General features: G+C 71.1%; 49 protein-coding genes, 1 other RNA gene and 1 riboswitch (2 of these 51 cut by a window edge). Of the genes, 40 read left to right on the top strand and 10 right to left on the bottom strand.

What is annotated here, in order from left to right; translation table 11 throughout:
• The 3 genes from bcsZ to AC1PME_RS17625 all read left to right on the top strand — a co-directional run.
• Positions 1-20: the end of a cellulose synthase complex periplasmic endoglucanase BcsZ gene (gene bcsZ / locus AC1PME_RS17635; protein ID WP_307552399.1), read on the top strand. It extends 1,147 nt beyond the left edge of the window; the window shows 20 of its 1,167 coding nt (coding positions 1,148-1,167); the start codon falls outside the window, past its left edge; its stop codon occupies positions 18-20.
• Positions 8-4,489, top strand: coding sequence for a cellulose synthase subunit BcsC-related outer membrane protein (locus tag AC1PME_RS17630; protein ID WP_481096559.1), 4,482 nt, complete (start codon positions 8-10; stop codon positions 4,487-4,489). The genes bcsZ and AC1PME_RS17630 overlap by 13 nt, the downstream gene beginning before the upstream one ends.
• A 636-nt stretch (positions 4,490-5,125) precedes the next feature.
• Positions 5,126-5,641, top strand: coding sequence for a peptide deformylase (locus AC1PME_RS17625; protein ID WP_254459137.1), 516 nt, complete (start codon positions 5,126-5,128; stop codon positions 5,639-5,641).
• A gap of 356 nt (positions 5,642-5,997) precedes the next feature.
• Here AC1PME_RS17625 and ettA read toward each other — a convergent pair whose 3' ends face one another.
• Positions 5,998-7,659 carry an energy-dependent translational throttle protein EttA gene (gene ettA / locus AC1PME_RS17620; protein ID WP_342073042.1) on the bottom strand — a complete coding sequence of 554 codons (1,662 nt, stop codon included), beginning with the start codon at positions 7,657-7,659 and terminating at the stop codon, positions 5,998-6,000.
• Positions 7,660-7,796: 137 nt separating this feature from the next.
• A complete protein-coding gene (locus tag AC1PME_RS17615) occupies positions 7,797-9,263 on the bottom strand; it encodes an MFS transporter (protein ID WP_481096558.1) in 1,467 nt (488 codons plus the stop codon).
• Between the two features lie 212 nt (positions 9,264-9,475).
• Here AC1PME_RS17615 and AC1PME_RS17610 point away from each other — a divergent pair, with 212 nt between their 5' ends.
• The 22 genes from AC1PME_RS17610 (at position 9,476) to AC1PME_RS17505 (ending at position 33,570) form a co-directional block, all read left to right on the top strand.
• Positions 9,476-10,399: a helix-turn-helix transcriptional regulator gene (locus AC1PME_RS17610; RefSeq protein ID WP_481096557.1), complete on the top strand. Its 924-nt coding sequence runs from the start codon at positions 9,476-9,478 to the stop codon at positions 10,397-10,399.
• Positions 10,400-10,509: 110 nt separating this feature from the next.
• Positions 10,510-11,025, top strand: a complete 516-nt coding sequence (locus AC1PME_RS17605; protein WP_481096556.1) for an RcnB family protein — start codon at positions 10,510-10,512, stop codon at positions 11,023-11,025.
• Between the two features lie 123 nt (positions 11,026-11,148).
• A complete protein-coding gene (glyA, locus tag AC1PME_RS17600; RefSeq protein WP_481096555.1) occupies positions 11,149-12,417 on the top strand; it encodes a serine hydroxymethyltransferase in 1,269 nt (422 codons plus the stop codon).
• Positions 12,418-12,631: 214 nt separating this feature from the next.
• Positions 12,632-13,162 (top strand): transcriptional regulator NrdR, encoded by a 531-nt coding sequence (nrdR, locus tag AC1PME_RS17595; protein ID WP_254459131.1) that lies wholly within the window; start codon positions 12,632-12,634, stop codon positions 13,160-13,162.
• 2 nt (positions 13,163-13,164) lie between these two features.
• On the top strand, positions 13,165-13,647 hold the full coding sequence (locus AC1PME_RS17590) for a GNAT family N-acetyltransferase (RefSeq protein ID WP_481096554.1): 483 nt from the start codon (positions 13,165-13,167) through the stop codon (positions 13,645-13,647).
• On the top strand, positions 13,644-14,744 hold the full coding sequence (gene ribD, locus AC1PME_RS17585; RefSeq protein ID WP_481096553.1) for a bifunctional diaminohydroxyphosphoribosylaminopyrimidine deaminase/5-amino-6-(5-phosphoribosylamino)uracil reductase RibD: 1,101 nt from the start codon (positions 13,644-13,646) through the stop codon (positions 14,742-14,744). The genes AC1PME_RS17590 and ribD overlap by 4 nt, the downstream gene beginning before the upstream one ends.
• Before the next feature lie 82 nt (positions 14,745-14,826).
• Positions 14,827-15,666 (top strand): AraC family transcriptional regulator, encoded by an 840-nt coding sequence (locus AC1PME_RS17580; protein WP_481096552.1) that lies wholly within the window; start codon positions 14,827-14,829, stop codon positions 15,664-15,666.
• Between the two features lie 87 nt (positions 15,667-15,753).
• Positions 15,754-16,068, top strand: a complete 315-nt coding sequence (locus tag AC1PME_RS17575; RefSeq protein WP_481096551.1) for a cupin domain-containing protein — start codon at positions 15,754-15,756, stop codon at positions 16,066-16,068.
• 249 nt (positions 16,069-16,317) lie between these two features.
• A riboswitch (FMN riboswitch) is annotated at positions 16,318-16,481 on the top strand.
• Between the two features lie 79 nt (positions 16,482-16,560).
• A complete protein-coding gene (locus AC1PME_RS17570; RefSeq protein ID WP_307552379.1) occupies positions 16,561-17,160 on the top strand; it encodes a riboflavin synthase in 600 nt (199 codons plus the stop codon).
• Between the two features lie 106 nt (positions 17,161-17,266).
• Positions 17,267-18,394, top strand: a complete 1,128-nt coding sequence (ribB, locus tag AC1PME_RS17565) for a 3,4-dihydroxy-2-butanone-4-phosphate synthase (RefSeq protein WP_481098143.1) — start codon at positions 17,267-17,269, stop codon at positions 18,392-18,394.
• A gap of 108 nt (positions 18,395-18,502) precedes the next feature.
• Positions 18,503-18,970: a 6,7-dimethyl-8-ribityllumazine synthase gene (gene ribH, locus AC1PME_RS17560; RefSeq protein WP_254459125.1), complete on the top strand. Its 468-nt coding sequence runs from the start codon at positions 18,503-18,505 to the stop codon at positions 18,968-18,970.
• Positions 18,967-19,437 carry a transcription antitermination factor NusB gene (gene nusB, locus AC1PME_RS17555; protein WP_254459124.1) on the top strand — a complete coding sequence of 157 codons (471 nt, stop codon included), beginning with the start codon at positions 18,967-18,969 and terminating at the stop codon, positions 19,435-19,437. Before ribH ends, nusB begins: the two co-directional genes overlap by 4 nt.
• 134 nt (positions 19,438-19,571) lie before the next feature.
• Entirely contained in the window at positions 19,572-20,546 is a 975-nt protein-coding gene (gene thiL, locus AC1PME_RS17550) for a thiamine-phosphate kinase (protein ID WP_481096550.1), read from the top strand.
• A 227-nt stretch (positions 20,547-20,773) separates the two neighbouring features.
• Positions 20,774-22,357, top strand: a complete 1,584-nt coding sequence (locus AC1PME_RS17545) for a CocE/NonD family hydrolase (protein WP_481096549.1) — start codon at positions 20,774-20,776, stop codon at positions 22,355-22,357.
• Between the two features lie 722 nt (positions 22,358-23,079).
• Complete coding sequence (locus AC1PME_RS17540) at positions 23,080-24,594, top strand: outer membrane beta-barrel protein (RefSeq protein ID WP_481096548.1); 1,515 nt, start codon at positions 23,080-23,082, stop codon at positions 24,592-24,594.
• Positions 24,595-24,897: 303 nt separating this feature from the next.
• Positions 24,898-24,990, top strand: a complete 93-nt coding sequence (locus AC1PME_RS17535; protein ID WP_010341961.1) for a potassium-transporting ATPase subunit F — start codon at positions 24,898-24,900, stop codon at positions 24,988-24,990.
• Positions 24,991-25,006: 16 nt separating this feature from the next.
• Entirely contained in the window at positions 25,007-26,725 is a 1,719-nt protein-coding gene (gene kdpA, locus AC1PME_RS17530; RefSeq protein ID WP_481096547.1) for a potassium-transporting ATPase subunit KdpA, read from the top strand.
• 10 nt (positions 26,726-26,735) lie between these two features.
• Complete coding sequence (gene kdpB, locus AC1PME_RS17525; RefSeq protein WP_481096546.1) at positions 26,736-28,805, top strand: potassium-transporting ATPase subunit KdpB; 2,070 nt, start codon at positions 26,736-26,738, stop codon at positions 28,803-28,805.
• Between the two features lie 39 nt (positions 28,806-28,844).
• Positions 28,845-29,474, top strand: a complete 630-nt coding sequence (gene kdpC, locus AC1PME_RS17520; RefSeq protein ID WP_481096545.1) for a potassium-transporting ATPase subunit KdpC — start codon at positions 28,845-28,847, stop codon at positions 29,472-29,474.
• Positions 29,475-29,534: 60 nt separating this feature from the next.
• The gene (locus tag AC1PME_RS17515) at positions 29,535-32,213 is read left to right on the top strand and encodes a sensor histidine kinase (RefSeq protein WP_254459119.1); all 2,679 of its coding nucleotides are present in this window, start codon (positions 29,535-29,537) and stop codon (positions 32,211-32,213) included.
• Positions 32,203-32,931 (top strand): response regulator, encoded by a 729-nt coding sequence (locus tag AC1PME_RS17510; RefSeq protein WP_242160658.1) that lies wholly within the window; start codon positions 32,203-32,205, stop codon positions 32,929-32,931. Before AC1PME_RS17515 ends, AC1PME_RS17510 begins: the two co-directional genes overlap by 11 nt.
• A gap of 138 nt (positions 32,932-33,069) precedes the next feature.
• Complete coding sequence (locus AC1PME_RS17505; RefSeq protein ID WP_481096544.1) at positions 33,070-33,570, top strand: AAA family ATPase; 501 nt, start codon at positions 33,070-33,072, stop codon at positions 33,568-33,570.
• Between the two features lie 417 nt (positions 33,571-33,987).
• On the opposite strand, the gene AC1PME_RS17500 is transcribed toward AC1PME_RS17505, so the two are convergent.
• Genes AC1PME_RS17500 through AC1PME_RS17485 form a run of 4 tightly spaced genes read right to left on the bottom strand, consistent with a single transcriptional unit; the run spans position 33,988 to position 38,005 of the window.
• Positions 33,988-35,373, bottom strand: coding sequence for an FAD-binding oxidoreductase (locus AC1PME_RS17500; protein WP_481096543.1), 1,386 nt, complete (start codon positions 35,371-35,373; stop codon positions 33,988-33,990).
• The gene (locus AC1PME_RS17495) at positions 35,370-35,921 is read right to left on the bottom strand and encodes a metal-dependent hydrolase (protein ID WP_481096542.1); all 552 of its coding nucleotides are present in this window, start codon (positions 35,919-35,921) and stop codon (positions 35,370-35,372) included. Before AC1PME_RS17495 ends, AC1PME_RS17500 begins: the two co-directional genes overlap by 4 nt.
• A 1-nt stretch (position 35,922) precedes the next feature.
• Positions 35,923-36,291, bottom strand: coding sequence for a YraN family protein (locus AC1PME_RS17490; RefSeq protein ID WP_481096541.1), 369 nt, complete (start codon positions 36,289-36,291; stop codon positions 35,923-35,925).
• The gene (locus AC1PME_RS17485; protein WP_481096540.1) at positions 36,281-38,005 is read right to left on the bottom strand and encodes a penicillin-binding protein activator; all 1,725 of its coding nucleotides are present in this window, start codon (positions 38,003-38,005) and stop codon (positions 36,281-36,283) included. Before AC1PME_RS17485 ends, AC1PME_RS17490 begins: the two co-directional genes overlap by 11 nt.
• An 81-nt stretch (positions 38,006-38,086) precedes the next feature.
• On the opposite strand from AC1PME_RS17485, the gene rsmI reads away from it, so the two are divergent.
• Positions 38,087-38,911, top strand: coding sequence for a 16S rRNA (cytidine(1402)-2'-O)-methyltransferase (rsmI, locus tag AC1PME_RS17480; RefSeq protein ID WP_307552357.1), 825 nt, complete (start codon positions 38,087-38,089; stop codon positions 38,909-38,911).
• 61 nt (positions 38,912-38,972) lie between these two features.
• Here the strand turns inward: rsmI and AC1PME_RS17475 are convergent, their stop codons facing one another.
• The 4 genes from AC1PME_RS17475 to AC1PME_RS17460 form a co-directional block, all read right to left on the bottom strand.
• Positions 38,973-39,437: a DUF2442 domain-containing protein gene (locus AC1PME_RS17475; protein ID WP_254459111.1), complete on the bottom strand. Its 465-nt coding sequence runs from the start codon at positions 39,435-39,437 to the stop codon at positions 38,973-38,975.
• Positions 39,434-39,664: a DUF4160 domain-containing protein gene (locus tag AC1PME_RS17470; protein WP_254459110.1), complete on the bottom strand. Its 231-nt coding sequence runs from the start codon at positions 39,662-39,664 to the stop codon at positions 39,434-39,436. The genes AC1PME_RS17475 and AC1PME_RS17470 overlap by 4 nt, the downstream gene beginning before the upstream one ends.
• A 146-nt stretch (positions 39,665-39,810) precedes the next feature.
• An RNA gene (rnpB, locus tag AC1PME_RS17465) (RNase P RNA component class A) lies at positions 39,811-40,177 on the bottom strand.
• Positions 40,178-40,264: 87 nt separating this feature from the next.
• The gene (locus tag AC1PME_RS17460) at positions 40,265-41,071 is read right to left on the bottom strand and encodes an NRDE family protein (RefSeq protein WP_307552355.1); all 807 of its coding nucleotides are present in this window, start codon (positions 41,069-41,071) and stop codon (positions 40,265-40,267) included.
• A 371-nt stretch (positions 41,072-41,442) separates the two neighbouring features.
• Between AC1PME_RS17460 and AC1PME_RS17455 the strand changes: the two genes are divergently transcribed.
• From AC1PME_RS17455 to ftsZ, 14 genes are all read left to right on the top strand, one after another.
• Positions 41,443-41,844, top strand: coding sequence for a division/cell wall cluster transcriptional repressor MraZ (locus AC1PME_RS17455; protein ID WP_010344444.1), 402 nt, complete (start codon positions 41,443-41,445; stop codon positions 41,842-41,844).
• 14 nt (positions 41,845-41,858) lie between these two features.
• On the top strand, positions 41,859-42,908 hold the full coding sequence (gene rsmH, locus AC1PME_RS17450; protein ID WP_481098142.1) for a 16S rRNA (cytosine(1402)-N(4))-methyltransferase RsmH: 1,050 nt from the start codon (positions 41,859-41,861) through the stop codon (positions 42,906-42,908).
• A complete protein-coding gene (ftsL, locus tag AC1PME_RS17445; protein WP_263110849.1) occupies positions 42,905-43,168 on the top strand; it encodes a cell division protein FtsL in 264 nt (87 codons plus the stop codon). Before rsmH ends, ftsL begins: the two co-directional genes overlap by 4 nt.
• Entirely contained in the window at positions 43,165-45,033 is a 1,869-nt protein-coding gene (locus AC1PME_RS17440; protein WP_481096539.1) for a peptidoglycan D,D-transpeptidase FtsI family protein, read from the top strand. Before ftsL ends, AC1PME_RS17440 begins: the two co-directional genes overlap by 4 nt.
• A gap of 8 nt (positions 45,034-45,041) precedes the next feature.
• A complete protein-coding gene (locus tag AC1PME_RS17435; protein ID WP_481098141.1) occupies positions 45,042-46,520 on the top strand; it encodes a UDP-N-acetylmuramoyl-L-alanyl-D-glutamate--2,6-diaminopimelate ligase in 1,479 nt (492 codons plus the stop codon).
• Positions 46,517-48,010: a UDP-N-acetylmuramoyl-tripeptide--D-alanyl-D-alanine ligase gene (locus AC1PME_RS17430; RefSeq protein WP_481096538.1), complete on the top strand. Its 1,494-nt coding sequence runs from the start codon at positions 46,517-46,519 to the stop codon at positions 48,008-48,010. The genes AC1PME_RS17435 and AC1PME_RS17430 overlap by 4 nt, the downstream gene beginning before the upstream one ends.
• Complete coding sequence (gene mraY / locus AC1PME_RS17425) at positions 48,000-49,085, top strand: phospho-N-acetylmuramoyl-pentapeptide-transferase (protein ID WP_010344435.1); 1,086 nt, start codon at positions 48,000-48,002, stop codon at positions 49,083-49,085. Before AC1PME_RS17430 ends, mraY begins: the two co-directional genes overlap by 11 nt.
• On the top strand, positions 49,085-50,404 hold the full coding sequence (gene ftsW, locus AC1PME_RS17420) for a putative lipid II flippase FtsW (RefSeq protein WP_209032373.1): 1,320 nt from the start codon (positions 49,085-49,087) through the stop codon (positions 50,402-50,404). Before mraY ends, ftsW begins: the two co-directional genes overlap by 1 nt.
• The gene (gene murG / locus AC1PME_RS17415) at positions 50,401-51,666 is read left to right on the top strand and encodes an undecaprenyldiphospho-muramoylpentapeptide beta-N-acetylglucosaminyltransferase (protein ID WP_481096537.1); all 1,266 of its coding nucleotides are present in this window, start codon (positions 50,401-50,403) and stop codon (positions 51,664-51,666) included. The genes ftsW and murG overlap by 4 nt, the downstream gene beginning before the upstream one ends.
• A complete protein-coding gene (murC, locus tag AC1PME_RS17410) occupies positions 51,663-53,099 on the top strand; it encodes a UDP-N-acetylmuramate--L-alanine ligase (RefSeq protein WP_307552343.1) in 1,437 nt (478 codons plus the stop codon). Before murG ends, murC begins: the two co-directional genes overlap by 4 nt.
• Positions 53,096-54,037 carry a D-alanine--D-alanine ligase gene (locus AC1PME_RS17405; protein ID WP_481096536.1) on the top strand — a complete coding sequence of 314 codons (942 nt, stop codon included), beginning with the start codon at positions 53,096-53,098 and terminating at the stop codon, positions 54,035-54,037. Before murC ends, AC1PME_RS17405 begins: the two co-directional genes overlap by 4 nt.
• A gap of 121 nt (positions 54,038-54,158) precedes the next feature.
• Entirely contained in the window at positions 54,159-55,013 is an 855-nt protein-coding gene (locus AC1PME_RS17400; protein WP_481096535.1) for a cell division protein FtsQ/DivIB, read from the top strand.
• Positions 55,010-56,245 carry a cell division protein FtsA gene (gene ftsA, locus AC1PME_RS17395; protein ID WP_010340121.1) on the top strand — a complete coding sequence of 412 codons (1,236 nt, stop codon included), beginning with the start codon at positions 55,010-55,012 and terminating at the stop codon, positions 56,243-56,245. The genes AC1PME_RS17400 and ftsA overlap by 4 nt, the downstream gene beginning before the upstream one ends.
• A gap of 290 nt (positions 56,246-56,535) precedes the next feature.
• A protein-coding gene (ftsZ, locus tag AC1PME_RS17390) for a cell division protein FtsZ (RefSeq protein WP_254459100.1) crosses the window boundary here: on the top strand, positions 56,536-56,739 show its beginning. The gene runs 1,023 nt beyond the window's last position; the window shows 204 of its 1,227 coding nt (coding positions 1-204); it begins with the start codon at positions 56,536-56,538; its stop codon lies off the right edge, out of view.

Raw genomic sequence — 56,739 nt, 5'->3', positions numbered from 1 at the left:
GAACCCAATGCTCCGCATGAACCTCAAGCCCCTGTACCTGGCCGGCATGATCGACCTGTGCCTGCTGGCCGGCAGCGCGCACGCGCAGAACGCCGCCGCCACCCAGCAGCTGGTCAGCCAGGGCAACTACTGGCACGACCAGGGCCGCGACGATCTCGCCGCCGACGCCTGGCGCAAGTTGCTGCAGGTCGATCCGAACCAGCCCGACGCCTTGCTCGGCCTGGCCCAGATCGATCTGGCGCAGGGCCGCCAGACCGACGCGCGCAAGCGCCTGGCGCAATTGCAGAAGGCGCATCCGCAGGCGCCGCAGACCCAGCGCCTGGCCATGGCGATCGGCGGGACCGCCGACAACGTCGATCTGCGCAACGCGCGCCGCGCCGCCGCCGCCGGGCGCTACGTGGACGCGGTGCGCGCCTACCAGGCGCTGTTCGACGGCAAGGGCCCGCCGGACGCGCTGGCGCTGGAGTACTACCAGGTGCTGGCCGGCACGCCGCAGGGCTGGGAGGGCGCACGCGACGGCCTGCGCCGCCTGGCCGCCGCGCAGCCGGACAACACCGCCGCGGCGCTGGCGCTGGCGCAGGTGCTGACCTACCGCGAACCGTCGCGGCGCGAGGGCATCGCCCAGCTCGCCGCGCTGAGCAAGCGCGCCGATGTCGCCGGCCCGGCCCGCGCCGCCTGGCGCCAGGCCCTGCTGTGGCTCAATGCCGGCCTCGCCGATGCGCCGCTGTACCAGGCGTTCCTGGCCGCCAATCCGAACGATGCCGAGGTCGCCAACAAGCTGACGCAACTGCAGGCGCGGCGCGCGCAAGGCGGCGACCCGGCCGGCGAACAGTTGGGCGAGGGCTTCAAGGCGCTCAATGCCGGCAACCTGGCGCTGGCCGAACAGCGCTTCGCGCAGGTGCTGCGCGCGCGTCCGCGCGATGCCGAGGCGCTCGGTGGCCTGGGCTCGGTGCGGCTGCGCCAGCAGCGCTTCGGCGAAGCGCAGGAGCTGCTGCGTCCGGCCGCGGCCGCCAACGGCAAGTGGCGCGGCGCGCTGGACAGCGCGCGCTACTGGCTGCAGTTGCAGCAGGCGCAGGCCGCGCGCGCGCGCGGCGACAGCGATGCCGCGCTGCGCCTGGTCCAGCAGGCGGTCAAGCTCAAGCCCGAGGAGGCCGCCGGCTACGCGTTGCTGGGCGACCTGCAGTCGGCCAGCGATGCCGCCGCGGCCGAGAAGAGCTACCGCGAGGCGCTGCGCCTGCACGCCGACGATCCCGGCGCGCTGCAGGGCCTGATCGCCCTGTACAGCCGCCAGGGCCGGGCCACCGAGGCCAGTGCGCTGTTCGCCCGGCTCAGCCCGGCGCAGCGCCAGCAGGCCGGCGGCGAGGCCGCGCTGAAAGCCAACCTGCAGCGCGCCCGCGCGCAACAGGCGCTCGAGGCTGGCGACACCGTGACCGCGCAGAGCGACCTGGAGGCGGCCATGGTCGACAACCCCGGCGATCCGTGGGTGCGCCTGGACCTGGCGCGCCTGTACCAGCAGGCCGGGCGTCCGGACCAGGCGCGCAGCGTCATGGACGGCCTGCTCGCGGTGCATGGCGACATGCCCGAGGCGCTGTACGCCAACGCGCTGCTGGCGCAGGAACGCGGCGACTGGGCCAGCGCCTACGCCAGCCTGGAGCGCATCCCGGCTAATGCGCGCACCGCCGAGATGCGTGCGCTGCGCAACACCGCCTGGGTGGAACAGCAGGCGGCGCAGGCGCGCCTGCTGCAACAGCAGGGCCGCGGCGGCGAAGCGCAGTTGCTGCTGGGCCGCACCGAGGCCGCGCTGGGCGATGCGCTGGAGCAGCCGGCGCTGCTGGCGGCGATGGCCGGCGCCTATGCCGACATCGGCAGCAACCAGCGTGCGCTGACCCTGGCGCAACGCCTGGTCGCGCACGACCCCACCACCGAGGCGCGCCTGCAGTACGCCGGCGTGCTGCTGCGCGCGCACCAGGACGCGGAACTGGCGGCGACCCTGCGCCAGTTGCGCGACAGCGACATGAGCGCCGAGCAGCAGCGCCGCTACCAGGCGCTGCGCAGCGGCTACGTGCTGCGCCAGGTCGATGCGCTGCGCGAACTGGGTAATCTCGAAGCCGCCTACGACGCGCTGGCGCCGCTGCTGGCGCAGCAGAACCAGGACCCGCAGGCGGTGGCCGCGTTGGCGCGGCTGTATGCCGCCGCCGGCGACCAGCGCCAGGCGCTGGTGCTGTACCAGCAGCAACTGCAGCAGTCGCCCAACGACCTGGACACGCTGATCGCCGCGGCCAACACCGCCGCCGCGCTGCGCGACCTGCGCGGTGCCGAGGACTACCTGCAGCGCGCGCTGGCGCAGGCGCCGGAGTCGCCGCAGGTGCTCGCCGCCGCCGGCCGCGTGTACCGCAGCGCCGGCAAGAACCGCAAGGCCGAGCGCTACTTCCGCGCCGCGCTGGCGGCGCAGGCGCGCGAGGCCGGCCAGTACGACAACGGCCTGCCGGCCGCCAACGGCCCGGCGGCGTACGCCGCCGCCGGGCGCCCGCTCAATCCGTTCGCCGGCATGACCGGGCGCATGCTGCGCAGCGCCGCGGTGGTGTCCGATAGCCTCGGCGGCGGCGTGCCGGCACCGGCCGACGCGGCGCCCGCGCTGCCGGCGTCCGCGACGGCGCTGACCGGTGGCGACGACCTGCCGCCGCCGGCCAGCGCCAGCGCCACGGGCGTGGCCCTGGCCGCGTTGCCGGTGCCGGGCCAGCGCAGCCCCATCGCCCGCAGCGCGCCGCGCGCGCTGGCCGACGACGGGCTGCTGGCGGCCGCGCCGCGCGCGTCGTTGCGCCAGCCGGCCGCACCGTCCGCCTCCGCCGGCGGTTCCAGCGTGCTCGACGAGCTGCGCGAGGTGCAGGCCGAGAATAGCGACAGCCTCGCCACCGGCGCCAGCTACCGCGCCCGCGATGGCGAGGCCGGCCTGGGCCGGCTGCGCGACCTGGAAGTGCCGCTGCACGGCGAGTTCGCGGTGGGCGAGGGCAAGCTGCAGGTCGACGTCACCCCGACCCTGCTCGACGCCGGCACGCTCGGCACCGGCTATGCCACCGCCAGCCGTTTCGGCGCCGGCCCCGCCGCGGCGATGGGCGATGCGCTGGCCGCCGACCGCACCCCGATCGACAGCCTGGTCGGCAGCGACCTGTACCAACTGCTGCTCACCGAGGGCGACAGCAACGCCACCCGCAATGCGCTGCGCACCTATGCGGTCAACACCGGGCTGTACAACAAGCTGTTCAACGACACCGACCCGGCGCTGACCAACGCGCAGCGCGAGTCCGCGGCGCTGCAGGCGCTGTACGCCGAGCCGCTGTCGGCGTTCCTGCTCGGCAACACCGCCGCCGACACCGCGATCGGCACGCTGGCCAGCGCCATCCTCGGCGATGCGTCGCGCAGCGCCGACCTCAGCGCCGCCGACATCGCCCGTTTCCGCAACCTGGCCGCCAACCCTACCGCCGCGGCGCTGACCCCGGCCGGCTTCAGCCAGGCGCTGTACACCATGGCCGCCAACGGCAACGGCGCGCGGCGCATGGACCAGGACGCACGCGGCGTCGGCGTGGCGGTGACCTACAAGAACGGCGGCTTCAGCGCCGACCTGGGCAGCACCCCGGTCGGCTTCCCCGAGCGCCGCATCGTCGGCGGCGTCGGCTATCGCGGCCAGGCCGGCGACAGCCTGACCTACTCGGGCGAGGTGTTCCGGCGCGCGGTCAGCGACAGCCTGCTGTCCTTCGGCGGCGTCGACGACGGCCGCGCCGGACTCGGCTGGGGCGGCGTGACCAGCAACGGCCTGCGCCTGTCGGCGACCCTCGACAACGGCCTGCTCGGCGGCTACGCCAGCATCGGCGCCGACCGCCTGGTCGGCCGCAACGTCGCCAGCAACGACCACCGCCAGGTCGACCTCGGCGTGTACGTGCACGCGCTGGACACCGAGAACCAGTCGCTGACCGCCGGCCTCAACCTGACCGCGATGCAGTACGACAAGAACCTGGGCGGCTACACCTATGGACAGGGCGGCTACTTCAGTCCGCAGGACTACGTGGACCTGGGTTTCCCGGTGCACTGGAGCGGGCGCACGGCCGGGCGCACGGTCAACTGGAGCGTGGACGCCAGCGTCGGCGTGCAGCATTTCCGCAGCGACGACAGCCCGTACTTCCCGACCAGCGCGCAGATGCAGCAGGCCGCCTACGACGCCGCTTCGCTGGCCGCGTTGCTGGGGCTGACCGACCGCTACGTCGCGCCGGTGTATGCCGGGCAGAGCAAGACCGGCATGTCCTACAACATCGCCGGCGCGGCCGAATGGCAGATCGCCCCGCAACTGTTCCTGGGCGGCCGCCTGCTGTTCAACAACGCGCGCGACTACACCCAGTTCAGCACCAACCTCTACGTGCGTTTCGTGCTCGACCGGCTCGGCGCCGGCCTCGGCCGCCGCCCGCAGGTGCTGGCCTCGCCGTACGTGCCGGAGTAGGGCGCGCTGCGCGGATACCGGCGCAGGAGTCAACTGTCATGCAGCGGCGACGAGCGAAGCCGAAAGTCGACTGACACCCTCCGTCGTCGGGACTGAAGTCCCTCCCACAAGGATGTCCAGCCCATCCTGTGGGAGTGACGTCAGACGGGGCGGTACGTGCCGGAGTAGGGGGCGCGCCGCGCGGATACCGGCGCAGGAGTCAACTGTCATGCAGCGGCGACAAGCGAGGCCGAAAGTCGACTGACACCCCCCGTCGTCGGGACTGAAGTCCCTCCCACAAGGATGCCCAGCCCATCCTGTGGGAGCGACGTCAGGCGGGCGTCACGTGTGGACATCCGTCTGGGCGGATGGCCCACGGCGATGTGGAACCACTTGTGACGGAACGCGCGATACGTTGGCTGGGTGCACTGTGGGAGGGACTTCAGTCCCGACGCATTGCGTCATCGGGAAGCGCGCCACGCCGCGCGTCGCGGCTGCATGACAGTTCACTCCTGCAGAATGTCGCCAGCGCTTCGCCGCAACGCGGGGATTGCACCGCGGCAGGCCGCAGTTGGGGCAGGGGACGCCGCCGCCCCGCTGCACGCGCCGCCGCCACGGCGGATAATCGCGGCCATCCCCATTGCCAGGAGCCCGCACATGATCCGCGACATCATCCGCATGGGCGACCCGCGCCTGCTGCGCCAGGCGCCGCCGGTCACCGACTTCGACAGCGCGCAACTGCATGCGCTGGTGGCCGACATGTTCGAGACCATGGACGCCGCGCGCGGCGTCGGCCTGGCCGCGCCGCAGATCGCGGTGGACCTGCAACTGATGGTGTTCGGCTTCGAGCGCAACGCGCGCTATCCGGACGCGCCGCCGGTGCCGCGCACGGCCCTGGCCAACGTGGAAATCGAACCGCTGTCCGACGAACTGGAAGATGGCTGGGAAGGCTGCCTGTCCATTCCCGGCCTGCGCGCGGTGATTCCGCGCTACCGGCACATCCGCTACCGCGGCGTGCTGCCGGACGGCACCCCGCTGCAGCGCGACGCCGAGGGTTTCCATGCCCGCGTGGTGCAGCACGAGCACGACCATCTGATCGGCCGGCTGTATCCCTCGCGCATCCGCGACTTCGACAAGTTCGGCTTCGAGGACGTGCTGTCGTACGACTTGTAGCGCGCGGGATGCGTGGCGTGGCCGACGCAAGCCTGGCCGTCCGCGCCGCATGCACACGGTGCAGCGTTCCTTGTGGGAGCGACTTCAGCCGCGACCGGCTTTACCGGTAGAGCCCGTCGCGACTGAAGTCGCTCCCACAGGGGCTTGCGGCGAGTTCGCCGGGTGCATTGTGGGAGGGACTTCAGTCCCGATGCATGGCGCCATCGGAAAGCACGCCACTTCGCGCGTCGCGGCCGCATGACGGTTGACTTCCACCGGGCTCCCGGAGCCCGAACGCGTCCCAAGCCAGCCGTCGCCCAAAACGCACACGGCCCGCGCGAGGCGGGCCGTGGCGGGGACAACGTGGGGCGAGCGGCTTACTTCAGCGCCTTGAAACGCAGGCGCTTGGGACCGGCGTCGTCGCCCAGGCGGCGCTTCTTGTCTTCCTCGTACTCGCGGTAGTTGCCCTGGAAGAACTCCACGTGCGAATCGCCCTCGAAGGCGAGGATGTGGGTGGCGATGCGGTCCAGGAACCAGCGGTCATGCGAAATGACGAAGGTGTTGCCCGGGAACTCCAGCAGCGCGTCTTCCAGCGCGCGCAGGGTTTCGATGTCCAGGTCGTTGGACGGTTCGTCGAGCAGCAGCACGTTGCCGCCCTGCAGCAGGGTCTTGGCCATGTGCAGGCGGCCGCGCTCGCCGCCGGACAGCGAACCAACCATCTTCTGCTGGTCCTGGCCCTTGAAATTGAAGCGGCCAATGTAGGCGCGCGACTGGATCTCCACGCCGTTGATGTTGAGGATGTCCAGGCCGCCGGCGATTTCCTGGAAGACGTTGTGGTTGCCTTCCAGCTTGTCGCGGCTCTGGTCCACGTACGACAGCTGCACGGTCGGGCCGACCACGATCTCGCCCGAATCCGGCTTCTCCTGCCCGGTGATCATCTTGAACAGGGTCGACTTGCCGGCGCCGTTGGGGCCGATGATGCCGACGATCGCGCCCGGCGGGATGATCATCGACAGGTTGTCGATCAGCAGGCGGTCGCCGAACTTCTTGGAGACGTTCTTGAACTCCATCACCGAGTTGCCCAGGCGCTCGCCCGGCGGGATGAAGATTTCGTTGGTCTCGTTGCGCTTCTGGTAATCGACCGACTGCAGTTCGTCCAGGCGCGCCAGACGCGCCTTGCCCTTGGAGCGGCCGCCCTTGGCGTTCTGCCGCGCCCACTCCAGTTCCTTCTGGATCGCCTTCTGCCGTGCCTTTTCCTGGTTCTCTTCCTGCTTCAGGCGCTCGTCCTTCTGCATCAGCCATTCGGTGTAGTTGCCCTTCCACGGAATGCCGCGGCCGCGGTCCAGTTCCAGGATCCACTCGGCGGCGTTGTCGAGGAAGTAGCGATCGTGGGTGACCGCCACCACGGTGCCGGTGTAGCGCGCCAGGAACTGCTCCAGCCACTCCACCGACTCGGCGTCGAGGTGGTTGGTCGGTTCGTCGAGCAGCAGCATGTCCGGCTTCTGCAGCAGCAGCCGGCACAGCGCCACGCGGCGCTTCTCGCCGCCGGACAGGTTGGCGATCTTGGCGTCCCACGGCGGCAGCCGCAGCGCGTCGGCGGCCACGTCGAGCTGGTTCTCCAGGGTGTGCGCATCGCCGGCGGCGAGGATCGCCTCCAGGCGCTCCTGTTCCTTGGCCAGCGCATCGAAGTCGGCGCCTTCCTCGGCGTAGGCGGCGTACACCGCTTCCAGCGCGGCCTGCGCCTGCAGCACTTCGCCCACGCCTTCCTCGACCGACTCGCGCACGGTCTTGTTCGGGTCCAGCTCCGGCTCCTGCGCCAGGTAGCCGACCTTGGTGCCGGGCTGCGGACGCGCCTCGCCTTCGAAATCGGTGTCCACGCCGGCCATGATCTTCAGCACGGTGGACTTGCCGGCGCCGTTGAGGCCGAGCAGGCCGATCTTGGCGCCGGGGAAGAACGACAGCGAGATGTCCTTGATGATCTGGCGCTTGGGCGGCACGGTCTTGCTGACCCGGTTCATGGTGTAGATGTATTGCGACATGGCGGCTCCAAAGGCGCAGGGCGCCCGCCGGCCGGCGGCCGGAGGGCGTCGAAAGGGATGGCGGATTATAGCCGCACGGCCGCCGCCAAGCTGGGCCGCACGGGCGCGCGCCAGCACGCGCGGGCCGCGCCACGCGGCTACTCGGCGATCGGCGGCAGCGTCGCGGTCGTCGCCGTCGCCGATGCGCCCGCACGGCGCTGCCGGCGCAGGTAGAACACCGCGCAGAGCACCAGCAGCAGCATCGCCAGCCACTCGCTGGTCAGCGCCGCCTGCATCGCCGCCAGGCTGCCGCCGCCGCGGGCGTGGGCATAGATCGCGCCGAGCGCCGCCGGACCCAGGCCCATGGCCGCCTGCAGGATGGTGGAGAGCATGGCGCTGCCCGCGCCAGCGTGTTCGGTGGGGACCTGCGACAGGCCGATGCGGTAGAAGCTGGCCACGATCCAGGCCTGGCCGGCACCGATCAGCGCCGTCGCCGGGGCCAGGTTGAGCGCGCCCGGATGCGGCCACACGGCGTGCAGCGTCCACGCCAGCGCCAGCAGGCCCAGCATCTGCAGCATGCAGCCGAGCAGCAACGTGGACACCGGGCCGCAGCGCGCCGCGACGCGGGCGCTGACCAGCGCGGAGGCGAAGTAGGCCGCCCCCAGCACGATGAAGGCGTTGCCCGAGTGCAACGGCGAGAGCCCGGCGCCGGTCTGCAGGGTCAGCGCCAGCACGAACATGAAGCCGCTCCAGCAGGTGAAGAACACCCCGCCCAGCAGCAGCGCGAAGCGCACGCTGGGCAGCCGCAGCAAGGCCGGCGGCAGCAGCGGCGTGCGCCCGCGGCGTTCCTGCCAAAGTTCCACCCGCGTCAGCGCCGCCAGCAGCGGCAGGCAGGCGGCCAGCACCGCCAGGCACGCCGGCGGCCAGTGCAGCGCCGGGCCCAGCGCCAATGGCAGCAGCAGGCAGGCCAGGAACAGCCCCAGCAGCCCGGCGCCGGCCAGGTCGGGCGGCATCCGCCGCGCCGAGCGGGTCTCCGGCACGGCGCGCAGGCTGGCCAGCGCTAGCACGCAGAACGGCAGGTTGATCAGGAACACGCTGCGCCAGCCGGAGCCGGCGATGTCGGCGCTGACCAGCGATCCGCCCAGCACCTGGCCGATGACGAAGGCGATGCCGCCCAGCGAGCCGTACAGCGCCAGCGCCCGGGCGTGCGCCTTGCCGTGCAGGCTGACGTGGATGGTGGCGAGGATCTGCGGCACCGCCAGCGCCGCGCCGAGTCCCTGCAGGACGCGGCCGGCCAGCAGCGCCGTCACCGAACCGGCCACCCCGCACAGCAACGAGGCCAGGCCGAACAGCAGCACGCCGGCGCCGAACACGCGGCGCCGGCCGAGGTTGTCGCCGAGCCGGCCACCGGCCGCCAGGCCCACCGCGAAGGCGACGCCGTAGACGGCCACAATCAGCTCCAGTTGCATCGCCGAGGCATGCAGCGTGCGCGCGATCGAGCCGAGCGCGACGTTGAGGATGGAGAAGTCGATCAACGGCAGCATCTGCCCGATCAGCAGGATGCCGAGGCCGCGGTGGCTCAGGGTGGGGGAAGGGACGAGGGCGGGGGAGGAAGGCGTGGTCATGGCGCGCAGTATGGAGCGCGGATAAACTGGTACAAGGAGTGATTTATCCTGGTACTGAAGCTACCTCCCTGGGGGCCGGATGTGCGCTCGGCGGCGCAACCGACGCGTCGTCGGCGACCGCCGCCGGCCATGCCTGGCGGGGCGCCGCGGCCGCCGAATCATCCGGCGCGCGGGCGATCGGCCTGCGTGGCCGCCGAACAACGGAGAACATCATGCAAGTGCAGGTCGAGCGTTCCCTCCCCACGCCGCCGCCCGCGGCGGCGCCCAGTGACACCGGGCCGGCCCTGGCCGCCGAGCGTGCGCGTGCGCTCGGCGCCTTCCTGCGCGCGCGCCGCGAGAGCCTGGACCCGGCGCGGCTGGCGCTGCCGCGCGGCGGCAGGCGCCGTACCCCCGGCCTGCGGCGCGAGGAGGTGGCCCTGCTCGCCGATGTCGGCGTGACCTGGTACACCTGGCTCGAACAGGGGCGCCCGGTCCGCGCCTCCGCGCGCGTGCTGACCGCCATCGCCGCGGCCTTGCAGTGTTCGGAGGTCGAAACCGCGCATGTGCTGGCGCTGGCCGGCGTGGGTGGGGCGGCGGCCGCGGCGGCGCCGCGGTGCCAGCGCCTGACCGGCACCGCGCGCATGCTGCTGGACCAGCTCGGGCCATGGCCGGCGATGCTGCAGACCCCGCGTTTCGACATCCTCGGCGCCAATCCGGCCTTCGAGCGACTGATGGGCGTGACCCTGGCCGACCTGCCGGACGCCGACCGCAACTGCGTCTATCAGGCCTTCACCAATCCGCGCTGGCGCGACGCGCTGCTCGATCGGCAGGAGGTGCTGCAGCACATGGTGGCGTTGCTGCGCGCGGCGATGGCCGAGCATCTGGGCGAGCCGGAATGGGAGGCGTTGCTGGCGCGCTACCGCGCCGCCTCGCCCGAGTTCGATGCGCTGTGGCGGCAGCGCCGCGAGGTGCGCGCCGTGGAGAACCAGCTCAAGCGCTTCCGCCACCCGCAGGCCGGCGAGCTGCGCCTGCAGCAGGTCAACTGGTGGTCGGCGCCGCGCAACGGCAACCGCCTGGTGGTCTATTTGCCAGCCGACGACACCGCGCAGGCGGCGCTGTTGCGCTTGCACGCGCAGGCCGGAAACGCCTCTGGATGAACGCTTTCTTAGCCCGATCGGGAAAGCTGAATAGGTAACCGATTCCAGCAGGAGGCGGTTCAGACGGCAACGGTCTAAATGCGATCGCCACACCACGTGACGGAGTTGCCATGAACATGAAACGCCTTGCCACAATCGCCCTCTCGTCCGCGCTGGCGCTGGGTTTCATGGCGCCGCCCGCCTTCGCCTGGGGTCCCGCTGGTCCGGGGCCGGGCCCTGGTCCCGGACCGGGCTGGGGCCCGCCGGGGCCGCCGCCCCCGCCGCCGCCGCCGGGTCCCGGCCCGCGTGCGGACCGCGCCTACGACCGCGGCTACCGCGACGCCGATCGCGAGCGCTACTGGCGCGACCGCGAGCGCGACCGCCGCGATGCCCGTCGCGCCTACGACCGCGGCTACCGCGACGGCTACCGCAACGGGCCGGACGTCGTCTACTACCGCCCGGGCCCGCCGCGCTGGGCGCGCGGCCAGCGCTATTACGGCCCGAACTACGTGGTCTACGACTACGACCGCTACCAGCTCCGGCGCCCGCCCTACGGCTACCGCTGGGTGCGCGACGACGGCGGCAACCTGCTGATGGTGGCCATCGCCACCGGCATCATCGCCGACCTGGTGCTCAGCGGCCGCTGAGCACGGCCGCGGCACACCGCCAGACGGCCTCCTTCGGGAGGCCGTCTGCGTTTTGGTTCGCCCTCGGGCGCGCGCGGGGCTTAAACTAGTCGTCTGCCTTCTGTCCATGCCCCTGGAGACCCGATGTTCCCGCGCGACGCCCGCATCGAAACCTACGATCCCGACCTGGCCCGCGCCATCGCCGCCGAAGCCGGCCGCCAGGAAGACCATGTCGAGCTGATCGCCAGCGAGAACTACTGCAGCCCGCTGGTGATGGAAGCGCAGGGCAGCCAGCTGACCAACAAGTACGCCGAAGGCTATCCGGGCAAGCGCTACTACGGCGGCTGCGAATTCGTCGACGTCGCCGAGCAGTTGGCGATCGACCGGGTCAAGCAACTGTTCGGCGCCGACTACGCCAACGTGCAGCCGCACAGCGGCTCGCAGGCCAACCAGGCGGTGTACTTCGCGCTGCTGCAGCCGGGCGACACCATCCTCGGCATGTCGCTGGCGCACGGCGGCCACCTGACCCACGGCGCCAAGGTCAACGCCTCCGGCAAGCTGTTCAACGCCGTGCAGTACGGCGTCAACGACCAGGGCCTGATCGATTACGACGAAGTCGAGCGGCTGGCCCTGGAACACAAGCCGAAGATGGTGGTGGCGGGCTTCTCCGCCTACTCGCAGGTCATCGACTGGGCGCGCTTCCGCGCCATCGCCGACAAGGTCGGCGCGTACTTCTTCGTGGACATGGCGCACGTGGCCGGCCTGGTCGCCGCCGGCGTGTACCCGACCCCGCTGCCGCACGCGCACGTGGTCACCTCCACCACCCACAAGACCCTGCGCGGCCCGCGCGGCGGCATCATCCTGGCCAGCGCCGCCGGCGCCGGCGACACGCTCGAGGACCTGTCCAAGAAGCTGCAGTCGATCGTGTTCCCCGGCATCCAGGGCGGCCCGCTGATGCACGTGATCGCGGCCAAGGCGGTGGCGTTCAAGGAAGCGCTGGAGCCGGGGTTCGCCAGCTACCAGCAGCAGGTGGTGAAGAACGCGCAGGCCATGGCCAAGACCCTGATCGCGCGCGGCTACAAGATCGTCTCCGGCGGCACCGAGAACCACCTGATGCTGGTGGACATGATCGGCCGCGAGGTGTCGGGCAAGGACGCCGAGGCGGCGCTGGGCAAGGCCCACATCACCGTCAACAAGAACTCGGTGCCCAACGACCCGCGCTCGCCGTTCGTGACCTCGGGCCTGCGCCTGGGCACCCCGGCGATCACCACCCGCGGCTACCAGGAACAGGACTGCGTCGACCTGGCCAACTGGATCGCCGACGTGCTCGACGCCCCGGCCGACGACGCCGTGCTGGCGCGCGTGCGCGACGCGGTGACGGCGCAGTGCCGCAAGTATCCGGTGTATGGCTGAAAAACGGGAATGGGGAATGGAGAATCGGGAATGGTTGAAAGCGCTAGCTGGCGCCTTTGGCGTTCCCATTCCCCATTCCCGTTTCCCCACTCCCGGCACCTATATGGCTGATGCGGGAATGGAGAATGGAGAATCGGGAATGGTCAGAAGCGCTAAGCTGGCGCTGTTGACGTTCCCATTCTCCATTCCCGTTTCCCCATTCCCGGCCCCCTGAATGCACTGCCCCTTCTGCCAGCACACCGATACCCGGGTGATCGATTCGCGCGTGTCCGAGGACGGTGCGACGATCCGCCGTCGTCGCGAGTGCGAGGCCTGCGGCGAGCGCTTCAGCACGCTGGAGACGATCGAACTCAAGCTGCCGACGGTGATCAAGAGCGACGGCGGCCGCGAGGCGTTCGATGCGCGCAAGCTGCGCACCAGCTTCGATCGCGCGCTGCAGAAGCGGCCGGTGTCCGAGGAGCAGATCGAGGCGGCGGTGCGCGCGGTGGTGCACCAGCTGCGCATGTCCGGCGAGCGCGAACTGCCCTCGATCCGGGTCGGCGAGTACGTGATGGCCGAGCTGCGCAAGCTCGACCACGTCGGCTACGTGCGCTTCGCCTCGGTGTACCGCAGCTTCCAGGACGTGGCCGATTTCCGCGAGGAGATCGAAAAGCTCGAGCGCGAGTTGCCGGTGGGCAGCGAGCAGTTGCCGCTGCTGGACCTGGTGCGCGCGGCCAAGCCGGGCGACAAGGCCGGCAAGCGCTGAGCATGCGCATCGTCTGTCTGGCCGAGGCCGCGCAGCACATCCCCGCGCTGGCGCAGGAGCATCTGCAGGCGTTCGGCCCGCTGCTGCCGGAATGGAACGTGGTGGAGGCCGAGGCCGACCTGCGCAGCCATCGCGACGACAAACGCATTCCCACCAGCTGGATCGCCCTGGACGGCGATGACTGGCTGGGGTCGGTGAGCCTGCTGCAGAACGACGACGAACGCATCCGCCAGTGCTCGCCGTGGCTGGCCACGTTGTACGTGCGGCCGCAGGCGCGCGGTGCCGGCGTCGGCGCCGCCCTGGTCGCGCACTGCGTGCAGGCCGCCGCAGGCTTCGGCGTGCAGTGGCTGTACCTGTACTGCGAGCCGGTGCTGGTCCCGTTCTATGAGCGGCTCGGCTGGCAGCGCCACGCCGACCTGCCGCTGGGGCCGCTGCAGATCGTGGTGATGCGCCGCGACGCCGGCGCTGCTGCCGCATCCACATGAGCGCCGACGCCGTTCCCGGCTTCTCGGCCGAGGACCATCGCTGGATGGCGCAGGCCCTGCGCCTTGCCGAGCGCGGTGCCTACACCACGCGGCCGAACCCGATGGTCGGCTGCGTGCTCGTGCGCGACGGCGCGGTGGTCGGCGAGGGCTTCCACCAGCGTGCCGGCGGCCCGCACGCGGAGGTGTTCGCGCTGCGCGCTGCCGGCGAACGCGCCCGCGGCGCCACCGCCTACGTGACCCTGGAGCCGTGCGCGCACTACGGCCGCACCCCGCCATGCGCGCTGGCGCTGATCGAGGCCGGCGTGGCGCGGGTGGTGGCGGCGATGGCCGACCCGTTCCCGCAGGTCAACGGCGGCGGTTTCGCGCTGCTGCGCGAGGCGGGTATCGCGGTGCAGGCGGGCCTGATGGAAACGCAGGCGCGGGCGCTCAACCGCGGTTTCCTGTCGCGGGTGGAGCGCGGTCGGCCGTGGCTGCGGATCAAGCTCGGCGCCAGCCTGGACGGACGCACCGCCCTGGCCAGCGGCGAATCGAAATGGATCACCGGCGCGGCGGCGCGCCAGGACGTGCAGCATTGGCGCGCCCGCGCCGGCGCCATCCTCACCGGCGCCGGCACCGTGCTGGCCGACGACCCGGCGCTGACCGTGCGCCTGGACGCGGCGACCGAGGTGCTGCCGCCGCTACGCGTGGTGCTGGACGCGCAACTGCGCAGCCTGGCCCCGGCCAAGGTCCGCGACGGCAGCGCGCCGACCCTGTACCTGCATGCGCCGCAGTGCGTGCCGCCGGCGCTGGAGCATGCCGCGTTCGCCGCCGTGCCGCTGCACGACGGCCGCTGCGACCTGCATGCGGCGCTGCACCTGCTCGGCGAGCGCGGCATCAACGAGGTGCAGGTCGAAGCGGGGGCGACGCTGAGCGGCGCACTGCTGCGCGCCGGCCTGGTCGACGAGCTGCTGGTGTACATGGCACCGCTGCTGTTGGGCGACAGCGCCCGACCGCTGCTGGCCGGGCTCGGCATCGACACGATGGCGCAGCGCGTGCCGCTGCAATGGCAGGACGTGCGCCAGCTTGGCGATGACCTGCGCCTGTTGCTGCGGCCCTGAGCGCTCCGGCGCGGCGGCGTTCGCCGTTGCCGCAGTGCCGGCCACCGCGCCGAACGCGGCGCGATCCTGGAGGGAATGAAGCATGGCGCAGACCATCGTGGGACGCGACGGCGGACTGCCGGGCCAACGCGACTGGGTGCATCGCGTCGCCTCGACCAGCAGGCTGGAGCGCATCGAGGCGTTCTTCGGCGGCCATGGCTATGCCATGCACCGGCACGACACTTACGCGATCGGCCGCACCCTGGCCGGTGTGCAGAGCTTCCACTATCGGCGCGCCATGGCCCACGGCACGCCCGGCGCGACGATCGTGTTGCATCCGGACGAGCCACACGACGGCCATGCGGGCACGCAGGCCGGGTTCCGCTATCGGATGGCGTATATCGAACCGGCATTGATCCAGCGCGTGTTGGGCGGCGTGGCACTGCCGTTCATCGCCATGGGAACCTCCCAGGATCGGCGCCTCGGCGCGGCCGCGGGTGCGCTGCTGCAGTCGCTGGACGCGCTGGATCCCTTGCAGGAAGCCGATGCCCTGTTCGATCTGGCGCACGCCCTGGCCGCTGCCGCCGGCGTCCGCCGGGCCCGTGCCGGCGTGGACTATCGTGCGGCCGAACTGGCCCGCGGCTACCTGCTCGACTGCCTGGAACGGCCGATCGCGCTGCAGGATCTGGAGCGGGTCAGCGGCCGCGATCGCTGGCGCCTGTCGCGGGATTTCAGGGCGCTCTACGGCACCAGTCCCTATCGCTACCTGACGATGCGGCGGCTGCAACGGGCGCGCGATCTGGTCGCGGCGGGCCGGACGCTGGCGCAGGCGGCGCTGCTGGCCGGTTTCACCGACCAGAGCCATCTGACGCGGCAGTTCGTCCAGGCCTACGGAATGGCGCCGGGACGCTGGTCGCGGATGCTGCGGCCAGCGCGCGCCTGAGCTGCGGCGTGGCGTGCACGATCGTACAAGACCATCCTGGGACGCGACGCCAGACTGGGCCTCCTCCGTCCAGACCAGGTCCAGCCCATGCCCGCGTCCCCGTCCGCCGCTGCGCCATCGCGCGCCATCAACTTCGCCCACAAGCTCGGCCTGATCGCCGAACACTGGCAGCCGCGGGTGATCGCCGAGCTGAACGACTACCAGTTCAAGCTGGTCAAGATCCTCGGCGATTTCATCCTGCACACGCATGCGCACACCGACGAGGCCTTCCTCGTGCTGCAGGACGGCTGCGGATCGACTTCGTCGATCGCCACGTGTTCGTCGACGCCGGCGAACTGTACGTGGTGCCCCGGGGCGTCGCGCACCGCACGTCCGCGCTGGAAGAGGTCAGCATGTTGCTGATCGAGCCGCGCGGCGTGGCCAATACCGGCGAGCAGGGCGGCAGCCGCACGGCGCCGAACGACGTGTGGATCTAGCCGGCCGGCGCGTCCCTGCCGAAACGTGCGCGACCGCCACGCAAGCGTGGCGCGGCCACGTGCACGGGGGTTGCCGTCGTCGCCGCGACGCTTTGTCCCATGCGCGGCGCGCCGGCGGCGGCAGGCGGCCGGGCCACGCCTGCTAGAATGCCCAGGCCGGTTCGCCGGCGACCACAAACGTCTTCAGGGCGGGGTGCGATTCCCCACCGGCGGTAGGTGCGTTCGCGCACGAGCCCGCGAGCGCTTCCCGGCGCAGGCGCGATGCGCCGAACCGGGAAGGTCAGCAGATCCGGTGCGATGCCGGAGCCGACGGTATAGTCCGGATGAAAGAAGACGGCTTTCGCGCGGCCTCGCGGCTGTGCGCGTGCCTGTTTGCCTTGTGGCGTTTTTCGCTCACCCCATTGCGAGAAACGTAGCTATGTTCACTGGAATCATCGAAGGCGTCGGCCATCTCGCCGCACGCCAGCCGCAGGGCGGCGATGTCCGCTTCACCTTCGCCACCGGCAGCCTGCCGTTCGCCGACGTGCGCCTGGGCGAGAGCATCGCGGTCAACGGCGTGTGCCTGACCGTGATCGCCTTCGACGCGGCCTCGTTCCAGGCCGACGCCTCCACCGAGACCCTGGCGCTGACCACGCTCGGCCGCCTGGCCGAGGGCGCGGTGCTGAACCTGGAGCGGGCGATGCGCCCCAGCGACCGCCTCGGCGGGCACCTGGTCAGCGGCCATGTCGACGGGCTGGGCGAGGTGTTGTCGATCCACGACGACGCGCGCGCGCAGCGCTGGCGTTTCGCCGCGCCGGCGGCACTGCTGCGCTACATCGCCAAGAAAGGCTCGATCTGCGTGGACGGGGTCAGCCTTACCGTCAATGCGGTCGACGCGGAAGGCTTCGAGGTCGCGCTGATCCCGCACACCGTGGCGCACACCGCGTTCGCGCAGACCGCGGTCGGCGCGGCGGTGAACCTGGAGATCGACCTGGTCGCGCGCTACGTCGAACGCCTGCTGCAGGGCCGCCAGGACTGATCCTGGCCGCGTCCATCCTTCCGCCACGCTGCGCCGCTGCCTGCGGCGCGCGCGGCATCCTCCGTCTTTGCCGAGTGTCCGCATGTCGCCTTCCGTCACCCCGAGCCTGAATTTCGCCTCCGTCCCCGAGCTGCTGGAAGAACTCCGCGCCGGCCGCATGGTGGTCATCGTCGACGACGAGGACCGCGAGAACGAGGGCGACCTGATCATGGCCGCCGAGCTGGTCAAGCCCTCGGACATCAACTTCATGGTCACCCACGCGCGCGGCCTGGTGTGCCTGTCGCTGACCCGCGAGCGCTGCGCGCAGCTGGGCCTGGCGCCGATGGTCCAGCGCAACACCGCGCAGTTCCATACCAACTTCACCGTCAGCATCGAGGCCGCCGAGGGCGTGACCACCGGCATCTCCGCCTACGACCGCGCCCACACCGTGCGCACCGCGGTCAAGCCGGACGCCAAGCCGCACGACCTGAGCCAGCCCGGCCACATCTTCCCGCTGATCGCCCAGCCGGGCGGGGTGCTGACCCGCGCCGGCCACACCGAGGCCGCCAGCGACCTGCCGATGCTGGCGGGGCTGGAGCCGGCCGGCGTGCTGGTGGAGGTGCTCAATCCCGACGGCAGCATGGCGCGGCGTCCGCAGTTGGAGGAATTCGCCCGCACGCACGGCCTGAAGATGGGCTCGATCGCCGACCTGATCGCCTACCGCCTGGCCACCGAGCACACCGTCGAGCGCATCGACGAACGGCCCATCGACACCGAGTTCGGCGGCTTCACCCTGGTCACCTACCGCGACCGTATCGCCCACGACCTGCATTTCGCCCTGGTCCGCGGCACCCCGGACGCCGACACCCCGACCCTGGTGCGGGTGCAGGTGGAGAATCCGCTGGCCGACCTGCTGCACTGGCGCCGCGAGGACTTCGGCGTGGCCGCCAGCGATGCGCTGCGCGCGATCGCCGCCGCCGACCGCGGGGTGATGGTGGTGCTGTCGGCCCCGCGCGACAGCGAAGCGCTGCTGGCGCGGCTGCGCGCGCAGCCGGAGGCGGCGCACGGCAAGGACGTCGGCCAGTGGCGGCGCAACGGCGCCGGCAGCCAGATCCTGGCCGACCTGGGCCTGGGCAAGCTGCGCGTGCTCGGCACCCCGCGCCGGCAGATCGGGTTGGCCGGGTTCGGGTTGGAGGTGGTGGAGCATGTGGAGCCGGGAATCGGGAATCGGGATGGGGGAATTGGTAAAAGCTGATTCCGCGCGATTCCCGCCATTGGCGGTCTGCACGGCCCCCAGACCGCTTTCCCGGGGCGCGGCCCCACCGCCTGCTAAACTCTCCCACCCCCTCAAGCTGCCACCGCCATGTCCCATTACGAAGGCGACCTCCGCACTCCCGAGTCGGCGCGTTTCGCGATCATCGCCAGCCGCTGGAACGCCCGCATCACCGACGTGCTGGTCGCCGGCGCGCGGCAGAGCCTGGCCGGCAACGGCATCGCCGAGGACGCGGTGGACGTGATCCGCGTGCCGGGCGCGTGGGAACTGCCGCTGGCCGCCGCACGCCTGGCCGCGGCCGGCAAGCATGCCGCGATCATCGCCCTGGGCTGCGTGATCCGTGGCGATACCCGCCACTACGAACACGTCGCCGACGGCTGCGCCGAGGGCCTGCTGCGCGTCTCGCTGGACTTCCGCATCCCGGTGCTCAACGGCGTGCTCGCCGTGGAGCAGGTCGAGGATGCCGAGGCGCGCGCCGGCGGCAGCCACGGCAACAAGGGCGAGGAAGCGGCGCTGAGCGCGCTGGAGATGGTCAACCTGCTGGAGCTGCTGCCGTGAACAAACCCGCTGGCCACAAGCACCCCCCACGCCGCGATGGCGTCGATCCGGTCCTGCGTTCGCGCGCGCGCCGGCGCGCGCTGCAGGCGATCTACGCCTGGCAGATTTCCGGCGGCAACGCCCAGCACGTGATCGCGCAGTTCGCGCACGAGCAGGCGCACGAGATCGCCGACCTGGTGTACTTCGAGAACCTGGTCGAAGGCGTGCTCAAGCACCGCGCCGAACTGGACGAAGCGCTGGTCGGCTACCTGGACCGCACGGTCGAGGAAGTGGACGCGATCGAGCGCGCGGTGCTGCGCCTGGCCGCCTACGAACTGCTGCACCGCATGGACGTGCCGTACCGCGTGGTGATCAACGAAGCGATCGAGACCGCCAAGCGCTTCGGCTCCGAACACGGCCACACCTACGTCAACGGCGTCCTGGACCGCGCCGCGCTGCAGTGGCGCGCGGTGGAGTCGGGGGGCTGAGGGGCCGGGAATGGGGAAACGGGAATGGGAAATGGCAAAAGCAGATGCCGTTCTCCTTCGAGATCGCCGACGTTCCGGCTTTCGCTCCTGCTTCTCACCATTTCCGACTCCCCATTCCCGATTCCCAGCCCCCAATGCCTGAATTCGATCTGATCGAGCGCCTGCGCGCACGCAGTCGGGCGCGTGCGGACCTGCCGCTGGGCATCGGCGACGATGCGGCGTTGCTGCTGCCGCCGGCGGGGGAGTTGCTGGCGATCACCACCGATACGCTCAATGCCGGTGTGCATTTCCCGGCCGAGACCGCGGCGGCCGACATCGGCTGGAAGACGCTGGCGGTGAACTTGTCCGACCTGGCGGCGATGGGCGCGCAGCCGCGCTGGTGCACGCTGTCGCTGTCGCTGCCGCAGGTCGACATGGCCTGGGTCGATGCGTTCGCCGAGGGGTTCTTCGCCCTGGCCGACGCGCACGCCATCGGCCTGGCCGGCGGCGATACCACGCGCGGGCCGCTGGCGTTGTCGGTCACCGCGATCGGCAGCGTGCCGGCGACGGCGGCGCTGCGCCGCGATGCCGCGCAGGCGGGCGACGAGGTTTGGGTGACCGGGCAGCCGGGCGAGGCCGCTGCGGCGTTGGCGTTGTGGCAGGCCGGGCGGTTGGACGTGGCCGCGCCGGCCGCCGATCCGGTGCACGAACACCTGCGCCAGCGCCTGCTGCGGCCGACGCCGCGCGTGCAGGCCGGCCTGCGCCTGCGCGGCCTGGCGCGGGCCTGCGTGGACGTCTCCGACGGCCTGCTGGCCGACCTGGAGCACATCTGCGCGCGCAGCGGCGTCGGCGCCGAATTGGACCTGGCCGCGCTGCCGGCGGTCGCCGCGCCGGCCGACGCGGATGCGGCGCAGGTGCACGCCTGGCAACTGGGCGGCGGCGACGACTACGAACTGTGCTTCACCGCCGACCCGGCGCAGCGCGCGGCGATCGTGCAGGCGCTGCAGGCGGTCGGCGTGACGGCGACGCCGATCGGGCGCATCGTCGCCGGCCGCGGCATCGTGGTGCGCGATGCCGGTGGCCGCGTCTGGCAGCCGCCGCGGCGCGGCTACGAGCACTTCCTGAGCTGATCCGGCCTGCGCCTGCGCGCAGCGGCCCTGCCAATGGCGCTGCCCGCGGGGGGCGGATGCCGCAGCGGCAGCCTCCCTCCCATACCGTGCCGCACTGCGGCGTGAAAACGTCCGTACCTGGTGGTACGGTCCGCCTGCCCGGCTCCGTGTCGAGCGCTCGTCATCGTTCTGGCGTAACCGTTCCGGCAGCCGGCCATTCCGGTCCGGCGCCGCTTGGGAGGCAGTCCATGCGTATGTCCGTGTCACGTCGCATCGCCCTGTGCGCGATGCTGCTGGTGTTCTCCGCCGCCGCGTCCGCGGCCGGTTTCAGCAAGCAGTACCAGCGCATTTCCAGTTTCGACGGCACCACGCTCGGTGCGCTGGTCCTGGTACCGCAGGGGCAGGGACCGGGGCCGTTCCCACTGGTGGTGATGCCGGCCAGTTGGTCGCTGCCCAACCTGGAGTACGTGGGCCGCGCCAGCGAGCTGGCCAACGACGGCTACGTGGTGGTCAGCTACACCTCGCGCGGCTTCTGGGATTCCCAGGGGCTGATCGACATCGCCGGGGCGCCGACGGTGGAGGACGTCAGCGCGGTGATCGACTGGGCGCTGGCCAATACCCCGGCCGACGCCAAGGCGATCGGCGTGTCCGGCATCTCCTATGGCGCCGGCACCAGCCTGCTCGCCGCTGCCCGCGACCCGCGGATCAAGGCGGTGGCCGCGCTCAGCGGCTGGGCCGACCTGCAGGCCTCGCTGTACGCCAACAGCACGGTCAGCCAACAGGGCGTCGCCCTGCTGGTCGGCGCCGGCGCGATTACTGGCCGGCCCGGTCCCGATCTGGCGCGGATCACCGCGCACGTGGCGGTGGGCGACTACGACGGCGCGGTGCAGGGCTTCCTGCCCAAGGCCGCCGAGCGCGGGGTGATCAACGAGCTGCAGGCGCTCAACCGCAACGGCCCGGCGGTGCTGATGGCCAATGCGTTCAACGACGGGCTGTTCCCGCCGAACCAGTACATCGACCTGTACAACCGGCTGAGCGTGCCCAAGCACCTGATGTTCAGCCAGGGCGACCATGCCACCGCCGAGTTGCCGGGCGCGCTGGGCCTGCCGAACCAGGTCTACACGGTCGCCACGCGCTGGTTCGACCATTACCTGAAGGGCCGCGACAACGGCGTGGACCGCGACGCGCCGGTGCAACTGTCCACCGTCGGCGGCGACTGGCTCAGCTACGCCGACTGGAACAGCGTGCAGGCCGGCGCCACCCGCTACGGCCTGAGCGGTCCCAGCGGCGTGCTGCTGCCGACCGGGGCGCTGACCAGCGGCAACAGCAGCGGCTGGACCTACCGCATCGCCACCGGCGTGCCGACGCTGGCCGATTCCGGCGTGGTGCTGGTCAGTGGCCTGTTGCAGGGCTTCGGCCAGCCGGTGACCACCTCGATTCCGCTGGTCAGCCGGGTGGGCGCCGCGGTGTGGAGCGGCCCGGCGCTGTCCAGCGCCAAGCGCCTGGTCGGTGCGCCGTCGCTGCGGTTGACGGTGACCCCGAGCCAGCCGAACGTGTCGCTGTTCGCCTATCTCTACAGCATGGACGGGGCGGGTTCGGCGCAATTGCTGAGCCATGTGCCGTACACCCTGCGCAATGCGACCCCGGGCACGCCGGTCACCCTCGACCTGGCGCTGCAGGCGACCGCGGCCGAGATCCCGGCCGGCCGCCGCCTGGTGCTGGTGGTGGACACCACCGATCCGCGCTACACCTCGGCCAGCCGCTTCGGCGGCACGGTGAGTTTCAGCTCGCCGGCGGCGACGCCGTCGTTCCTGAGCGTGCCGCTGCACTGAGGCAGTTCGCTTCTCCCTTCGGGACCATGGCCCCGAAGGGGGAAGGTGCCCCGCAGGAGCGGATGAGGGTACGGGTGAAGCGGCGTGTGGACAGATCCACGTGGCGCTGCGCGCGCCGACCCTCACCCCAACCCCTCTCCCGGCGGGAGAGGGGCTTTGGCTTCTCCCTTCTCCCCTCGGGAGAAGGTGCCCCGCAGGGGCGGATGAGGGTACGGGGCACCCCATGGCCCAAACGCAACGCGCCACGCCCGTTCTACACGGGAATTTACGCAGGTTTTATTCGAACCAGCGCGCGCTTTGCAACGAAGATATCCGGCGATTCCTATACTTTCCGCGCTGACGACGGGGATGGGTGCGTGGACTCGATGGCTGCAATCTTGAGCATGGCGCTGCCCGCAACGGTCGACTGCAGGCGCCATCCGCGGCATCCGCTGGCGGATGGCTGGCCTGGTGTCCGCATCTGGATCGCCGCGAGCCCACCCGCGTCGCGCCGCCGCCATGGCTGCCGCAGCGCATTGCAGCATCCGCCGCCACGCCGCCGCGCGCGTTCACTGCACGCACATTGACCCGCTGACGCCGCCGCCGCGGCGCTGCATTCCACCTCTCTCCCTGCGACGCGCCACCAGGTGCGTCGCCTGCGATGGCGCGTGCGCGTGAGGCGGCGCGCTGTCGTTGCCTCCCTCCACCCACAGAAGGACGGCTCGTTGCGAGCCGAAGTCGCGATGTCCATGAAGCTCCATCCCCTGTTCCTGTTCCTGTCCCTGGCCCTGCTGTGCGCCGGCCACGCCGCCGCCGCGGGCCTGGCTGCGCCCATGTCGGAGGCGATGCCGGCGTCGCAGGCCACCACGCCGCCGCCGGCGCGCAGCGCCGACTGTTCCGACGGCTTCTTCTCGCGCCTGGCCTCGGCCTATCGCGAGGATGCGCAACCGGCCGATCCCGATGCGCCGACGCCGGCGCGCCGCGGCCTGGCGGCGCCGTTCTCCTCGCCGCCGTTCCCGTCGGCCGAATGGCAGCTGGGCGCGGTGGACTACCCGGTCGGCGTGCCCAACGAGAATGCGCAGTACCCGGTGGAGAAGGCGCTGGCCTGCACGCGCGTGGGGCAGTGGATGCAGCGCAACCGCATCGAGCTGTACGGCTGGATCAATCCCTCGCTCAACGCCAGCACGTCCTCGCGCAGCAACTATCCGCTGTCCTACTCCACGCGGCCCAATCGCGGCGAGTTCAACCAGGCGCTGATCCGCCTGCAGCGCGTGCCGGACACGGTGCAGACCGATCATGTCGACTGGGGCTTCCACCTCGACGACCTGTACGGCTACGACTACCACTACACCACGATGAAGGGCGTCACCAGCGACCAGTTGCTGCACCACCCGCAGCCCAACAGCGCGCTCAACGGCAAGATCTACGGCAACGATCCGATGATCGCGCACGTGGACCTGTACCTGCCGTCGGTGGCGCAGGGCATGCTGGTCACCGTCGGCCGCTATCTGTCGCTGCCGGACATCGAGGCGCAGTTCTCGCCGAACAACTACCTGTTGACCCATTCGATCCTGTACACGGTCGATGCCTATACCAACATGGGCGTGCTCACCACCACCAAGCTCAACGACCAGTGGACGCTGCAGCTCGGCGTGCATGGCGGCGACGATTCGGCGATCTGGGACGCGACCAGCCGCCTGAGCGCGCAGGCCTGCCTGCGCTGGGTCTCCAAGAGCAACGACGACATGCTGTATCCGTGCGTGGAGTCGTACAACAACGCCGCGCAGACCTACAACAACCTGCAGGAATTCGTGCTGACCTGGGGCCATCGCTTCTCGCCGAGGGTGCACATGCTCACCGAGGCCTATCACCTCTACGTGCGCGACCAGGCGCTGGCCACCGATCCGTCGCAGTCGCACGCGCCGACCGGGCGCCCGGGCTATGCGCTGGGCGAGGCGCCGGACTTCCCGCTGGGACGCAGCACCGCCGATGCCATCGTCAACTACGTCAATCTCCAGCTCGGCGCATCGGACATGCTGGCGATCCGCAACGAGTTCGTGAACGACCACGACGGCCAACGCACCGGCTTCGCCACGCGCTACTCCAGCCACACCATCGGCCTCACCCATTGGGTATCGCAGGACCTGGAGATCCGCCCGGAGCTGCGCTACGAGCACGCCTACGATTTCCCGGCCTACGACGGCGGGCGCCGCAATCATCAGGCGACGGCGTTGATCGACGCGATCCTGCACTACTGAGGACGGCGCACGCGGTGCCGGTCGCGTCGCGCGGCATCGCGCGCTGCCGGCGCCGGCCATGGCGATGCGCCTGCAACGTGCGGTTTTACGCAGAATTTATGCGCGCCGCGCGGCTTCGCCACGGAGAGTTTATGGCGCCGGCTTCGATAATGCCGGCCTGGGCCAGAAGGCCTGTCCGACCCGGCGTGCGTCGCCATGTTGCGCTTCCCTTCTGCCGCCGTGCGCGCGTCGCGCACGGTGGTGTTCCCATGCGATTGCGGCCTGCCGTGCGGCGGGCCGTCCCTTTGTTTCGGAGTTGAGACCATGAGCGGTTGGCTTTCGTTCGTTTGCGGCGTGGCGGTGATCGTCGCGGCCGGTTACCTGCTGTACGTGATCCTGCGCCCCGAAGATTTCTGAGCCGAGTGCCACTTCCATGATCGATACATTGCTTGTCTATGCGCTCGCGCTGCTACTGGGATGGCCGCTGGGCCTGTACCTGGCCAAGGTGATGCGCGGGGCGCCGATGCGCGGCGACGCGCTGTTCGGCTGGATCGAACGCCCGCTGTACCGCCTGCTCGGTACCGACCCGGCGCGCGGCATGCACTGGCGCGCCTACGCCGGCGCGTTCCTGGCCAGCAACCTGGTGCTGGGCGTGCTGGTGTTCGTGCTGTTCGTGACCCAGGCCTGGCTGCCATTCAATCCCGATGCGGTGCCCAACATGCGCTGGGACGTGGCCCTGCACACCATGGTCTCGTTCCTCACCAATACCGATCAGCAGCACTACTCGGGTCAGGCGCAGCTGTCGTACCTGTCGCAGGCGGTGGGCGTGGTCGGTCTGCAGTTCATTACCCCGATGATGGGCCTGGCGCTGGTCGCGGCGACGCTGCGCGGCCTGTTCGGCGGGCGCGGCCATGACGCGGCGCGCACGGCGGCCGCCAGCGGCGGCGAGGCGGCGCAGGATGTGGATCTCGGCAACTACTGGGCCGACGTGATCCGTCCGACCCTGCGCTTCCTGCTGCCGCTGTGCCTGCTGTGGACGCTGCTGCTGACCCAGCAGGGCGTGCCTTCGACGCTGGCCGCCGGTCCGGTCGCCACGCCGCTGGACGCCAGCGCCGGGCAGCAGACGCAGAAGATCCCACTCGGTCCGGTCGCGGCGATGGTGGCGATCAAGCAACTCGGCACCAATGGCGGTGGCTGGTACGGCCCCAACAGCGCGATGGCGCTGGAGAATCCCACGCCGTTCTCCAATCTGCTCGAGGTGCTGGCCATCGTGCTGATCCCGGTGGCGGTGGCCTTCATGGTCGGCCCGTTCACCGGGCGTCGCAAGTTCACCGCGCTGGTGTTCGGCAGCATGCTGGTGATGTCGCTGGCGTCCACCGCGGTGTCGCTGTGGGCCGAAGGCCATGCGCCCGGCAGCGCCGCGCTGATGGAAGGCAAGGAGGTGCGCTTCGGCGTCGATGCGTCGGCGGCCTGGTCCTCGCTGACCACGCAGACCTCCAACGGTTCGGTCAACGCCATGCACGATTCGCTGGCGCCGCTGACCGGCGGCGTGGCCATGGTCAACATGCTGGTCAACGCGATCTGGGGCGGCATCGGCTGCGGCCTGCAGCAGTTCCTGGTGTACCTGCTGCTGAGCGTGTTCCTGGCCGGCTTGATGACCGGGCGCACCCCGGAACTGTTCGGGCGCAAGATCGAGGCACCGGAAGTGCGCCTGCTGGCGCTGCTGATCCTGCTGCAGCCGCTGGTGCTGCTCGGCTTCACCGCGGTCACGCTGGCGCTGCCGGCGTCGATGTCGGCGACCTCCAATCCCGGCTTCCACGGCATCAGCCAGGTGTTCTACGAGTACACCTCGGCGTTCGCCAACAACGGTTCCGGTTTCGAAGGGCTGGGCGACGGCATTGCGTGGTGGAACCTGAGCTGCACCGTGGTGCTGCTGCTGGGCCGCTATCCGGCGCTGATCGTGCCGCTGATCGTGGCCGCGCAACTGGCGCGCAAGCGGGTGGCGCCGGAAACCGGCGGCAGCCTGCAGGTGGAAACCCCGACCTTCGCATTGACCCTGATCGCGGTCATCGCGGTCCTGACCGTTCTGCAATTCACGCCGGCTTTGGTGTTGGGACCGATCGCCGATCACCTGACCCTGGCCGCGCACTGAGACGACGACGATGAGCACCCCGCTTCCTTCTACTTCCGTGGCTTCTTCGCCGGCGCGCCGGCCTGGGCTGTTCGATGCCGCGGCGCTGCGCGCGGCCTTGCGCGACAGCGTGCTGAAGCTGTCGCCGCGGCACCTGCTCGGCAGCCCGGTGATGGCCGTGGTCTTCGCCGGCACGCTGCTGTCGGCGCTGATCACCGTGGCCGGCCAGGGCCCGGCCGGCTTCGGCTGGGCGGTGACCGCGATCCTGCTGGTCACCGTGCTGTTCGGCAACTTCGCCGAAGCGGTGGCCGAGGCGCGCGGCCGCGGCCAGGCCGCCTCGCTGCGGCGCGCGCGCAAGGACCTGGTGGCGCGCCGGGTCGCCAGCGCGCGGCTGGATGGCGAGACCAGCGTGCCCGCCGCCGAACTGCGCCCGGGCGACCTGGTGGTGGTGTCGGCCGGCGAGCTGATCCCGGCCGACGGCGAGATCGTGCACGGCCTGGCCACGATCAACGAGGCCGCGGTCACCGGTGAATCCGCGCCGGTGCTGCGCGAGGCCGGCACTGATCGCTCCGGCGTCATCGGCGGCACCAAGGTGCTGTCCGACGAGATCCTGGTGAAGGTCACCGCCGAGCCGGGCCACAGCTTCCTGGACCGGATGATCGCGCTGGTGGAAGGCGCCAACCGGCAGAAGACGCCGAACGAGATCGCGCTGACCATGCTGCTGGCGGCGATGACCCTGACCTTCCTGATCGTGGTCGCCTCGCTGCCGGCGATCGCCGGCTTCGTCGGCGTGCACGTGGACCCACTGCTGCTGATCGCGCTGCTGGTGTGCCTGATCCCGACCACCATCGGCGGGCTGCTGCCGGCGATCGGCATCGCCGGCATGAACCGCGCGCTGTCGGCCAACGTGCTGGCCAAGTCCGGCAAGGCGGTGGAAGTGGCCGGCGACGTCGATGTGCTGCTGCTGGACAAGACCGGCACCATCACCCACGGCGATCGCCAGGCCACCGTGTTCCATGCGCTCAGCGGCGTGGACGTGGCGCAACTGCGCGAGGCGGCGATGCTGTCGTCGCTGGCCGACCCGACCCCGGAAGGCAAGTCGATCGTGCGCCTGGCCCGCGAACAGGGCCTGCCGCCGGCCGATCCGGCGGGCGCCGAGTTCGTCGCCTTCACCGCGCAGACGCGCATGTCCGGCGTCGACCTGCCGGCGGCCGGCATGCAGCCGCCGCGGTCGATCCGCAAGGGCGCCGCCGACGCGCTGATCCGCCACGTCACCGCGCTGGGCGGGCAGGTGCCGGCGGAACTGAAGGGCCGGGTCGAGCAGGTCGCGCGCAGCGGCGCCACGCCGCTGGTGGTGGCCGAGGGCCGGCACGTGCTGGGCGTGGTCGAACTGTCGGACGTGGTCAAGCATGGCGTGCGCGAGAAGTTCGCGCGGCTGCGCGCGATGGGCGTCAAGACGGTGATGATCACCGGCGACAATCCGCTCACCGCCGCGGCCATCGCCGCCGAGGCCGGCGTCGACGACTACATCGCCGAGGCCACGCCCGAGGACAAGCTGGCGCGCATCCGCCAGGAGCAGGCCGGCGGACGCCTGGTGGCGATGGTCGGCGACGGCACCAACGACGCGCCGGCGCTGGCGCAGGCCGACGTCGGCCTGGCGATGAACTCCGGCACCCAGGCGGCCAAGGAGGCCGGCAACATGGTCGATCTGGATTCGGATCCGGCCAAGCTGCTGGCGGTGGTCGAAGTGGGCAAGCAGCAGTTGATCACCCGCGGCGCGCTGACCACCTTCTCGCTGGCCAACGACGTGTCCAAGTACTTCGCGATCCTGCCGGCGCTGTTCGCCGCCTCGATCCCGCAGATGGCCGCGTTGAACGTGATGCATCTGTCCAACCCGACCAACGCGGTGCTCGCGGCGCTGATCTTCAATGCGCTGGTGATCCCGGCGCTGATCCCGCTGGCGCTGCGCGGCGTGCGCTTCACCCCGTCCTCGGCGACCTCGCTGCTGCGCCGGAACATGCTGATCTACGGCGTGGGCGGCGTGCTGCTGCCGTTCGTCGGGATCAAGGTCATCGATCTGCTGCTGGTGGCGCTGGGCTGACCCCAGCGCCGATTCTCACGCTCTTTCGGAATTGCCTCCATGACTGTGTCCTCCGTTTCCCTCCGCGAACCGATGCGCTGGCGTGCCGTGCTGGTGCTGCCGCTGCTGGTGCTCGCGTCCGCGGCGCTGTACTCGCTGCTGGCCACCGTGCTGGCCGGCGCGCTGTTCCCCGAGCAGGCCAACGGCAGCCTGCGCACCCACGACGGCCGCGTGGTCGGCTCGGCGCTGGTGGCGCAGCCGTTCGCCGCTGCCGGCTACTTCCAGCCGCGTCCGTCCGGCGCCAAGTACGACCCGATGGCGGCAGCCGGCAGCAACCAGGCGCGCAGCAATCCCGACCTGCGCAAGCGCCTGGACGACACCCGCCAGGCGGTGGCCGCGCGCGAGGGCGTCGACCCGGCGCAGGTGCCGGACGACCTGATCACCCAGTCCGGCAGCGGCATGGATCCGGACATCAGCGTCGCCGCGGCGCAGCTTCAGGTGGCGCGCGTGGCCGCCGCGCGCGGCCTGCCGCCGCAGACCGTCGCCGCCCTGGTCGCCGCGCAGACCCAGCCGCGCCAGTTCGGCGTGCTCGGCAGGCCGCGGGTGAACGTGCTGGCGCTGAATCTGGCCTTGGACGCGGCCGGGAATGGGGAAACGGGAATCGGGAATGGGAGGGAGCAAAAGCGGTAAGGCGCGCCGCGCTGTAGGCTTTGCGATTCCCCATTCCCTATTCCCCATTCCCAGCTCCAAATGCCCGACCCCCGCACCCAGCAGGCCGATGCGCTGATCGGCGAACTCCAGCGCGCGCGCGGCGGGCGCCTGACCGTGTTCCTCGGCGCGGCGCCGGGAGTCGGCAAGACCTACGCGATGCTGTCGCGCGCGCGGCAGTTGCAGCAGCAGGGCCATCGGCTGGTGGTCGGCGTGGTCGAGACCCACGGCCGCGCCGAGACCGCGGCGCTGCTGGAAGGCCTCACCGTGCAGCCGCGGCGGCGGCTGGAGTATCGCGGCCGCACCCTCGACGAGATGGACCTGGATGCGCTGCTGGCGCTGCGCCCGCCGCTGGTGCTGGTGGACGAACTGGCGCATCGCAACGCGCCCGGCAGCCGCCACGAGCGGCGCTGGCAGGACGTGCAGGAACTGCTCGACGCTGGCATCGACGTCTACAGCACGGTCAACATCCAGCACCTGGAAAGCCTCAACGACGTGGTCCACCGCATCACCGGCGTACGCGTCAGCGAGACCGTCCCCGATGCGATCTTCGACCGCCTGCGCGACATCGTGCTGGTCGACCTGCCGCCGCGCGAACTGATCGAGCGCCTGCAACAGGGCAAGGTCTACCTGCCCGAGCAGGCCGGGCAGGCGCTGCAGGCGTTCTTCTCGCCGTCGAACCTGGCCGCGCTGCGCGAGCTGGCGATGCAGACCGCCGCCGACCGCGTCGACAACGACCTGCGCGACGTGCAGGCCGCGCAGGGCCGCACCAGCGTCGCGCTGCGGCGCACGGTGATGGTGGCGATCGACGGGCGCGGCCAGTCCGACTATCTGGTGCGGGTGGCGCGGCGCCTGGCCGAACGCCGCGGCGCGCCGTGGACGGTGGTCACGGTGCAGACCCAGGCGCAGCCCGATGCCGACTGGCAGCTGGAGATCGACCGCGCCTTCGCGCTGGCGCGGCGGCTCGGCGGCGAGGCCGCGCTGCTGCACGGTGCCAACGTCGCCGACACCCTGCTCGACCACGCCGCGCGCAGCGGCGTGTCCACCCTGGTGCTGGGCCGCACCCGCGAGCGCCCGCTGGCGCGGATGATCAACCGCACGCTGACCCAACAGCTGCTGCAACGCGGCGCCCACTACGAGCTGGTGATCATCAGTTCGCCGGAAGCGCGCGCCCGCGCGCGGCGGCGCTGGCGCAGCCCGGGGCATTGGCTGTCGCGCGACGACCTGGTGTTCGCCACGGTCGCTACGCTGGCGGCGGTCGCGGTGGGCTGGCTGGCCGAGCGCTGGGTCGGCATCGACGACCTGTCGATGGTGTTCATCGTCGCGGTGGTGATGGTCGCGGCGAAGACGCGGATGGCCGCGGCGGTGCTGGCCGCCATCCTGAGCTTCCTCGCCTACGATTTCTTCTTCATCGATCCGCGCTACACCCTGCACATCGGCGCGCGCCAGGGCCTGGTCACGGTGCTGCTGTTCCTGGTCGCGGCGCTGGTCGCCGGGCGCCTGGCCTCGCGCCTGCGCATGCAGGTGCTGGCGCTGCGTGCGGCCAACGCGCAGACCACCGCGCTGCAGCGGTTGGGCCGCGAGCTGGCCAGCGCCGCCGACCTGGGCCAGGTGCTGGAGGCCGGGCGCCGCGCGCTCGCCGGCACGCTCGAGGCCGAGGCCTGGCTGCGCCTGCAGCCGCTGGAGCGCGCGCACGCCGGCGCCGACGACTACGCGCCGTCGATGGCCGCGGTGGACCGCAGCGCCGCCGACTGGGCGCAGCGTCACGGCCAGGCCACCGGCCGCTTCACCGACACCCTGGCCGGGGCGAGCTGGTGGTTCCTGCCGGTGCGCCACGAGCGCGGCGCGATCGGCGTGGTCGGCCTGCGCTTCGGCGCCGGCGTGCAGCGCCCGGGCCTGGAGCAGCAGCGCCTGGCCGAGGCGATGGTCGAGGACATCGGCCAGGCCGCGCTGCGCACGCGCCTGGTCGCCGACCTGGAGAGCGCGCGGGTCAGCGGCGAGACCGAGCGGCTGCGCTCGGCGCTGCTGTCCTCGGTCTCGCACGACCTGCGCTCGCCGCTGGCGGCGATGATCGGTGCGGCCAGCAGCCTGTCCAGCTACGGCAAGGCGATGGACGCGGAGGACCGCCGCAGCCTGCTCGACACCATCCAGATGGAAGGCGAGCGCCTGGACCGCTACATCCAGAACCTGCTGGACATGACCCGGCTCGGCCACACCGGGCTGACCTTGAACCGCGACTGGATCGGCGTGGATGAACTGATCGGCTCGGCCGCGCGGCGCCTGCAGCGCTACCAGCCGCAGGTGCGCCTGGACATCGCCCTGGCCGCCGAGCTGCCGACGCTGTGGGTGCACCCGGCGCTGGTCGAGCAGGCGATCTTCAACGTGCTGGAGAACGCGGCCAAGTTCTCGCCGGCGGACGCGGCGATCCGCGTCGCCGCCGGCATGGTCGAGGGCCGCCTGCGCATCGACATCAGCGACCGCGGCCCGGGCATTCCCGAGGACGAGCGCGCGCGCATCTTCGACATGTTCTACAGCGTCGAGCGCGGCGACCGCGGCCGCCACGGCACCGGCCTGGGCCTGACCATCTGCCAGGGCATGATCGGCGCGCACGGCGGCAGCGTCGAGGCGCTGCCCGGTCCCGATGGCCGCGGCACCACGATCCGCATTACCCTGCCGCTCATCGAACCCGCCGCGCCGCCGTCCCGCCCCGATGCCGACTGAGTCCCACGCCGATCCGATTCCGCCGCCGCGCGTGCTGGTCATCGACGACGAGCCGCAGATCCGCCGCTTCCTCGACATCAGCCTGCGCGCGCAGGGCTACCGCGTGCTGCAGGCGGACACCGGCGCCGCCGGCCTGGCGCAACTGGCCGCGCACGGCGCCGAACTGGTGGTGCTGGACATCGGCCTGCCCGACCAGGACGGGCACAGCGTGCTGCGCGAGCTGCGGCAATGGTCGTCGGTGCCGGTGATCATGCTGACCGTGCGCGCCGGCGAGGCGGAGAAGGTGCAGGCGCTGGATGCCGGCGCCAACGACTACGTGACCAAGCCGTTCGGCGTGCAGGAACTGATGGCACGCATCCGCGTGCTGCTGCGCATGCAGCCGGTGGCCGGCGAGGCCGAGCCGGTGTTCGACGACGGCCACCTGCACATCCACCTGGGCCTGCGCGAGGTGCGCCTGGACGGCGAGGCGCTGCCGCTCAGCCGCAAGGAGTACGCGCTGCTCGCGCTGCTGCTGCGGCACAGCGGCCGCGTGGTGACGCAGCCGCAACTGCTGCGCGAACTGTGGGGCCCCACCCACCAGGACGACACCCACTACCTGCGCATCCTGGTCGGCAAGCTGCGGCAGAAGCTCGGCGACAGCGCCGTGGCCCCGCGCTACATCGCCACCGAGCCGGGCGTGGGGCTGCGCTTCATCGGCGTGCAGTGTCCGTCCGCGTGATGTGCCGTGGCTGCCTCCCCGGGTGCCCGTAGGAGCGGCTTCAGCCGCGACCGGGAACGCCGCCGTGGCGACCAAGCCGCGCCTGCACCGGCAATGCGTGTGTTCGAGGGCGGCGGGCCGAGATAGCCGGAAGAACAGATGCCCTTGTCCTCACTGCCCATCGTGATCAACCCGGACCGCTTCCTGCAAACGGAACATGGTCGCGTCTGGACGCCGGAACGCAACCGAGCCGCGTGGCGGCAAAGCCACGATGCCCTCAAGGCCATCCTCGCCGGTGCGCGCGAATCCGCCGCAACCTGGACGGTGGTGATCGTCTGCGGCCTGCAGGGCGCGGGCAAGACGACATGGATTGCGCAGCAACCGATCCGGCCCTGCACCGTCTACTTCGACGCGGCCCTGCCCGGAGCCCGGCATCGGGCGCCGATCGTCGCCATTGCGAAAGCGGCCGGCGCCCGGATCGAGATCGTCTGGCTCAAGGTGGCGTTGGATGTCGCGATCGCGCGCAACCTGCAGCGGGCAGAGGATGAGCACGTTCCCGAGGAGTCGATCCGATCGGTAGCCGATCTCTTCGAAGCGCCGACGCTCGCCGAAGGCGTTGATCACGTCCGCGTCGTCACCCCTGCCGAATGGGCGCCATGAAGCGTTGCCTCCGTGGCAGGAACGCCCAGCAGGGCGGACATCGCCGCCGCGCCGCGCGATCGTTGCCAGCCGCTGCTGGAGACGCGGGCAAGGGCTGAGGCCGAGGACGGCACTTGCGCCGTGCCGTGTTCACCCGGCCAGCCAGGGCGCCCAGTGCTTGCTTCGGCGTTCGCAGCGCGCAGCCAGGCCCTTGCGATGACCGATTGGAGAAATCGCCATCGCGGTGGATCGTCCCGAGACAGAGACGCTGGCGATGGCCCGGGTGGTGCAGGCGGTCTCCACAAGGCATGTAGGAGCGGCAGGGCGGCAGGGCGGCATGGCGACGTTGCACTGCATCCGCTCGCGAAAGACGCTGTTGCGATTCCCGATTCCCGATTCCCGATTCCCGATTCCCGATTCCCGATTCCCGATTCCCCCTCAAGGCTCCGGCAACACCTTCCCCGGATTGAGGATCCCATCCGGATCCAGCGCACGCTTGATCGCGCGCATCGCGTCCAGGGTGGCGGTGTCGAAGGCCTGGTCCATGTAATCGCGCTTGGCCACGCCGATGCCGTGTTCGCCCGACAGCGTGCCTTCCAGCGCCAGCACCAGCGCGAACAGCCGCGGCAACGCCGCATGCGCGCGCGCGGTCTCGGCGGCGTCGTCCGGCGCGTACATGATGTTGACGTGCAGGTTGCCGTTGCCGGCATGGCCGAAGGCGACGATCGGCAGGGCGAACTCGGCGGCCAGCGCTTCCACGCCGGCGACCAGCTCGGGGATGCGCGACACCGGCACCACCACGTCCTCGTTGATCTTGCCCGGGCGGATCGTGCGCAGCGCCGGCGACAGCGCGCGGCGCGCCGCCCACAGGCGGTCGCGCGCGCTGCCGTCGGCGGCCACGTCCAGCGCCAGTAGGCCCTCGCCCTCGGCCGCCGCGCCCAGCGCCTGCAGCGCGTAGGGCAGGGTGTCGTGGTCGCCGTCGGCTTCGATCAGCAGCATCGCGCCGGCCTCGGGCACGTCGCTGCCGTTGCGGCGCAGCAGCGCGATCGCGCTGCGGTCCATGAACTCCAGCATGGTCGGCGTGCTCGGCTGCGCCATCAGCCGCGACACCGCCGCCGCGGCACTGGCGGCGTCGCGGTACAGCGCGCGCAGTCCGGCCTGCGCCAGCGGCCGCGGCGACAGCTTCAGCGTCGCTTCCACGATCAGCGCCAGGGTGCCTTCGCTGCCGACCAGCAGGTGGGTCAGGTCGTAGCCGGTGGCGTCCTTGGTGTAGGCGCCGCCGCAGCGGATCAGTTCGCCGCTGCCGGTCACCGCGACCAGGCCGAGCACGTTGTCGCGGGTGGCGCCGTACTTCACCGCGCGCGGCCCGCCGGCATTGGTGGAGAGGTTGCCGCCGACGCTGCAGATCTCCGCGCTGGAGGGATCCGGCGGCCAGAACAGCCCGTGCGGCGCCAAGGCCTGCTGCAGGTCGCCGTTGAGCACGCCGGGCTCGACCACCGCGCAGCGGTCGGCCGGACGCAACTGCACGATGCGGTTCATGCGCGCGAACGACAGCACCACGCCGCCGGCGAACGGCACCGCGGCGCCGGCGGTGCCGGTGCCGGCGCCGCGCGCCACCAGCGGCACGCGGTACGCGCGGCAGGCGCGCACGATCGCCTGCACCTGTTCGCGGGTCCGCGGCAGCGCCACCGCGTCGGCCAGTGCCCAGCGCCGCGAATCGTCCTCGCCGTAGCTGCGCCGGCTGTCGGGATCGGTACGCCAGCCCTCCGCGCCGAGCAGGGCGGAAAGGGTATCGGTGAGCGCGGTGGGCAAGGCGGTGGTCATGGCGAAGGCGGCGACGACGAAGTGGAGGGCGAGGGCGGCTGCAGCAGTTTCCAGGTCAGCACCGCCAGCGCCAGCGGCAGCCACACCCAGCGCAGTTCCGACAGCAGCGTGGCCACGCCGCGCGCACTGAAGAAGCCGTTGGCGAACGGCGAGACGCGGATCGGCCGCCACGGCGCGAACCAGCGCTGCTCGCTCCACGGCCAGGCCAGGGCCACGCCCAGGCCGCCGGAGGTCAGCGCGTCGAGCAGCGGATGCGAAACGGTGCAGACGAACAGCCATGCGGCCGCCTGCAGCGCGCCGGCGCGCAAGGGCCGGTGCAGCGCCGCGCCGAGCGCGCCCAGCACCGCGGCGAACAGCAGCGAGTGGCTGGCGCCGCGGTGGCCGAAGGCGTCGGCATAGGGAATGTGCAGGGCGAAGCCGAGCACGTCGGCGTCGGGCAGCATCGCCGCGACGATGCCGGCGCCGAGCAGGCGCGTGGAGATGCGCCCACGATCGGCGGCGGCCCACAGCGCCAGCGGCACCGCGGCGTGGGTGAAGATGCTGGGCACCTCAGCAATCCTCGGCGCGGAACGCGTCGCGCAGCCAGGTCAGCCGCGGCGGATCGCCTTCGGCCTCGACCACGTCGAAGCGGCACGGCCAGCTGGCGTACTGCGGATGCGCGGCCAGGAACAGTTGCGCGGCCAGCAGCAGGCGGCGGCGCTTGCGCTGGTCCACCGAGGCCGCGCCGCCGCCGAACGCGGCGTTGCGCCGGTAGCGCACTTCGACGAACACCAGGCTCTGCGCCTGCTGCATCACCAGGTCCAGCTCGCCGCCGCGGAAGGCGACGTTGGCGGCGATCAGACGCAGGCCGGCGCGCTCCAGTTCGGCGCGCGCCGCCGCTTCCACCGCGTTGCCGCGTCGGCGCCGCTCAGTTTCCATCGGGCAGCGGGGTCGGACGCCCGCCGCTGAAGGTGGACCAGGCCGGGGTGCGCACGATGTTGCCGAAGCCGTCCAGGTGCAGCTCGCCGGTGGCGCCGCGCAGGCCGCTGTCCTTGGCGGTCGCCAGCTTCTCCAGGTAGGCGGTGATCTGCCAGGCGTCGTAGCCGAAGGCGAACAGGCGCCCGGCCGGGCCGCGCGCGGTCGGCAGCATGTCGGCCACGCTGGCCGCCGCCGGCAGGCCGCCGACGCCGCGCACGTTCCACAGTTCGCTCGGGTAGACGATGCCGTCCAGCACCAGGTCGTCCTCGGGCTTGCCGGTGCCCAGCACCAGCTGCGAGGTCGCCACCCGGGTCTTGCCGGCGAAACCGGCCAGGGCCAGCTGCGGCGCCAGCGCGCGGGCGGTATTGCCCTTGACCGCCAGCAGCACCGAGTCGGCGGCGCCGGCATTGCGCAGTTGCGCGGCGATGTCGCCGGGCGTCTCGGCCACGCTGATGCTGCCGGCGACCTTGCCGCCGCGCTCGCTGAAGCGGTCGCGGAACGCGGCCACCGCACGGCGGCCGTTGTCGTCGTTGCTGCCGATCACCAGCGTATTGCCGCGCTCGTGCGCCAGCAGGTACTCGGCGGCGGCGATGCCGTCGTCTTCCGGGGCCAGCGAGAAGCCGGCGCTGCCGCCCGGCGGGGCCTGGGTGCCGCGGTTCAGCGCCAGCACCGGCACCGGCAGCGCATCGCGCGCGAACAGCGCGGTGACCTCGTCGCGGCCGAGCGGGCCGACCACGAAATCGGCGCCGCCGTCGACCGCCTTCTGGTAGGCGGCCAGCGCCCCGGCCGGGGTGCCGGTGGTGTCGATGAAGTCGATCGGCGGGCGCCGCCGGGTTTCGCCGTAGTAGCCGGCGAGCAGGCCGTCGCGCACCGGCGCGGCCGCGGTGGCCAGGCTGCCGCTCAGCGGCAGCAGCACTGCCAGCTTGGCCGGCGGGCGGTAGCCGTCGCGTTCGGCCGGCGGCCGCTTGCTGGTGTCGAAGCCCCATTGCTCGCCGCGGTCGAACGGGCGCGGCAACGCCAGGCCGCGGCTCAGCAGCGCGCGGCCGACGAAGTTGTACAGCGGGTCGCCGGCCGGTAGCGCGGCGGCGCGCGCCTGCAGGGTGGCGTCGTTGAGCGTGGCCAGCTGGCGCACGATGGCGCGCTGGTTGTCGCTGCGCGCCTGGCCGTTGAGGCCGTTGTCGGCGCGGGCGCGTTCGTCCAGCGCCGCGGTGGCGTCGCCGGTGCCTTCCAGCGCCTGCGCGCGGGCCAGGTGCCAGCGCGCACGCAGGTTCTGCGGCACCGCCTGCGGATCGTTGCCCAGCGCCTGCAGCGCCTTGGCCGGCTGGCGGTCGGCCAGGGCCAGCTCGGCCTCGACCAGCGCCGCCCGCACCTTGCTCGGGGTCGGCAGTTGCCGCAACTGCACCTGCGCCAGCAGGCTGCGCGCGCGCGCGGCGTCGCCGGCCTCGTACCAGGCGAAGGCGGCATCGGCCAGCAACTGGTTGCGGGCGCTGCCGGCGGCGCCGGCGGCCTGCGCCTCGAGCTGCTGCGCCGCCTCCCGCGGCTTGCCCTGATCCAGCAGCGCCAGCGCCGCCGACTGGGCCGGCGAGGCGCTCGGCGTCACGCTGGTGGTGGCGCAGCCGGCGACGAGCAGCGCCAGCAGCGACAGGGCGGAAATCCTTGCGAATCGCTTGTTCATTTCTGGTCCATTCGGCTGGGCACGCCAGGCGCGCCGGGGAAAACCGCTACGATTCTACCCTTGACCATGGAAAGCCCGTAGATGAGCGCCCAGCCCGGAACCCTGCATGTCGTCGCCACGCCGATCGGCAACCTCGCCGACCTGACGCCGCGCGCCCAGGAGACGCTGCGCACGGTGGCGGCGATCTGCGCCGAGGACACCCGCCGCAGCGGCCAGTTGCTGGCCCACTTCGGCATCGAGCGGCCGCTGCTTGCGCTGCACGAACACAACGAGGAGGCGCTGGCCCAGCGCATCGTCGCGCGGCTGCTGGAGGGCCAGTCGCTGGCCCTGGTCAGCGATGCCGGCACCCCGCTGGTCAGCGATCCGGGCTACCGCCTGGTGCGCGCGGCGCGCGCGGCCGGGGTGCGGGTCAGCCCGGTGCCCGGCGCCTGCGCGGCGATTGCCGCGCTCAGCGTGGCCGGCCTGCCCAGCGACCGCTTCGCCTTCGAGGGCTTCCTGCCGGCCAAGGCCTCGGCGCGCCGCGAGCGCCTGGCGCGGCTGGCCGGCGAGCCGCGCACCCTGGTGTTCTACGAAGCTTCGCACCGCATCGCCGAGTCCCTGGCCGACTGCCGCGCCGCCTTCGGCGACGCCCGCCCGGCGGTGCTGGCGCGCGAACTGACCAAGCTGTTCGAGACCGTGCTCGACGGCACCCTGGCCGACCTGCACGCCCGGGTCGAGGCCGACGACAACCAGCGCAAGGGCGAGTTCGTGCTGATGGTGCAGGGCGCCGGCGACGACGCCGATGCGCAGCTGGCCGAAGGCCGCCGCGTCTACGCCAAGCTCAGCGAGCATCTGCCGCCGTCCACCGCCGCCAAGCTGGCTGCCGAGCTGACCGGTGCCTCGCGCAAGGCCTTGTACGGTGGCTGAGGCGACACGAAACGCCCCGAGAGGAGCGATCGCCGGCCAGTTGTCCTAGGCGACCGCGCTGTTAGGCGACTTTTGAATAATCAAACCCTGCCTGTTCGGCCTCCCATCCCAGCATTGCCAAGCCGATGCTCTTGGGGACAGGCTTTTCGCCGCTGCGGTAGTAGGCGAGCATGCGCCGGCTCAGGCCCAATGCTTCGGCGGCCGAATCCAACGTCATGTCGTGGCGATGCATCCAGGCGATGATCTGCTGGTGGGAATAGTCACCGGCTTGCTCGATCGCGAGTGCGCGCAGGTTATCACTGGCGAGCGCCAACTCGTCGTTGCCGCCGAAGATGACGCCGCGCTGCCATTCGTCGAGCGAGACCTTATGAAAGACATGCGGCAGCCGTGCCTTCTTCAGCGAGGGATGCGAGGCCAGAACGTCGCTGAGGTCGACGGTGCAAGTGAAGCCGTCGGCAAAGGTCAGCGCAAGTTCGCGCGCCGCGACTGCCTTCACCTTGGTAATGACGAATTGAGGTTGGTTCATGGATTCAATTCCTGCCATCGGGCGATGAGGGTGGCTTTGTTCGCCGCGGCCCATTCAAGCGCGGCACTCAATTCACGTCGGCTCAAGCGGCCGGAAAGCACCACCAGGGTGTCGATGACGATCAGGGCTTCCCGACCATCCCGGGTTCGGACGTGGAAGTGAGGCGGCAGATGGTCGGCCGCATACATCGTGACAACGCTGTTGGCGAAACGGACGATCGTCGGCATGTGCCGAACATAGTGCAATGATTGCACTTTCGCAAGGCGTGCCTGCTTGCAACGCGTCGGAGGCTAGAAGAACGTCACTCCCTACGAACGCCCGGCGCTCCACGCCCCCAGGGAGATCTTTGGAGTTTTCGACGTTTGGGAGAAAGTGGCGGAGCCGGCCGATAAGCCGGGTTCTGTCGTGGACAGTCATTCTTCTAGGCGCACCGTCACCGGTACGCTCAAGCAACCTACCCGGACCCGACGCGGGCCGCGCCATGAGGTCCCTATTTGGTCTTGCTCCAGGTGGGGTTTGCCGTGCCGGTCCGTTACCGGACTCGCGGTGCGCTCTTACCGCACCATTTCACCCTTACCGGCCTGCTTGCGCAGACGTAGGCGGTATCTTTCTGTTGCACTAGTCCGTCGGCTCGCGCCGCCCAGGCGTTACCTGGCACCTTGCCCTATGGAGCCCGGACTTTCCTCGGCATCCCGCCGCACCGAAATGCGAGGGGATGACGCGACTGTCTGGCCGACTCCGCCGCGCGCATTGTCGCATGTTAAGCCGGGACCCGGGAAAGCGATGGCGATGCGGACAGCCATGGTTGCCGTCGGCTGCATAGCCCATCACAGGTGCGGCTGCGGCATTTCCGGGTCCCCGGTCCCGGGCCCCGGGCCATGGTTTTCCAAGCGCGTCTCCCCCAGATACACCCCGTCCGGGCCGAACCGGCGCTCGTGGATCCAGCCGTGGCCGGCGGCGTCCACCGCGACGATGGTGCTGGCGCGGGTGCCGTAGTCGTGGCCGCGGATGAAGGCCGGCGATAGCCGCCGTTCCAGGTCCGGACCGACCCCGGTGTCGGGCAGGTCGGCCGGGTCGGCCAGGGTCGCGTCGGCCAGCGCCCGCCACAGCGGCGCCAGGGCGTCGTCGCCGGCGGCGATCCAGGCGGTCACCGCCGCCTGCAGCCGCCGGGTCTTCGGCCAGGGCGCGTCCAGGACGCCGTTGGACATGCCGTGGACGCCCGGTTCCAGGGCGCTGCGGCCGGGCGGATGGTTGCCGACGTAGGCGGCGCCGGCGGCATCGGCCAGCAGCAGGTTGAACGGCGGGTAGGCGTCGGCGCGCGCCGCCAGCGCGTCGGCGAAGGCCGCGGCTGGCTGCGCGCCGGTCAGGTAGTCGGCGATCAGGGCGCCGCGCGAGGCGCCGGACATCGAGGCCAGCGGGTCGCGCACGTTGGTGACCACGGCGCAGCGGCCGGCGTCGTCCAGCCCCACCCAGGTGCCGCCGGAACGCAGGTCACGCCCGGCCAGCAGGCGCTGCGCCGGGGCCGGCCAGCGCTGCAGCGGCGCGGTCGGGCGGGCGTGGAACTCGTCGCGGTTGCCGACCAGCAGCAAGCGCCATCGCGGGTGCGCAGCGTGCGCGAGAACGACCAGACACATGCATTGCAGTGTGCGCGCTTGCGCAAGCCGGCGCGAGCCCAGGCGCGATGTCGACGGGGGGTGACGGCCACCTTAACGCCCCGTACACAGGCCTGAATTTCCGTTCAATCTCAAAATTTGAGACGAAACAGTAACTTGTGGATAAGCCTTGAACAAGTCTCTAAAGATCGTTGCAAACCATTGATCCCGCTAGCGATTTACCGCTCGCAAAGTTGTTGACAACCCGTTGCGCACTGCTAAGGTGGGCACTTGAGGGGAAACCGGGTTTTTTGTGGTTTTTCGTGGTTCAATGACCGCCCAGGCGGATTCGGAAAGGTGTAGGCGTCGTGTTTCAGGGCGAGACCGCAATCACTGTGGACGACAAGGGGCGTATGGCGGTTCCCACCGCGTACCGCGACCTCGTCGCGCGCGTGAGCGGCAATCGGCTGGTGCTGACCTACAACCCGTTCGAGGCCGGCTGTCTGTGGCTGTATGCCGAGAAGGAATGGGAGCGGGTCCGCGACGACGTCATGGCCAAGCCCAACACCCAGCGCGTGGTGCGGGTCCTGCAGCAGAAGCTGGTGGGTTCGTCGGCGGCGCTGGAGCTGGACGCCAACGCCCGCATCACCATCCCGCCGAGCCATCGCGCCGCGGTGGGCATTGAAAAGCGCGCCGTGCTGTTGGGCATGGGCGACAAGTTCGAACTGTGGAGCGAGCAGGCTCATCGCGCACTGATCCAGCAGACGTTGTCTGACGAGGATCTGGGCGATGGATTGCTCGATCTGAAGTTGTGAGTCGGGGTGTCCGGATGCGCGGACAGGCGCAGGCCGGTCACCTCCCGGTGTCGCAACCATCGGCGGCGCATGTGCCGGTGTTGTTCGCGCAGGTCATGGACGGGCTGCAGGTGATCGAGAACGGAACCTATCTGGATGGCACGTTCGGGCGTGGCGGACACGCGCGCGGGGTGCTGCACAACCTCGGCCCAGGAGGCCGGCTGCTGGTGATGGACAAGGATCCCGAGGCGATCGCCGAAGCCGAACATGCGTTCGGCGGCGACGCGCGCGTGTCCATTTACCGCGGCAGCTTCGCCGAGCTGGGCCAGTGGGACGCGGCCGCTGCCCTGGACGGGGTGCTGTTCGACCTGGGCGTGTCCTCGCCGCAGCTGGACGTGGCCGCGCGCGGCTTCTCCTTCGGCAAGGACGGCCCGCTGGACATGCGCATGGACCCGGACGCCGGCGAGAGCGCGGCGCAGTGGCTGGCGCGCGCCGAGGAGCGCGAGATCGCCGACGTGCTGTGGACCTACGGCGAAGAGCGGCAGAGCCGGCGCATCGCCCGCGCCATCGTCGCCCGCCGCGACAAGCAGCCGTTCACCCGCACCGCCGAACTGGCCGAGCTGATCGCCTCGGTGATGCCGCGCGGCGACAGCAAGACCCATCCGGCCACCCGCAGCTTCCAGGCCATCCGCATCCACATCAACCGCGAGCTGGCCGATCTGGAAACCGGCCTGGACGCGGCGCTGGCCCGGCTCAAGCCCGGCGGCCGCCTGGCGGTGATCAGCTTCCACTCGCTGGAAGACCGCATCGTCAAGCAGTTCATGCAGCGCCACGCCAAGGCGCCGCCGAGCAACCGCCGCCTGCCCGAAGCCACCACCTTCGTGCCGACCCTGCGCCTGCACGGCGGCGCGATCAAGGCCGACGCCGACGAACTGGCGGTGAATCCGCGCGCGCGCAGCGCGGTGCTGCGGGTGGCGGAGAAGCTGGGATTGGGGATTGGGGATTCGGGATTGGAAGAGCGCGCCCGACGAATCCCGAATCCCGAATCCCCAATCCCGGCGTCTCCGCAAGGAGACGCCCAATGAGCCGATTGCTGCTGATCGTGCTGCTCGCCTGCACCATCGCCTCGGCGATCGGGGTGGTGTACATGCGCCATCGCCATCGCCAGTTGTTCGTGGAGCTGTCGCGGCTGGAACACGACCGCGACGAGCTGAACATCGAATTCGGCCGGCTGCAGCTGGAGCAGGCGACCTGGGCCGAGAGCAATCGCGTCGACCAGGTCGCGCGCGAGCGGCTGGGGATGAAGTTCCCCGAGACCGGCGACATCGTGGTGGTGCGGCCGTGAACAAGAGCGGCCGCAACCGTCCCCGCAGCAACTTCAACCTGCGCGGCCGCCTGGCGCTGGTCGGCGCGGCGCTGGGCCTGTGCTCGGTGACGCTGATCGGCCGTGCGGCCTACGTGCAGCTGATCAACAGCGACTTCTACCAGCGCCAGGGCGAGGCCCGCTACCTGCGCGAACTGCCGATCGCCACCTCGCGCGGCATGATCACCGACCGCAACGGCGAGCCGTTGGCGGTGTCCACGCCGGTGGAGTCGATCTGGGTCAATCCGCAGGAACTGCTGCGCAGCCCGGACCGCATCCCGCAGCTGGCGCAGGCGCTGGAACTGCCGGTCGACGAACTGACCGCCAAGCTGTCGCAGAAGGCGGACAAGGAGTTCATGTACCTCAAGCGCCGGATCAATCCGGACAAGGCGCATGCGGTGGTCGCGCTGGGCATCCCCGGCGTGTTCTCGCAGCGCGAGTTCCGCCGCTTCTACCCGCAGGGCGAAGCGATGGCGCACGTGCTGGGCTTCACCAACATCGACGACCGCGGCCAGGAAGGGCTGGAGCTGGCGTTCGATTCCTGGCTGCGCGGCAAGCCGGGCGCCAAGCGGGTGATCCGCGACCGTAAGGGCGCGATCGTCGAGAGCATCGACCTGGTCAAGCCGGCGCAGCCGGGCAAGGACCTGACCCTGAGCATCGACCGCCGCATCCAGTTCCTGGCTTACAAGGAGCTGCGCAACGCGCTGGTCGAGAACAAGGCCGCCGGCGGCTCGATCGTGATCATGGACGTGGCCACCGGCGAGATCCTGGCCATGGTCAACCTGCCGACCTACAACCCCAACGCGGTCAACGGGGTCAACCCGGACGTGCGCCGCAACCGCGCGGTCACCGACCTGGTCGAGCCGGGCTCGACGATGAAGCCGCTGACCATCTCCACCGCGCTCAAGGCCGGGGTGGTGACCAAGGACACCCTGATCGACACCAACCCCGGCTACATGTCGGTGGGCCGCTTCACCATCAAGGACGTGCCGCGCAACAACGGCGTGCTGACCGTGACCGGGGTGATCACCCGCAGCTCCAACATCGGCGCGGCGAAGATCGCGGCCAAGCTGCCGGACCAGACCTTCTACGACCAGGTCCACAGCTACGGCTACGGCAGTTCCCCGCACAGCGGCTTCCCCGGCGAATCGGCCGGCGTGTTCCCGTCGCCGGCGCGCTGGAGCGGCTCGTCCAAGACCACCATGTCGTACGGCTACGGCCTGTCGGTGACGCCGCTGCAGATCGCCCGCGCCTATTGCGCGCTGGGCAACGGCGGGCGCCTGGTCACCCCGACCTTCGTCAAGGGCCAGCACGAGGACAGCAAGCAGGTGCTGGACCCGGCGATCGCCAAGGAAGTGGTGGCGATGATGGAGACCGTGGTCACCCAGGGCGGCGCCAAGGGCGCGGCGATCCTGGGCTACCACGTCGCCGGCAAGACCGGTACCGCGCGCAAGGCCGGCCCCGGCGGCTACGAGCGCGGCCACTACAACGCGCTGTTCGCCGGCCTGGTGCCGGCGAGCAACCCGCGCTTTGCCACGGTCATCGTCATCAACGATCCGCAGGGCGCCAAGTACTACGGCGGCCTGGTCTCGGCGCCGGTGTTCCACAACGTGATGGAAGGGGCGCTGCGGCTGATGGACGTGCCGCCGGACGACATCCAGTCGTGGCTGGCCGCGCAGGCCGCCGGCAAGAGCGGCCATGCGCCGCCGCCGGCGCCGGTGGAGCCGGATCCGGCCATCGTGCCCGACGCCGCCGCCGAGGTCGATGCGGCGCTGCCCAGCGCGCGCGCCGTGGCGCCGCCGCCGCCGGCCGCGTTGCCGGCGCCGCTGCAGGAGACCCGCCAGTGACCCGCGCCATGTCGCTGTCGCAACTGTTGCCCGGCGTGGCGCTGCCGCACGACGTGCAGGTGTCCGGGCTGGTCATGGACAGCCGCGCGGTGCGCCCGGGCGATGCCTTCGTGGCGATCGCCGGGTTCGGCGCGCACGGCCTGGGCTTCGTCGAGCAGGCGCGCGGCAACGGCGCCGTCGCCGTGCTGTACGAACCGCCGGCCCCGGCCGAGCTGCCGGCGCCGGCCGACGCGATCGCGGTGCCGGGCCTGCGTGCGCGCATGGGCGCGATGGCCGACCAGTTCCATGGCCATCCGTCGCAGACCATGACCATGGTCGGGGTCACCGGCACCAACGGCAAGACCTCCACCGTGCAACTGCTGGCGCAGGCCTGGCACCTGCTGGGCACGCGCAGCGGCAGCATCGGCACGCTCGGCGCCGGGCTGTACGGGCAGGTGCAGCCGACCGGCTTCACCACGCCGCTGGTGCTGCCGCTGCACGCGCTGCTGGCGCAGCTGCGCGACGCCGGCGCGCAGGCGGTGGCGATGGAAGTCAGCTCGCACGCGCTCGACCAGGGCCGCGTGGACGCCGTGCGCTTCGACGTGGCGGTGTTCACCAACCTCACCCGCGACCATCTCGACTACCACGGCGACATGGCCGGCTACGGCGCGGCCAAGGCGCGCCTGTTCGCCACGCCGGGGCTGAAGTCGGCGGTGATCAACCTGGACGATGCGTTCGGCCGGCAACTGCTGGGCACGCTGGATCCGGCGCTGCGCCGCATCGCGGTCAGCTCGCGCGGCCACGACGGCGCCGACGTGCGCGCCGAGGCGCTGCACCTGGACGCGCGCGGCATCGGTTTCACCCTGGCGATCGGCGAGGAGCGGCATCCGCTGCAGTCGCCGTTGCTGGGCCGTTTCAACGTCGACAACCTGCTGGCGGTGGCCGGCGCGCTGCACGCGCTGGACGTGGCGCCGGTACGCATCGCCGCCACCCTGGCGCAGCTGCAGCCGATCCGCGGGCGCATGAACCGGCTCGGCGGCAACGGCGCGCAGCCGCTGGTGGTGGTCGACTACGCCCATACCCCAGACGCGCTGGAGCAGGCGCTGCAGAGCCTGCGCGCGCACGCGCAGGGCCGCATCACCTGCGTGTTCGGCTGCGGCGGCGAGCGCGACACCGGCAAGCGCCCGCAGATGGCGGCGATCGCGCAGCGCCTGGCCGAGCGCGTGGTGGTCACCGACGACAACCCGCGCGGCGAGGACGGCGACCGTATCGTCGCCGACATCCTGGCCGGCTTCGACGGCCTGCAGGCGGTGCAGGTGCAGCGCGACCGCGCGCAGGCGATCGCCATGGCGGTTGCCGATGCCGATGCCGGTGCCGAGGACATCGTGCTGATCGCCGGCAAGGGCCACGAGCCCTACCAGGAGATCGCCGGCGTGCGCCATCCGTTCGACGACACCGAGGTCGCCGCGCAGGCCCTGCGCGCGCATGCGGCGGAGGCGGCCCGATGAAGCGCCTGCCGTTGTCGATGATCGCGCACTGGGCCGGCGCCGAACTGCACGGCGACGACGTGGCGATCGATGCGATCAGCCACGACACCCGCAGCCTGGCCGCCGGCAGCCTGTACGTGGCGCTGCGCGGCGAGCGTTTCGATGGCCATGCCTTCGTCGCCGATGCCGCCGCGCGCGGCGCCAGCGCCTTGCTGGTGGAGCGCGTGCAGCCGCAGATCGAGCTGCCGCAGATCGTCGCCGCCGACACCCAGCTGGCGCTGGCGCGGATCGCCGCCGGCATGCAGCGCGGCCGCGCCACCCGCGTGGCCGCGATCACCGGCAGCAACGGCAAGACCAGCGTCAAGGCGCTGCTGCTGGCGATCCTGCAGCATGCCTGCCGCATCGACGGCGGCAGCGTCTACGCCAACCCCGGCAACCGCAACAACGAGATCGGCCTGCCGCTGGCGGTGATCGAGGCGCCGGACGACGCCGACTACGCCATCTACGAAATGGGCGCCGGCAAGCCGGGCGACATCGCCTATCTCACCGACATCGCGCCGCCGCAGGTGTCGCTGGTCAACAACATCGCCGCCGCGCACCTGGAACGCATGGGCAGCCTGCTCGGCGTGGCGCAGACCAAGGGCGCCATCTACACCGCGCTGCCGGCCGACGGCACCGCGGTGATCAATGCCGACGACGCCTTCGGCCTGTGGTTCGAGCAGCGCCTGGCGACCGGCGAGGCGCGGCCGCAGGTGCTGCGCTTCGGCCTGCAGCCGGGCGCCGAGGTCGGTGCCGCGCAGGTGCGCATGGCCGCCGACCGCACCCAGTTCGTGCTGACCACCCCGCGCGGCGACGTCGAGGCGACACTGCCGTTGCCGGGACGGCACAACCTGCAGAACGCCCTGGCCGCCGCCGCGCTGGCGCTGGCGCTGGGCGTGGCGCCGGCGCGCATCGCCGCCGGCCTGGCGCAGGTGCAGCCGGTGCCGGGCCGGCAGATCACCCACACGCTGCCCGACGGCGCGGTGCTGATCGACGACAGCTACAACGCCAACCCCGGCTCGCTGGCGGCGGCGATCGACGCCCTGGCCGCGGCCGGCGGCGAGCGCTGGCTGGTGCTGGGCGACATGCGCGAACTCGGCGCCGGCGCCGAGGCGCTGCACGCCAGCGGCGGGCGCCGCGCGCGCGATGCCGGGCTGACCCGGCTGTACGCGCTCGGCCCGCTCAGCGCCCACGCCGCGCAGGCGTTCGGCGAGAACGGCCGGGTGTTCGACAGCCACGCGGCGCTGATCCAGGCGCTGCAGCGCGATCTGGCCGCAGCCGCCGGGACCCGGGAACAGCAGGATCAAGAACAGGAAGTGAAGCAAATGCATGAGAACACCGGCGCGCCGTCCGTTGGCGCGCTTTCGCCGGTCCCGGCCACGCTGCTGATCAAGGGCTCGCGCGGCAGCGCCATGGACACCGTGGTGCGCGCGCTGCTGAACCAGGCACAGGAGGCGCCGCATGCTGCTTGAACTGGCGCGCTGGCTGCAGCAGCTCGAAAGTATGTTCGGGCTGTTCGGCTACCTGACCTTCCGCGGCATCCTCGCGGCGCTGACCTCGCTGTTCCTGTCGCTGTGGCTTGGCCCGGCGGTGATCCGCAAGCTGGCGCAGTTCAAGGGCGGCCAGCCGATCCGCCAGGACGGCCCGCAGACCCACTTCTCCAAGGCCGGCACCCCGACCATGGGCGGTTCGCTGATCCTGCTCACCGTGCTGCTGTCGGTGCTGCTGTGGGGCGACCTGCGCAACCGCTACGTGTGGCTGGTGCTGGCGGTGATGCTGGCGTTCGGCGTGATCGGCTGGTACGACGACTGGATCAAGATCGTGCGCCGCGACCCGAACGGGCTCAAGTCGCGCTGGAAGTACCTGCTGCAGTCGATCTTCGGCCTGGCCGCGGGCCTGTTCCTGTACTACACCGCCGACGTGCCGGCGGCGATCACCTTTTACATCCCGATGTTCAAGTCGATCGCGCTGCCGCTGGCCGGGATCAGCTTCGTCGCCATCGCCTACTTCTGGATCGTCGGCTTCTCCAACGCGGTCAACCTGACCGACGGCCTGGACGGCCTGGCGATCATGCCGACGGTGCTGGTGGCCTGCGCGCTGGGCGTGTTCGCCTATGCCTCGGGCAACGCGGTGTTCTCCGCCTACCTGAAGATCCCCACCATTCCCGGCGCCGGCGAACTGATCATCATCTGCGCGGCGATCGCCGGCGCGGGCCTGGGCTTTCTGTGGTTCAACACCTACCCGGCGATGGTGTTCATGGGCGACATCGGCGCGCTGGCGCTGGGCGCGGTGCTCGGCACCATCGCGGTGATCGTGCGCCAGGAACTGGTGCTGGTGATCATGGGCGGCGTGTTCGTCATCGAGACGTTGTCGGTGATGATCCAGGTCGCCTCGTTCAAGCTCACCGGCAAGCGCGTGTTCCGCATGGCGCCGATCCACCACCACTTCGAGCTGAAGGGCTGGCCGGAGCCGCGGGTGATCGTGCGCTTCTGGATCATTTCGGTGGTGCTGGTGCTGGTCGGCCTGGCCACGTTGAAGGTGCGCTGATGAACGACGCTGCCCGCCAAGCGACCCGCCTGGAGGCCATCGGTGGCCGCTACGACCCGTGGCTGCTCGGCGCCGCGGTGGCGCTGGCGTCGCTGGGCGTGGTGATGGTCGGCTCCAGCTCGATCGAGCTGACCACCAGCCCGTTCTACTACCTGAGCCGCCACCTGCTGTTCCTGGCCGGCGGCATCGGCCTGGCGTTCTGGGCGATGCGCACCGAGCTGAAGAACATCGAGCAGTACAACCAGTTGCTGCTGCTGGCCTGCTTCGGCCTGCTGCTGGTGGTGTTCGTGCCCGGCCTGGGCAGCACCGTCAACGGCGCGCGGCGCTGGATCAACCTGGGCATCTCGCGCTTCCAGACCGTGGAAGCGGTGAAGGTGCTGTACATCGTGTGGCTGTCCAGCTACCTGGTGCGCTTCCGCGACGAGGTCAACGCGACCTGGCCGGCGATGCTCAAGCCGCTGGGCGTGGCGGTGGCGCTGGTCGGCCTGCTGCTGCTGCAGCCGGACTTCGGCTCCTCCACGCTGCTGCTGGCGATCACCGCCGGCATGCTGGTGCTGGGCGGGGTGAACCTGCCGCGCATGTCGATGCCGATCGTGATCGGTCTGCCGGTGTTCGCCTTCATCGCGATCCTCGAACCGTACCGCCTGCGCCGCATCACCTCCTTCCTGGATCCGTGGGCCGACCAGCTCGGCTCCGGCTACCAGCTGTCCAACGCGCTGATGGCGGTGGGCCGCGGCGAACTGTTCGGGGTCGGCCTGGGCGGCTCGGTGCAGAAGCTCAACTATCTGCCGGAAGCGCATACCGACTTCATCTTCTCGGTCATCGCCGAGGAACTGGGCTTCGTCGGCGTGTGCCTGATCATCTCGCTGTACGCGCTGCTGGTCGGCCGCGCGTTCTGGCTGGGCATGCGCTGCGTGGAGATGAAGCGCCATTTCTCCGGCTACATCGCCTTCGGCATCGGTCTGTGGATCAGCCTGCAGAGCTTCGTCTCGGTCGGCGTGAACCTGGGCATCCTGCCGACCAAGGGCCTGACTCTGCCGCTGATCTCCGCCGGTGGTTCCAGCGTGCTGATGACCTGCGTGGCGATGGGCCTGCTGCTGCGCGTGTCCTACGAACTCAACCGCGCCGAGCGCCAGGTGGCGCTGGTGCGCAGCGACGCGGCGATGCCGGTCAAGCAGACCGTGGACAACGCCGAGGACCTGCACGCCGCGCGCGAGGCCAGCGCCAGCGCGGTCGCCGCGGCGATCCAGGGCGCCCCGGGGCGCGGCACCAGCCGCATGCAGCCGCGGGTCGAACCCACCTTCGGGAGGCTCGGATGAGCGCGTCGCCCTCCGTCTCCGCTGCCGCCTCCGCCGCGCCGGTGATGATCCTCGCCGGCGGCACCGGCGGGCACATCTTCCCCGCGCTGGCCGTGGCCAAGGTGCTGCGCGCGCGTGGCGTGCCGGTGGTGTGGCTGGGTGCGGCCGGGCGCATGGAAACGCGGCTGGTGCCGGAGCACGGCATCGAACTGGACACGATCGAGATCGGCGGACTGCGCGGCAAGGGCGCGCTGGCCCTGTTCGGCGCGCCGGTGCGGGTGCTGCGCGCGGTGCGCGCCGCCGGCTTCGTGCTGCGCCGGCGTGCGCCGCGCGCGGTGATCAGCTTCGGCGGCTTTGCCGCCGGTCCCGGCGGGCTGGCCGCGCGGCTGCTCAAGCTGCCGCTGCTGGTGCACGAACAGAACCGCGCGCCGGGCCTGACCAACAAGGTGCTGGCGCGGGTCGCGCGGCGGGTGCTGACCGGCTTCCCGGGCAGCTTCGCCACGCGCGAGGAAGCGGTGGGCAACCCGGTGCGCGCCGAGATCGCCGCGCTGGCGCCGCCGGCGCAGCGCCTGGCCGCGCGCCACGGCGCGCCACGGCTGCTGGTGCTGGGCGGCAGCCAGGGCGCGCGCGTGCTCAATCAGGCGTTGCCGCAGGCGCTGGCCGCGCTCGGCGTGGCCGTCGAGGTGCGCCACCAGTGCGGCGAAGCGCTGCGCGAGGAAGCCGCGCGCGCCTACGCCGACGCCGGCGTTGAAGCCAGCGTCGAAGCCTTCATCGGCGACATGGCCGCCGCCTACGCCTGGGCCGACCTGGTGGTGTGCCGCGCCGGCGCCTCGACCCTGGCCGAGCTGTGCGCGGTCGGCATCGGCAGCGTGCTGGTGCCGTTCGCCGCCGCCGTCGACGACCACCAGACCCGCAACGCCGAATACCTGGTCGAGCGCGGCGCCGCCGTGCTGCTGAAGCAGGACGACGCCCTGGCCGGCCACCTGCAGCGCGTGCTGCGCGACCTGCTGGCGCAGCCCGCCCAGCGCCTGGCGATGGCCGAGGCCGCACGCCAGCTGGCCAAGCCGGATGCGGCCGAGCGGATTGCGGACATCGTCTTGGAAGAGGCCGGGAGTGGTGAATCGGGAATGGGGAATGGGTACAAGCACAATCAAGGGCAGACGCACGCAGTGACACACGTAGACACGAATACGCGGCAGGCGCGGATCGCCGCCAGCGCTTCGCTTTTCCCCATTCTCGATTCCCGATTCCCCAATCCCGCCTCCGCAGGAGGCCGCCCGTGATTCGCCGCCTCCACGACACCGGCGATCTGGTCCGCGCGTTCCCGCGCGTGCATTTCGTCGGCATCGGCGGTACCGGCATGAGCGGCATCGCCGAGGTCATGCTGACCCTGGGCTATGAGGTCTCCGGCTCGGACAACGCCGACAACGCCGCCACCCGGCGCCTGGTCAAGCTCGGCGCGCGGGTGATGCGCGGGCACTCGGCGGCCAACGTGCTCGGCACCGACTGCGTGGTGGTGTCCAGCGCGATCCGCGAGGACAACCCGGAACTGATGGAGGCGCGCAGCCAGCGCATTCCGATCATGCCGCGCGCGGCGATGTTGGCCGAGCTGATGCGCTTCCGCCGCGGCATCGCGGTGGCCGGCACCCACGGCAAGACCACCACCACCAGCCTGGCTGCGGCGGTGCTCAGCGAAGGCGGGCTGGACCCGACCTTCGTGATCGGCGGGCAGCTGCTCGCCGCCGGCGCCAACGCCAAGCTCGGCGGCGGCCAGTGGCTGGTGGCCGAGGCCGACGAGAGCGACGGCAGCTTCCTGCGCCTGAACCCGCTGATCTCGGTCATCACCAACATCGATGCCGATCATCTGGAGAACTACGGCAACGACTTCGCGCGGGTCCAGGCGGCGTTCGCCGAGTTCCTGCAGCGCCTGCCGTTCTACGGCCTGGCGGTGCTGTGCATCGACGATCCGGAAGTGGCCGCGCTGGCGGCGAAGACGCCGCGCCACGTGATGAGCTACGGCCTCAGCGAGAACGCCGACGTGCGCGCCGAGGACGTGGTCCAGGACGGCCCGCGCATGCGCTTCACCCTGCGCCTGCCGGAAGGCAGCAGCATCCCGGTGACCCTGGCGCTGCCGGGCCGCCACAACGTGCTCAACGCGCTGGCCGCCGCCGCCATCGGCTGGCAGCTGGGCGTGGCGCCGGAGGCGATCGCCAGCGCCCTGCAGGGCTTCGCCGGCATCGGCCGCCGCTTCAACGACCTGGGCGAAGTCACCACCGCCGCCGGCGCGCGCGTGCGCGTGGTCGACGACTACGGCCACCATCCGCGCGAACTGGCCGCGGTGTTCGCCGCCGCCCGTGGCGGCTGGCCGGACAAGCGCCTGGTGGTCGCGTTCCAGCCGCATCGCTACAGCCGCACCCGCGACCAGTTCGACGCCTTCGCCGCGGTGCTGTCGGAAGTGGACGCGCTGGTGCTCAGCGAGGTCTACCCGGCCGGCGAGGCGCCGATCCCCGGTGCCGACGCGCGCTCGCTGGCGCGCGCGATCCGCGCGCGCGGCCGCAGCGAACCGGTGGTGGTCGGCCAGGTCGGCGAACTCGACCGCGTGCTGCCGGACGTGCTGCAGGACGGCGACCTGCTGTTGATGATGGGGGCGGGCGACATCGGCTATGTCGCCCAGCACATCGCCCAGCACGGCTTCGCCGGCGGAGCGGACGCATGAGCGCGCAGACCCTGCCGCCGCCGCGCGTCACCGACCCGGCCGTGTTCGGCCGCGTCGCCGTGCTGCTCGGCGGCACCTCCAGCGAACGCGAGGTGTCGCTGAACTCCGGCGCCAACGTGCTGGAGGCGCTGCGCAGCCGCGGCGTCGACGCGCAGCCGGTGGACGGCATTCCTGCGCTGCTCGAGCGCATCCGCGCCGGCGCGGTGGACCGCGTGTTCAACATCCTGCACGGCGGCGACGGCGAGAACGGCGTGCTGCAGGGCCTGCTGCGCGCCCTGCAGGTGCCGTTCACCGGCCCCGACGTGCTCGGCAGCGCGCTGACCCTGGACAAGATCCGCACCAAGCAGGTGTGGATCGCCGCCGGCCTGCCGACCCCGGGCTTCGCCCGCATCGACGCGCAGGCCGACCTGGCCGCGGCGGCCGCCGCGCTGGGCTATCCGCTGTTCGTCAAGCCGGCCTGCGAAGGCTCCAGCGTGGGCGTGTTCCGGGTGCTGGCCGAGGCCGACCTGGCGCCGGTGCGCGCCTTCGCCGCCGACTACCGCGGCGAACTGCTGATGGAGCAGATGGTGCAGGGCGAGGAATACACCGTCGGCATCCTCGGCGACGTCGCGCTGCCGTCGATCCGCATCGTCCCCGCCGGCGACTGGTACGACTACCACGCCAAGTACATCGCCGAGGACACCCAGTACCTGTGCCCGGGCATGGAGGGCGAGGACGAGACGCAGATCCGCCGGCTCGCCCTGCAGGCCTTCGCCGCGGCCGGCTGCAGCGGCTGGGGCCGCGTGGACGTGATGCGCGACCGCGTGCGCGGCCTGCAGCTGATCGAGGTCAACACCGCCCCGGGCATGACCAGCCACTCGCTGGTGCCCAAGGCCGCGGCGCAGCTGGGCGTGGATTTCGCCGGGCTGTGCTGGCGCATCCTGGAGCAGACGCTGTGAAGCCGGGAATCGGGAATCGGGAATGGGGAATCGGCAAGAGCGGTGCCGCGTGCGCGGCCGCTTGTGCTTTGCCCATTCCCCATTCCCGATTCCCCATTCTCGCGCACCGGACGGTGCGCCCATGAACGCCTCCCTGCGCATCCTCGCCTGGCTGCTGGCGCTGGCGCTGGTCGCGCTGCCGATCGTGGCCGTGCTCAACGGCTGGGTCGGCGCCGAGCGCTGGCCGTTGAGCCGGCTGCAGGTCAGCGGCGACTTCAAGCGCGTGTCCGCCGAGCAGTTGCGCCAGGTGGTACTGCCGTACGCGCGCCGCGGCTTCTTCGCGGTGCGCCTGCAGGATGCGCAGAACGCGATCGAGCGGCTGCCGTGGGTGGAGAGCGCGCGGGTGCGCAAGCGCTGGCCGGACGTGCTGGAAGTGCGCGTCACCGAGCACCGCCCGTTCGCGCGCTGGGGCGCGGACCGCATGCTGTCCGAGCAGGGCCGCATCTTCGCCCTGCCCAACGAACTGCGCGACGTGGCGCTGCCGCACCTGGCCGGCCCCGACGCCAAGGCCGCCGACGTGGTCGCGCTGTACAACGCCTCGCGCGCGCTGTTCGCGCCGGTCGGTTTGCCGGTGCAGGGCGTGGCGCTGGACGCGCGCGGCAGCTGGTCGCTGGCGCTGGGCAACGGCGTGCAGGTGGTGGTCGGGCGCGACGACGCGCGCGCGCGCCTGGAGCGCTTCGCCCGGGTGCTGCCGCAACTGCTGCAGCCGGGCCAGCCGCCGCTGGCGCGCGCCGATCTTCGTTACACCAACGGATTCACGGTGGCATGGGTACCCGAGAGCAAAGAGCCGAGTAAGGAGCCGGGCAAGGAGAAGAAACCAGCGGCGCCGCCCCAGCCCACGCGCCATGCGGCACTGGTCGATCCACCATCCTCTCGCGCGCACCCGCTCTTCTCCATTCCCTATTCCCGATTTTCTATTCCCGGCTCCAAGACATGAACCGCAAAGGCGACAAATCCCTCATCGTTGGACTGGACATCGGCACCTCCAAGGTCGTCGCGCTGGTCGGCGAATACTCGCCCGGCAATCCGATCGAGGTGATCGGCATCGGTTCGCACGAATCGCGCGGGCTCAAGCGCGGCGTGGTGGTGGACATCGAATCCACCGTGCAGTCGATCCAGCGCGCGATCGAGGAAGCCGAGCTGATGGCCGGCTGCGAGATCCGCTCGGTGTACGCGTCGATCTCCGGCAACCACGTGCAGTGCAAGAACTCGCCGGGCATCGTCCCGATCCGCGACGGCGAGGTGACCTGGAACGACCTGGACCGCGTGCTGGAAGCGGCCAAGGCGGTGGCGATCCCGGCCGACCAGCGCATCCTCCACGCGATCCCGCGCGAGTACGTGCTGGACGATTCGCAGGAAGGCATCCGCAACCCGGTCGGCATGACCGGCGTGCGCCTGGAGGTGCACGCGCACCTGGTGGTGTGCGCGCAGTCGGCCGCGGCCAACATCAGCAAGTGCGTGCAGCGCTGCGGCCTGCAGGTGGACGACCTGATCCTGTCCTCGCTGGCGTCCTCGGTGGCGGTGCTGACCGCCGACGAGCGTGAACTGGGCGTGGTGCTGGTGGACATGGGCGCCGGCACCACCGACCTGGCGGTGTTCGTGCAGGGCGCGATCTGCCACACCGCCTCGCTGCCGATCGCCGGCGACCACGTCACCAACGACATCGCGCACATGCTGCGCACGCCGACCCCGGAAGCCGAGCAGATCAAGGTGCGCTACGCCTGCGCGCTGGCGCAGCTGGCTACCGCCGAGGAAAGCATCCAGGTGCCCAGCGTCGGCGACCGCCCGCCGCGGCGCATGCCGCGGCATTCGCTGGCGCAGGCGGTGCAAGGCCGCTACGAGGAGATCTTCGAGATGGTGCAGGCCGAACTGCGCCGCTCCGGCTTCGAGGAACTGGTGCGCGCCGGCATGGTGCTGACCGGCGGCGCCTCGAAGATGGAAGGCGTGGTCGAGCTGGCCGAGGAAATGGTGCAGATGCCGGTGCGCGTGGGCATTCCCCAGCACGTCACCGGCCTGGGCGAGGTGGTCGGCAATCCGGTCCACGCCACCGGCGTGGGCCTGCTGCTGATGGGCAGCCAGATCGAACACCCGCGCCGCCCGTCGCTGCCGACCGGCCGCGCCGGCAGCTTGTTCAAGAAATTGAAGAACTGGTATCGCGGCGAGTTTTGAGGGCCGGGAATGGCGAACCGGGAATTGGGAATGGGTAAGTGCAAAAGCAAAAGCGGTGCTGCGGTGAGATAGGTGGAGAGCGGTGAGGGGTAGATAGGTGTGGTTTTTTTGTAGTTCCGCTGAGGAACAGGTGCCGGGCTGGAGACGCTGTTGCGATTCCCCACTCCCGGTTCCCCATTCCCAGCTTCCAAACAACAACACTCGCCGAAATGCGGGTGTCGGGACAGCGAACGGAGCGATCCGATTCCCCATTCCCGATTCCCCATTCCCGGCTCAAAGAGGAAACGGACATGGCGCATTTCGAACTGATTGAAAAGATGGCACCCAATGCAGTGATCAAGGTGGTCGGCGTGGGCGGCGGCGGCGGCAACGCGGTCGCGCACATGGTCAGCAGCAGCGTGGACGGCGTGGAGTTCATCACCGCCAACACCGACTCGCAGGCGATCAAGAACTGCGGCGCCAAGCTGCAGCTGCAGCTCGGCACCAACGTCACC

It is taken from the genome of Xanthomonas sp. NCPPB 901 (assembly GCF_056725085.1).
This window is presented reverse-complemented; position numbering and strand designations above follow the sequence as displayed.

Excerpts from the sequence above, each read along its gene's own strand:
- AC1PME_RS17625 (WP_254459137.1), top strand. The coding sequence starts at position 5,126 with ATGATCCGCGACATCATCCGCATGGGCGACCCGCGCCTGCTGCGCCAG.
- AC1PME_RS17605 (WP_481096556.1), top strand. The coding sequence starts at position 10,510 with ATGAACATGAAACGCCTTGCCACAATCGCCCTCTCGTCCGCGCTGGCG.
- AC1PME_RS17455 (WP_010344444.1), top strand. The coding sequence starts at position 41,443 with ATGGCGGTTCCCACCGCGTACCGCGACCTCGTCGCGCGCGTGAGCGGC.
- ribD (WP_481096553.1), top strand. The coding sequence starts at position 13,644 with ATGAGCGCCGACGCCGTTCCCGGCTTCTCGGCCGAGGACCATCGCTGG.
- AC1PME_RS17460 (WP_307552355.1), bottom strand. The coding sequence starts at position 41,071 with ATGTGTCTGGTCGTTCTCGCGCACGCTGCGCACCCGCGATGGCGCTTG.
- AC1PME_RS17505 (WP_481096544.1), top strand. The coding sequence starts at position 33,070 with ATGCCCTTGTCCTCACTGCCCATCGTGATCAACCCGGACCGCTTCCTG.
- AC1PME_RS17615 (WP_481096558.1), bottom strand. The coding sequence starts at position 9,263 with ATGACCACGCCTTCCTCCCCCGCCCTCGTCCCTTCCCCCACCCTGAGC.
- AC1PME_RS17500 (WP_481096543.1), bottom strand. The coding sequence starts at position 35,373 with ATGACCACCGCCTTGCCCACCGCGCTCACCGATACCCTTTCCGCCCTG.
- AC1PME_RS17515 (WP_254459119.1), top strand. The coding sequence starts at position 29,535 with ATGCCCGACCCCCGCACCCAGCAGGCCGATGCGCTGATCGGCGAACTC.
- AC1PME_RS17610 (WP_481096557.1), top strand. The coding sequence starts at position 9,476 with ATGCAAGTGCAGGTCGAGCGTTCCCTCCCCACGCCGCCGCCCGCGGCG.
- thiL (WP_481096550.1), top strand. The coding sequence starts at position 19,572 with ATGCCTGAATTCGATCTGATCGAGCGCCTGCGCGCACGCAGTCGGGCG.
- AC1PME_RS17405 (WP_481096536.1), top strand. The coding sequence starts at position 53,096 with ATGAGCGCGCAGACCCTGCCGCCGCCGCGCGTCACCGACCCGGCCGTG.
- kdpB (WP_481096546.1), top strand. The coding sequence starts at position 26,736 with ATGAGCACCCCGCTTCCTTCTACTTCCGTGGCTTCTTCGCCGGCGCGC.
- kdpC (WP_481096545.1), top strand. The coding sequence starts at position 28,845 with ATGACTGTGTCCTCCGTTTCCCTCCGCGAACCGATGCGCTGGCGTGCC.
- AC1PME_RS17580 (WP_481096552.1), top strand. The coding sequence starts at position 14,827 with ATGGCGCAGACCATCGTGGGACGCGACGGCGGACTGCCGGGCCAACGC.
- nrdR (WP_254459131.1), top strand. The coding sequence starts at position 12,632 with ATGCACTGCCCCTTCTGCCAGCACACCGATACCCGGGTGATCGATTCG.
- AC1PME_RS17435 (WP_481098141.1), top strand. The coding sequence starts at position 45,042 with ATGTCGCTGTCGCAACTGTTGCCCGGCGTGGCGCTGCCGCACGACGTG.
- AC1PME_RS17630 (WP_481096559.1), top strand. The coding sequence starts at position 8 with ATGCTCCGCATGAACCTCAAGCCCCTGTACCTGGCCGGCATGATCGAC.
- AC1PME_RS17510 (WP_242160658.1), top strand. The coding sequence starts at position 32,203 with ATGCCGACTGAGTCCCACGCCGATCCGATTCCGCCGCCGCGCGTGCTG.
- glyA (WP_481096555.1), top strand. The coding sequence starts at position 11,149 with ATGTTCCCGCGCGACGCCCGCATCGAAACCTACGATCCCGACCTGGCC.
- AC1PME_RS17575 (WP_481096551.1), top strand. The coding sequence starts at position 15,754 with ATGCCCGCGTCCCCGTCCGCCGCTGCGCCATCGCGCGCCATCAACTTC.
- AC1PME_RS17545 (WP_481096549.1), top strand. The coding sequence starts at position 20,774 with ATGCGTATGTCCGTGTCACGTCGCATCGCCCTGTGCGCGATGCTGCTG.
- rsmI (WP_307552357.1), top strand. The coding sequence starts at position 38,087 with ATGAGCGCCCAGCCCGGAACCCTGCATGTCGTCGCCACGCCGATCGGC.
- ftsL (WP_263110849.1), top strand. The coding sequence starts at position 42,905 with ATGAGCCGATTGCTGCTGATCGTGCTGCTCGCCTGCACCATCGCCTCG.
- AC1PME_RS17490 (WP_481096541.1), bottom strand. The coding sequence starts at position 36,291 with ATGGAAACTGAGCGGCGCCGACGCGGCAACGCGGTGGAAGCGGCGGCG.
- ftsA (WP_010340121.1), top strand. The coding sequence starts at position 55,010 with ATGAACCGCAAAGGCGACAAATCCCTCATCGTTGGACTGGACATCGGC.
- murG (WP_481096537.1), top strand. The coding sequence starts at position 50,401 with ATGAGCGCGTCGCCCTCCGTCTCCGCTGCCGCCTCCGCCGCGCCGGTG.
- AC1PME_RS17570 (WP_307552379.1), top strand. The coding sequence starts at position 16,561 with ATGTTCACTGGAATCATCGAAGGCGTCGGCCATCTCGCCGCACGCCAG.
- AC1PME_RS17470 (WP_254459110.1), bottom strand. The coding sequence starts at position 39,664 with ATGCCGACGATCGTCCGTTTCGCCAACAGCGTTGTCACGATGTATGCG.
- kdpA (WP_481096547.1), top strand. The coding sequence starts at position 25,007 with ATGATCGATACATTGCTTGTCTATGCGCTCGCGCTGCTACTGGGATGG.
- ftsW (WP_209032373.1), top strand. The coding sequence starts at position 49,085 with ATGAACGACGCTGCCCGCCAAGCGACCCGCCTGGAGGCCATCGGTGGC.
- AC1PME_RS17485 (WP_481096540.1), bottom strand. The coding sequence starts at position 38,005 with ATGAACAAGCGATTCGCAAGGATTTCCGCCCTGTCGCTGCTGGCGCTG.
- mraY (WP_010344435.1), top strand. The coding sequence starts at position 48,000 with ATGCTGCTTGAACTGGCGCGCTGGCTGCAGCAGCTCGAAAGTATGTTC.
- ribH (WP_254459125.1), top strand. The coding sequence starts at position 18,503 with ATGTCCCATTACGAAGGCGACCTCCGCACTCCCGAGTCGGCGCGTTTC.
- rsmH (WP_481098142.1), top strand. The coding sequence starts at position 41,859 with ATGCGCGGACAGGCGCAGGCCGGTCACCTCCCGGTGTCGCAACCATCG.
- AC1PME_RS17540 (WP_481096548.1), top strand. The coding sequence starts at position 23,080 with ATGTCCATGAAGCTCCATCCCCTGTTCCTGTTCCTGTCCCTGGCCCTG.
- AC1PME_RS17535 (WP_010341961.1), top strand. The coding sequence starts at position 24,898 with ATGAGCGGTTGGCTTTCGTTCGTTTGCGGCGTGGCGGTGATCGTCGCG.
- ettA (WP_342073042.1), bottom strand. The coding sequence starts at position 7,659 with ATGTCGCAATACATCTACACCATGAACCGGGTCAGCAAGACCGTGCCG.
- AC1PME_RS17590 (WP_481096554.1), top strand. The coding sequence starts at position 13,165 with ATGCGCATCGTCTGTCTGGCCGAGGCCGCGCAGCACATCCCCGCGCTG.
- AC1PME_RS17400 (WP_481096535.1), top strand. The coding sequence starts at position 54,159 with ATGAACGCCTCCCTGCGCATCCTCGCCTGGCTGCTGGCGCTGGCGCTG.
- AC1PME_RS17475 (WP_254459111.1), bottom strand. The coding sequence starts at position 39,437 with ATGAACCAACCTCAATTCGTCATTACCAAGGTGAAGGCAGTCGCGGCG.
- AC1PME_RS17430 (WP_481096538.1), top strand. The coding sequence starts at position 46,517 with ATGAAGCGCCTGCCGTTGTCGATGATCGCGCACTGGGCCGGCGCCGAA.